We start from the raw sequence: 57,413 nt of genomic DNA, 5'->3' as shown, positions 1-57,413 counted from the left end.
AAGAAGGCCGTTGGCCAACAACTGATAAATCTTTCACTTGCGTGCTTCATGATTTTTATGGAAATTTATTCCAAATGGATGTGTTGAGGTCTCTTTTTATTTTTTTCATACTCTTTATGGTCGGCCATTTGCATGTTGAAGCAAAGGGTTTCTCTTTTAATGATTTTACGGCATTACAGGACAGCATTCATTCCGAATTGGGTTCAAAAGAATGGAAGAAATTCAAATACTTTGAGGAGCAACTGCAATCATCAACTTTGTCCCAAAAGGAGAAAGAACACCAATTGACTGGCTATGCTCGTGATTCTCTGCAAATACTTAGAGTGAAATTAGTGGCCATAAAGGTCCTGGACGAAAAAAATCTATTAAATAGGGATATTGCCGAAAACTCGAAGTATTACATTGATTTGTTGGAAAAATTCAAGGAAAGCGACATTCCCCCCAGAGAATATCTTTTTCTGGAAGAAAAGCTCGCTTATCTGAATCAAGAAGCCTTGGGCAGACAGTTACAGGAGAGCAAATGGTTGAATTACGGACTTATTGTACTTGTTGTGGCGTTATTGTTTCTGACCATCCATCAAGCGAGAAGACGTCGAAAACCAATTCTTCCAGCGTTGAGCAAACAGGAAACTTTGGTACGCAACCTTATTTTGGAAGGCAAGAGCAACAAAGAAATAGCCAATGAACTGTTTATAAGCCTAAGTACTGTAAAAAGCCACATCACCAATATTTATGGTAAGCTGAATGTGGGAAATCGCCAAGAACTATTGGAAAACAGCACAGGTACTAGCACCTAATTCAGACCCCTTAAATTTTCCAATGGCATCATTCAGAATTTACTTTGTTTCAAAACCTAATGACCTTGAAACATGTACTATTGATTTTCTTCACCATTGGCATAGTAGTAAGTGCAGAAGCACAATTTTTAATTAAAGGAAAAGTTGTTGATGCCTACAACCAGCCAATTTCCATTGGGGATGTCTTGCTCTATTCTGTAAACAAAGAAGACTTGGTCAAGTACACCACTTTGGTGGATGGCAGTTTTGAATTCAAAGAAGTTGCCCAAAAAGAATATTGGTTGCAAGTTTCGGCATTGGGGTATGAAACTCATTCCCAAGAAATCAGTATTTCTGAAAACTTAGAATTGTCTATTCAGCTCCTGGAAGATGTGACCGAGCTGGAAAGTGTAGAGGTGGTTGCCTTAAAAAATCCCATCACCACTAAAAATGGCAATTTTAAGATTGATGTCCAGAATCCGGTGTTTTCTTCTATGGTGGACCCTTTGGAGGTGTTGTCAAAACTGCCCAATGTGCAAATTTCTCCAAATCGGGAATCCATTTCGGTGGTTGCAAAAGGAAGTCCACTTGTGTATTTGGGCAACCAACGTATCAGTCTCGATGAGTTTATCGCGCTGTCCGTTGATTCCATTGAAAGTATTGAACTCATCAACAATCCTTCACCAAAATATGAAGCCGAAGGACGAGCGGTAATTTTAATTCAGTTAAAGCAAAACACTGAAAAAGGTACCGGGGTGACCTTAGGTGAAACGGTGTCCTTCAGACAAAACATAAACAACTATATCAGTGGCAATGGGAATCATTCCAATGGAAAATGGAACCTTCGAGGGAACCTTAACTATAATACAATTGGACAGTGGGAGAGCAACACCTTTGTGTTTGCCATCCCCGAGGAAAATATTTATTCCGATTATTTGGTGCTCATCCCAGACAATAAGAGAATGCAACTCAACAGCGGATTGGGATTTTATTATCCTATCAATGATAACGACTACATTTCTTTTAATACCATTTTCCGTCGCCAAACGGATAAAGCTGGTTTTGAAACCGAAACTCTTTTGCAAAATGGGAGCGAGGTAAATGAGATCATTTCCGAAACGCAAAATGATAACCAGAGAGATTATTTTAGTGGCAATTTCAATTTCAACAAGCAACTCAACAAGAATTTGAACCTTTTTACGGGAATACAGTATTCCGCTTTTAACCAGAAGTTGCACACGGATATTTCAAACAATTATGACAATGAAGGGCTAGAGCTTGACCAGACCAGAAACCAAGATTACAACATTGAATCCTTGGCTGCTCGTGTGGATTTTGAACAGAACCTCTCGGAAAATTCACGATTGGATTTTGGGCTGAATTGGAACGAGGCCCGAGCCGATGCCTTTAGTGAGGTCATTCTACCAGGAACGGTCAATCAAGAAATCACCAACTATGATTATGAAGAAAATTTATATGCCATCTATACAAATGCTGAGTCGCGTATAGGTGAGAGGTTCAACTTTAATCTGGGAGCAAGAGTGGAATACAACCAAGTCAAAGGTCAACTGAAAAACGATTTGCAGCCGTTGGTAGAACGGGAGAACACCCGGATATTTCCAAAAGTAGGGTTGAATCTTACCATCGATAGTACCAAAACCCTTTCACTGAACTACGCCAGAAACATCAACCGGCCCAATTTCTCAAGAACCAGTTCCGTAAGGGTGTTCATTAATCCATTTTTGGAAGCAGGGAACAACGTGGATTTGATTCCGACCATTACCAATGAAGTTACCTCGAATCTTCAAGTGGGCAACACCTCTATCTTTGGTGGGGTCTATACCAACCAAAATCCAAGATATTTTCTGATTGGATATTCCGAAAACGACACTGTTGCCCTACTGGCCGAGAACAATCTGGATAGGGAGTCTGGTTTTTATGCTGGGTTGACGGTACCGTTTTCTCATAAAAGTTGGTCTTCTACCAATTCAGTGAGCCTGACTTACAACAAAATAAAGGATTCTTCCGCGGTGTTCACAAAAGCTCAACCCTATCTGTATGTCTATACCGATCAACAATTAAAAGTGGCCAAAGATACTATAGTGTCTGTTGGTGGATATGCGCTCACCCCTCAGAAAGAGGGCATAATCGAAAGAAATGGTATGGTAGTGTTGAATGCCTCCGTGACCACTACTATTTTTAAAAAATTGCAATGTGCCCTGCGGTTCAACGATATTACCAAGGCCATGAATTTTGATGAAGGCTATTCCATCAATGGGGTGGAGGCCAATGGTACGTATTATGCTGATGGACGGGAAATGGCCCTATCCATGAAATATAGCTTCGGAGGGAATTCGGCGAACAAGTTCAAGAACAAAGATGTGGATGAGAATTTAAACCGAATCAAGTGATTTTCTATAATTGCTGCTCTTTTTCCGTTGCAAAACGCTCGCACAATTCAAAGGTTTCTTGAATATCCTCTAGTGTTGTCCTTGGATTAATGAGGCACATTCTTAGTACCACCTGGCCATGCAATAAGGTTGTCACAAGCAGGGCCTTCCGCGAAGCCACAACTTTTTCAGAAATGTATTGGTTGAGGGCATCCAATTGCTTTTCGCTGTAATTTTTCTCGATGGGATTGTACCTGAAGTTGATAACCGCCAAGGTCGCGGGAAAAACAACCTCCCAAAATGCACTCTTCCGCAATTTGGACTCTACCTTGTCGGCCAAGTCGATATTATAGGTGATGGCATCACGAAATTCTTTCAGCCCAAAGGTTTTGAGCGACATGTAAAACTTCAACGCCCGAAATCTTCGAGTTAACTGGATACCATGATCGTAAAAATTAATTTCTGAAGTGTTCCCTTCAATATCCCGAAGATATTCTGGTTTTTCAGTGAACGTATGGCTTAAGTGTTTGTGGTTTCGTACCAATAAACAGCCCATTTCATAGGGTTGATAAAACCATTTATGGGGATCAACTGTTAATGAATCGGCTTTTTCGATCCCTTTTAAGAGTTGTTTCCCTTTTTGGGAAAGAATGGCCGCCGCGCCATAAGCTCCATCAATATGAAACCAAATACCTTCCTTTTTACAAATATTGGCCAGTTCAATCAAAGGATCAACCGTTCCAGTGTTAGTGGTTCCCGATGTGGCAATCAAGCAGAAGGGGTGAAGTCCTTCCAGTCTATCTTTGGCAATGCAGTTCTTAAGTTTGTTGACAGCAAACTTGAATTCAATGTCCGTGGGGATAATGCGAATCTGCTCTTTTTTAAAACCCAACACTCGAATGGCCTTAATATTGGAGGAATGTGCTTGGTCCGAAAGATAAATGACTGCCTTGGAAAAATCGTCTCCACATTTAATGCGCCTTGCGGTGGCCAAAGCCGTTAAATTAGCCATGGAACCTCCACTGGTGAAAATACCGCCCCCTTTTTTCTTAGGAAATCCAAAAATCTTCAACAGCCATTGAATGGTAACGATTTCCAGTTCAGCAGCTGCGGGGGAAGCCGCCCATCCACCTGAAAAAATGTTATAACCAGTAGCCAGGGTATCGGCCATGGCACTGACATAATTACTAGGACCGGGAACAAAAGAATACGATTTTGGATGAGACATCAACGTACTGGTGGTCATGACTTTTTCCAGAACAAAGTTCAGCACTTGGGTTGGATCGGTACCTTCTTCGGGCGCTTCTTCCAAAAAAAGGGAGTCCATTTCTTCTCTGGAGCCCAAGGCCACAGGTAACTTTTCATTTTGGGTGGAATGATGCTCCACGAGGGCATCCACAATCTGGTACCCATAGGATTTCATGGCTTCTTTGGACATTTCAAGTCTGGCACTGTTCTTCTTCATGGAATCGTTTTACGTATTCACCGCAAAAGTACCATAATTCAACGGCCTTGAAAATTGGTTTTATCTTATGCTGTAAGTTCGGAGAACAAACTTTCCAGATTTTTGTTCTTTCGGCTAAGTTGAAGGGTTTTCAATTTATTGTCATGTGCAAAATCAAAAACGGAAGGACGCATATCTTTGGAAGTGGCAAAGGTGATTTCATAAACAAACCCACCTATGTTTTTTACCTTGGAAGCATTGGGCAATTGCTGGAGCAATTGTTCTTCCACCCGGTAGTCGAATTCCACTTCTATGATTTGCTCTTCTGATTCGCGAAGCTCTTCTAATTTTTTGTCTGCCACCAATTTTCCTTTGTTGATGATGATCACCCGATCACAGACGGCTTCCACTTCTTTCATGATGTGGGTGGAAAGCAAGATGGTCTTTTGTTTCCCAATTTTGCGAATGAGCTTTCGGATTTCTACCAATTGATTGGGGTCTAGACCGGTGGTGGGTTCATCCAGGATCAAAACTTCTGGGTCGTGCAACAAGGCTGCGGCCAACCCCACACGCTGACGGTATCCTTTGGATAATTGCCCGATCTTTTTATGTGCTTCAGGGGTAAGTCCGGTTTTTTCAATGACCTCGCCGATTTTGGATTTGGGTACCTGGTACACATCCGCATTAAAGGCCAAATATTCCTTTACGTACATTTCCAAATAGAGTGGGTTGTGTTCGGGCAGGTAGCCAATACTTTTTTGAACACTTTTTTCCGAAGTTAAGACATTAAATCCATTGACTTCGGCATCACCTGTATCTGCTTTGTAATAGGTGGTCAAAATCCGCATCATGGTAGACTTTCCTGCGCCATTAGGACCTAAAAAGCCAACAATCTCTCCTTTATTGATGGAAAATGAGACATCGTCCAGTGCTTTTTGTGGACCAAAGGTTTTGGTGATGTTATTTACGGTGATTGACATTCAATTGAATTTAAATCCAAAAATACGGTTTTAGAAGTTTTGGTAAACAGTGCGAGGTTGATTTATGGAATGCATGGAATTCTTAAAAAAAGCAAGCTTACTTAAAATAATATGCAGTGAACTCAGGTTTTTTGAAAAAAATCAAAAAAAATTTAGGAAGTCCCGTTCATTTTGGATTGAATGGCTATCTTAGCCGCAGATTAGTATTGAAATGACACAAACGTATTTCTGGAACGGTTTTTACTTTTACTTCTTTTTTCAAAGAGGTACGGGACTGTTCTGAATGCGATTAACGTATATAAACATGTAAAGTCCCGGTAAAAATCGGGGCTTTTTTTTTGCAATGTCTTTAAAAATAGCCATACAGGGAATAAAAGGATCTAACCATCATCAAGTGGCCAAGGATTTCTTTGGGGAAGATATAGAACTGCTCGAATGCCTTTCGTTTGATGCCATTATTGATCATTTGTTGGATGGTACCGCTGACAAGGGAATCATGGCAATTGAGAATTCAATTGCAGGGTCTATAATTCCAAATTACAATTTGGTGTACCATAATAAGATACATATCATTGGAGAACACTATTTGAGTATTCACCATAACCTTATGGCGTTACCGGGTATTGCCTTGCAAGACATCAAGGAAGTGCATTCCCACCCAATGGCCTTATTGCAGTGCAAGGAGTTTTTTAAGGACTATCCGCAGATTAAATTGGTAGAAAGTGTTGACACTGCAGAGACCGCAAAACGTATTAAAGAAGGTCAGTTGGCTAATATTGCTGCAATTGCTCCAAAAATGGCTGCAGATCTCTATGATTTAAATATCATTGCTCCTGAAATACAGACCATAAAGAACAACGCCACCCGTTTTATTATCCTAAAAAAGCAGAATAAGGTTTTACCGAAAGAGGAAATTAATAAAGCATCACTTCGGTTTATCACAGATCATAAAAGAGGGAGTTTGGCAACAGTGTTGAACGTGATGAGCGACTGTAACCTTAACCTTACCAAGATTCAATCACTTCCGGTGATTGAAACGCCTTGGAAATATGCCTTTTTTGTGGATGTTACTTTTGATGAATACGAATATTTTTCAAAAGCAAAAGCATTGTTGGGGATTATGTCTGAAGATTTTACGGTTTTGGGCGAATATAAAAACGCATTGTTGTTATGATCACAGCCGATAGGTTACATAGCGTGCAAGAATACTACTTCTCCAAAAAATTACGGGAGGTACGGGAGTTGATGAACCAAGGAAAACCCATCATCAACATGGGAATTGGAAGTCCTGATTTGGCACCATCACCCAAAGTTCTGGAGACTTTACGCGATTCCATTATGGATACTGGTGCGCACCAATACCAAAGTTATCAGGGACTCCCACAACTGCGTGAAGCCATTGCTGACTTTTATAAGCAAAAGTTTGACGTTTCAGTAAATCCCAACACAGAGGTCTTGCCATTAATGGGTTCTAAAGAAGGTATTATGCACATCAGCATGGCTTTCCTCAATGTAGGCGATGAGGTTCTGCTGCCCAACCCAGGATATCCCACATATGCCTCCGTGACCAATTTAGTGGGTGGGGTACCAAGAACATACGACCTCACTTTGGAAAACGGTTGGTTTCCTGACTTGCAGGAATTATCAAAACAAGACTTGTCTAAAGTAAAATTGATGTGGGTTAGCTATCCGCACATGCCGACAGGAGCAACGGCCACCAAAGAACAGTTGAAAACTTTGGTTGATTTTGCCCTAAAACATGAAATACTATTGGTCAATGATAACCCGTACAGTTTTGTGTTGTCCAATAATCCTACCAGTATTTTGTCCATAGAAGGAGCAAAAGATTGCACTTTGGAACTGAATAGCCTCAGTAAGACGTTCAACATGGCCGGATGGCGTGTAGGAATGGTTTTAGGGAAAGAGGAACATATCAATGCTGTGTTGAAGGTGAAGAGCAATATGGATTCCGGAATGTTTTACGGCATTCAAAAAGGGGCTGTGGCTGCCTTGCAAAGCGGTCCAGAATGGTTTGAAGCATTGGATAAGGTATATACCCAAAGAAGGGAGTTGATGTTCCAATTGGTTGAGAGGTTGGGTTGCACGTATGATAAGAATGCAGTTGGGATGTTTGTGTGGTGCAAGCTTCCTGAAGGTGCAGCTCCTTCGGAAGAATTCATTGACCAAGTGCTCTACGATAAAGATATTTTCATTGCTCCAGGAACCATTTTTGGTAGCAATGGAGAAGGATATATTCGATTCTCACTCTGTGTGAAAGAAGAAAAAATAAAAGAAGCCATAGAAAGATTTATTTAAATATTCCTCTTAAGGTGTTATGAACATTGTTGTTATAGGTATTGGATTGATTGGAGGTTCTTTTGCCAAAGACATTAAAAAGCTAAACCCTCGTTCGGAAATCATAGGTATAGATAAAAGTGAATCGCACCTTGATGAAGCCTTGGCATTGGGTATTATTGATGCAAAAGGGGATTATGGTTCTTTGGCCTCGGCCGATATGGTTTTTGTGAGCATTCCAGTAAATGCTTTAATGCAAGAGCTGCCTAAAATATTGGATACCGCTGGGGATGAAACGGTTGTTGTGGATGCAGGATCCACCAAAAGCTTAATTTGCCAAGTGGTGGCCAATCACCCCAAACGAAGAAACTATATGGCCTGCCACCCCATTGCGGGTACGGAGTTTTCGGGGCCGTCTGCAGCCATTGAAGGCCTGTACGATGGCAAGACCAACATTATCTGCGAGGTGGAAAAGACTGCTTTTAAGCTTCAGGAAAGGGCATTGGCTGTTTTTCAGGAAATAGGGATGCGTATTCGCTATATGAACCCGGAAGCACACGACAAGCACATCGCTTACGTATCGCATTTATCACACATCAGCTCATTTATGTTGGGAAAAACAGTAATTGAGAAAGAAAAAAATGAGCGTGATATTTTTGACATGGCGGGAAGTGGTTTTGAAAGTACCGTCCGTTTGGCAAAAAGTTCACCCGACATGTGGACACCTATTTTTGAACAGAACAAGGATAACGTAGTGGAAACTTTGGAGGAATACATCCAAAACCTGATTACGTTTAAAAAATTGATTGAGGATAATGATTTTGAGCGTGTGCATCAAGAAATGAGCAATACCAATAAAATAAAACAAATACTAAAAGGAATACCACTTACAAAAAAATAGAACGTAGTATGGAAAACAATAAACAAATGAGGAAATGGTTGGATGATATGAATCTATCGCATCCATTGGTGATTGCAGGACCCTGTAGTGCCGAAACCGAAGAACAGGTGCTGAAAATAGCCCATGAACTCAAGAATACTGATGTGAACTACTTTCGTTCCGGAATTTGGAAACCTCGCACCCGTCCAGGAAATTTTGAGGGTGTTGGGGCCATCGGATTAAAATGGTTGCAGAAAGTTAAAGAAGAAACCGGACTAAAGACAGCTACTGAGGTGGCCAATAAGGCCCATGTAGATTTGGCCTTGGAGCACGATATTGACCTTTTATGGATCGGGGCAAGATCTACAGTAAGTCCGTTTATAGTTCAGGAAATTGCCGATGCCCTAAAAGGAACGGATAAAATTGTACTGGTGAAGAACCCGGTAAACCCAGACCTTTCGCTTTGGTTGGGTGCTGTGGAAAGGTTGTATTCCGCAGATATTGAAAAGTTGGGAGTGATTCACAGAGGGTTTTCAACCTATGAAAAGACCAAATACAGAAATATTCCAGAATGGCAATTGGCCATTGAACTACAGACCAAATTTCCTGATTTGCCAATTATTAATGATCCCAGCCACATTACAGGGAAACGTGATATGATTTTTGATGTATCCCAGACGGCTTTGGATTTAAATTTTGATGGTTTGATCATAGAGACCCATTACGATCCGGACAATGCCTGGAGTGATGCTGCACAGCAAGTAACCCCAAAAACATTGATACAGATTATGAAAGACCTCCGTATCAGAAAAGAAACCGATGAAGAAGCAGAATACAACAGCAAATTAAGCAACTTAAGAGCCCAAATTGATGTGTTGGATAACCAATTGATTGATCTTTTGGGAAAACGGATGAAGGTTTCTGATGGTATTGGCGAGTTGAAAAAACAAAAGAATGTAGCCGTATTGCAAAGCAATCGTTGGAACGCCATTTTGGGTAATATGATCTTAGAAGGAGAACAACGGGGATTAAGTGAGGAATTTGTGTTGAAGATGTTCAAGGCCATTCACCAAGAATCTATTAACCATCAAGAGAAAATTATCAACGCTTAGTGCGAGTTTAAGGTTGGTATAAACAATTTAGGATGTCAGGCTGAGCGCAGTCGAAGCCTTATTAAGACTTGAATCGTTCTCGATTTTTACTTGAACTGGCATTGATTTAAGTTTCAAAAAACCATAGTTTTAAAACTGTTTGGAGGCGGAAACCTAAAAGTTCTGCATTTCAAACAGTTTTTTTATGCCCAAACTGTAACAGTAGGTCAAGACTTTACTCTTTATAGACGTAAAAAACACTATCATGAGAAAAATCTATACCCTTTGTTTGCTGTTGCTGCCCATGACCTTCTTTGCTCAACGCATGATTGATACTGAAGTGGGTGACTTTGATAAGATCAAGGTTTTTGATTTGATTGAAGTAAATCTTATCCAATCGGATGAGAACCGAATCACCATAAAAGGTTGGAATGTGGATGATATTAAATGGACCAACAAGAATGGTGTCTTGAAACTTCGTATGCAGTTGGACAAAAAGTTTCAAGGTGAGGATACCTTTATCGAGGTGTATTATACCAATCTGGAGGTGATTGATGGCAATGAAGGAGCCAAGATTACCTGTAACGAATTGGTAAAGAAGAGCAAGATTGAGTTGAGAGCTCAAGAAGGGGCTCGTATACAGATTGGAATGGATGTGGCCCATGCAGATATTCGGGCAGTTACAGGCGGAATTGTGGAAGCATCAGGTTTGGCAGAAAACCAATCCATTGTAATCAATACCGGAGGAATTTTTGATGGGAGAAACTTACGAACTTCCAGTACAGATATAAAAATATCAGCAGGAGGTGAGGCCGACGTGTTTGCATCGGAGATGGTGGACATCAACCTTAAAGCGGGTGGTGATGTAACGGTTTATGGAAAGCCCAAAAGGGTACATAAAAAGACCTTTGCCGGGGGACGTGTTTATATGCGGGACTGATTCAGAAAATAAAAAGGCCCTTTGGTTATTCAAAGGGCCTTTTTTGTCAAAATGTGACAAAAGAATTACTTCTTAAAAATGTATCGGGTAATAAAGATACCTTGTCCATCACCTTTACCACCTTCACTTTCAACACCACTTACCACAAACGCCAATTCCCAACCGTTGGAAATCATATCATTGATCATAGAGGTGATCATGGCATCATTGGCTGCAATGTTCTGGAAGCGAATACCGCCCAAGTTGTAGAAGTTCAATAATTTGGTTTCCTCAAAGTTCTTTACTCGGATTTCACTTCGGTCAGACTTGTTCCTGGTGTTGTCGTCTTCGGTCTGTACACTTGTAAACTCTTTGTAATCCTTGTCTTCAAGCGCATTGATGATTCTAGATCTACCCAAGCCATTGGGTACAATGGATTCCACGCTGGTGATGACCTTGTACTGTTGGGCGTTCATGCTGAATGCTGCAGCTAGGGTTATCACTGCCGTAAAAATGATTTTTTTCATAATAAATAAGTTGTTGATAGTTAAAACTGTAGACAAAGATATACGCACAAAAAGAAGGATTATTGTTTCTTTGTAATGAAAATATGAACAAATAGTGAACGGAACTGTTTATAAATCCACGGGAAGCTGGTATACTGTTAAAACTGAAGGAGGCACATTTTACGAATGCCGAATCAAAGGAAAGTTCCGTACCCAAGAAATTAAAAGTACAAATCCCATTGCGGTAGGGGATGAAGTGATTTTTGAATTGGAAAGTATTGGCGATGAAACCGTTGGGGTGATTTCGGAAATCAAGGAAAGGAATAATTACATTATCCGTAAATCCGTAAAACTATCCAAACAGACCCATATAATCGCGGCCAATTTAGATCAGGTTTTCTTATTGGTCACTTTGAACAACCCTACCACCTTCACCAGTTTTATAGATCGATTTTTGGTAACGGCAGAGGCCTACGATATTCCTGTGGTTCTGCTCTTCAACAAAATGGATGTATATGACAAGGAAGAAATGGTCGAGGTAAATTATCTGGTTAAATTATATACAGATATTGGCTACCACTGCATTGAAATTGCCGCCAAGGAAGGCAAGAATGTAAACAAGGTTAAGGAATTGATGCTGAATAAAACAAGCATGTTCGCGGGGCATTCCGGAGTGGGAAAATCCACCTTGGTCAATGCTTTGGAGCCTGGACTTCGATTAAAAACGGCAGAAATATCGGAGCAACATTTGCAGGGTCAGCATACTACTACTTTTGCTGAAATGTATGATCTTTCTTTTGGAGCAAGAATCGTGGATACCCCAGGAATAAAAGGATTTGGTATTGTTGATATGGATGACGATGAGATTGGAGATTATTTTCCTGAATTCTTTAAGCTAAAATCAGAATGCAAATTCAATAATTGTTTGCATTTGGACGAACCCAAATGTGCTGTTAAAGAAGCCTTGGAAAATGATGAAATAGCCTGGAGCCGCTATAGAAGCTATGTGCAAATGGTAACCGGAGAAGAAGAAAATCCATATCGGGAAAGATCATGAGAGCAGTCATACAAAGAGTTTCAAAAGCAAGTGTGACAGTGGATGGCAAAACGGTTTCATCCATTAAAACCGGATTGTTGGTTTTGCTGGGCATTGAAGATACCGATGGCCCCGAAGATATAGAGTGGCTTTCCAAAAAAGTGGCCAACCTGCGTATTTTTAATGATGGTGAGGGAGTGATGAATCGCTCAGTGCTGGATGTAGATGGAGATAGTATTGTGGTAAGTCAATTTACATTGCATGCCCAAACCAAAAAGGGCAATCGACCTTCCTATATTAAAGCGGCAAAACCCGATGTGGCCATTCCCATGTATGAAGCATTTGTGAAAACGCTGGAAGAAGATTTAGGTAAAAAAGTCGGTACAGGAATCTTTGGAGCCGACATGAAAGTGGAGTTGTTAAATGATGGCCCAGTGACTATAATAATTGATACAAAAAACAGACAATAATGAATATTGAGAATGCCCAAAAGGCGGTTGACGAATGGATTAAAAACCACGGGGTACGCTATTTCAATGAGCTGACCAACATGGCCCAGCTTACAGAAGAGGTAGGGGAAGTGGCCCGAATCATTGCCCGTCGATATGGGGAACAAAGTGAAAAAGAATCGGATAAAACCAAAGATTTGGGCGAAGAACTGGCTGATGTACTGTTTGTAGTACTCTGTTTGGCCAACCAAACTGGGATTGATCTTCAAGAGGCGTTTGACAAAAAGCTCGACTTGAAGACCAAACGTGACCATGATCGCCACCAAAATAACAAAAAGCTCAAATAAAGTTGGCCAGCTAGGGAGGAGGTTAGACGCGTTTTTTCTAGTTTTGAATCTTTATTTCAAACAAGAGAACATTGAGACTTCAGCTTTCCATACCCCAAGAGAAAACCATTAAAAAGAGCATTCAAATCACGGGCTCCAAAAGTGAGACCAATCGTTCTTTGTTGCTTCAGGCCCTTTATCCAAACCTGAAAATAGAGAACCTCTCTAATTCCGATGACGGTGTGGTGATGCAACAAGGACTCAAAAAAACTACAGGAGAGGTGGACATCCACCATGCGGGTACCGCCATGCGATTTTTAACGGGCTATTTTGCTTCCCAAGAAGGAAAAGAAGTGGTTCTGACGGGCTCCCAACGGATGCAGGAGCGACCCATTAAAATTTTGGTGGAAGCGCTTCGAGAGCTGGGTGCAGAGATCGATTATGTTAAGAATGAAGGCTACCCGCCCATCAAGATAACTGGAAAAAAATTGGTCAAAAATCAGGTTTCATTGCCTGCCAATATCAGCAGTCAATATATATCATCCCTGCTTTTGATCGCTCCAAGTTTGGAGAATGGTCTGGAATTGGAATTGGTGGGCAAGATTACTTCCGTCCCTTATATTAAAATGACCTTGGCGCTTTTGGAACAGATTGGTGTACAAACCTCTTTTGAGGGCAACCATATAAAAGTCCATCCGCAGAGTGAGGTCGAAGACACCACTTTAGTGGTGGAATCGGACTGGAGTTCTGCGAGCTATTTTTATAGCATTGTGGCTTTGTGCAATGTGGGAACCGAGATTCAATTGTCCTCTTATAAAAGTAATTCACTGCAAGGCGATAGTGTTTTAGCCAAGATTTATACCGATTTTGGGGTTGAAACCACCTTTTTGGACAACACAATTACCTTGACCAAAGTTTCGGATAAGATTCCATCCCATGTAGAATATGAGCTTTCCAATGCTCCAGACATAGCTCAGACCATCACCGTAACTTGCTTGGGACTGGGGATTGGATGTCACCTTGCCGGATTGCACACCTTGCCCATAAAAGAGACCGATCGTTTGGCCGCCTTAAAAACCGAACTTGCCAAACTGGGGGGGCATGTAACAATAGATGCTGAAAGTCTAACCCTTCAGGCTACAAAAACTATCATACCAGATGTGGCAATAGACACCTATAATGATCATAGAATGGCCATGGCCTTTGCTCCCTTGGCATTGCGGACTACCTTGTTCGTAAATGATGCTGGTGTGGTTTCCAAGTCCTATCCTGATTTCTGGAAAGATCTCACCACACTGGGCATTGGCATTCAGGAAGTGTAATTGACATTTAATCACCAAATTACTTGACATCCCCTATGTCGAGGTTGTATATTTGCCATCTTTTAAAAAAATCAAAATAAGTCTACATGAAATTATCAAACTTCAACTTTGAACTACCCAAGGAATTATTGGCCGAATATCCCTCAGAGAACCGGGACGAGTCAAAATTGATGGTAGTTCATCGGGATTCTGGAAAAATTGAGCACAAAATGTTCAAAGACCTAATTGATTATTTTGATGAGGGGGACGTAATGGTGTTGAACAATACCAAGGTGTTTCCTGCGCGACTGTATGGAAATAAGGAAAAGACTGGTGCACGTATTGAAGTTTTCTTGTTGCGTGAGCTCAACCAAGAGCAGCGTCTTTGGGATGTGTTGGTAGACCCCGCTAGAAAGATTCGAATTGGAAACAAATTGTATTTTGGTGAGGACGAAAGTTTGGTAGCTGAGGTGATTGACAATACCACATCAAGAGGTAGAACGTTACGTTTCCTTTATGATGGTTCTTATACCGATTTTAGAAGAAAATTGCGTGAATTGGGTCAGACCCCATTGCCAAAATACATTAAACGTGATGTTGAGCCAGAAGATGAAGAAAGATACCAAACCATTTATGCAAAATATGAAGGAGCGGTAGCGGCACCAACGGCTGGCTTGCACTTCTCCAAACATTTGTTGAAGCGTTTGGAAATAAAGGGAATCGACTTTGCGGAGGTTACCTTGCATGTAGGCTTGGGTACTTTTAACCCTGTTGAGGTGGAAGACCTTTCCAAGCACAAGATGGACAGCGAGGAGTTGGTCATTGATGAAAAGGCAACAGAAGTGGTGAACAAGGCCAAGGATAACAAAAGAAAGGTTTGTGCTGTGGGCACCACGGTAATGCGTGGTCTGGAAAGTGCTGTATCCTCTGAGCATACCTTGAATACGTTTGAAGGATGGACCAACAAGTTTATTTTCCCTCCTTACGATTTCAGTATAGCCAATTGTATGATTACTAACTTCCATTTACCAAAATCTACCTTATTGATGATGGTATCTGCATTTGCGGGTCATGACCTTATCAAAAAAGCTTACAAACAGGCCATTTTAGAGGGATACCGTTTTTACTCCTACGGAGATGCCATGTTGATTTTGTAAATCAAAAACTTAATACAATCTGAAATCCCGTTTGATTCAAAATCAACGGGATTTTTTCTTGATTATCTTTATCCTGTGGAAACCCAAAAGAAGGACATACGCGCATTGACCAAGGAGCAGCTCCGCGACTTTTTTGTGGCGCAGGGCGATAAGGCCTTTCGTGGCAATCAAGTGTATGAATGGTTGTGGCAAAAATCCGCACATTCCTTTGAGGCCATGACCAATATCTCCAAGGAAACCCGTCAAATGCTGGAAGAAAATTTTGTGATCAATCATATTCGGGTGGATCAAATGCAACGCAGTTCTGACGGTACCATTAAAAATGCGGTTCGTTTGCACGATGGTTTGGTCGTTGAATCTGTTCTCATTCCCACGGAAACAAGAACAACGGCCTGTGTTTCAAGTCAGGTGGGTTGTAGTTTGGATTGTCGGTTTTGTGCTACAGCAAGACTCAAACGAATGCGTAACCTTAATCCAGATGAGATTTACGATCAGGTAGTGGCCATTGACAATGAAAGTCGACTGTATTTTGACCGACCCTTGAGCAACATTGTATTTATGGGAATGGGTGAACCTTTGATGAACTACAACAACGTTTTGCAGGCCATTGAGAAAATCACTTCTCCCGAAGGATTAGGCATGTCACCTAAGAGAATCACCTTGTCCACATCCGGAGTTCCCAAAATGATCAGGAAGATGGCAGATGAGGAGGTAAAATTTAAATTGGCGGTTTCCCTTCATTCCGCCATAGATGAGGTTCGGACTTCCATCATGCCATTTAATTCCACTTTTCCTTTAAAAGATTTACGCGAAGCATTGGAATACTGGTACAGCAAGACCAAAAATAGAATCACATACGAATATGTGGTATGGCAGGGCATCAACGACACCCAAGAAGCCGTAGACGCCTTAGTAAAATTCTGCAAATTTGCGCCATCCAAGGTAAACCTTATCGAGTACAACCCTATTGATGATGGCGAATTCCAACAAGCCTCTGAATCAGCCATAAAAATGTATCAGGACACGCTGGAAAGAAACGGAATCACGGTTACTGTTCGTCGTTCCCGAGGAAAGGACATTGATGCAGCCTGCGGACAATTGGCCAATAAGAGTTAGTTTTTAGGAGTTAGGAGTTAGGAGTTAGGAGTTGGGTATTTTGTTTTTTAATTTCCAATAACCAATAACCAATAACCAATAACCAATAACCAATAATCAATAACCAATAATCAAACCCTGCAACTTACCGATACTTTTGTGCTGCTGACTTAAATCTTGTAAGATACTTCCAACAACTCTATCATTTTCTTTACTTTTAGGCTTTCAAAACCAAATTCTCCAAACACGTCACGTTGAAGATAGTTTCTCAGATTAGGGAACCCATAGAGGATGAAATGCAACTTTTTGAGGAAAAGTTTCTCAAGTCGATGTCGTCCAAAGTGGCGTTGTTCAACCGAATCACGTACTACATTGTTAACCGGAAGGGCAAGCAAATGCGGCCCATGTTCGTTTTTTTGACTGCCAAACTGCTCAATGGGGAGGTAAATGAACGCACCTATACCGGAGCATCCATTATTGAGTTGATTCATACTGCAAGTTTGGTACATGATGATGTGGTGGACGATAGCAATAAACGCCGCGGTTTTTTTTCCATCAATGCGTTGTGGAAGAATAAAATTGCTGTTTTGGTGGGCGATTTTTTATTTTCCAAGGGACTTTTGGTTTCATTGGAAAACAAGGATTACGATTTGCTGCATATTATTTCCAATGCGGTGAGGGATATGAGCGAGGGCGAGTTGCTTCAAATTGAAAAAGCCCGACTTTTGGATATTACCGAAGATATTTACTACGATATCATACGTCAAAAAACAGCGACGCTAATTGCAGCTTGTTGTAGTATGGGAGCTTGCTCCGTGAGACCAGATTCTGATGAGGTGGAGACCTTCAGAAAGTTTGGTGAGCTTTGCGGCATGGCCTTTCAAATTAAGGACGACTTGTTTGATTATGGTGCCGAAAAGATTGGGAAGCCCACCGGAATTGACATCAAAGAACAAAAAATGACACTTCCCTTGATTTACGCCTTAAACCATAGTGACAAGGAGAAGAAAAAATGGCTAATCAATTCCATCAAGAATCATAACAAGAACAAGAAACGGGTAAAAGAGGTCATTGCTTATGTCAAGGAAAAAGGGGGGCTGGATTACGCTGTGACCAAGATGTTGGAATTTAAGGACGAAGCTTTGGCCATTTTGGACAACTACCCAGATTCTGAATACAAAAGTGCTTTGACTTTGATGGTCAATTACGTGGTGGACCGTAAAAAATAACCACTTTATGTGATTGTATACCAGTTTTTTACTAAAAATAAGATACTTCAGGCAACGCTTACGCTTTCTATGGCGTCTATATTAATAGAAACAGTTTTGAAGCAACACTTTTGAAAATCATCACTTTGTACGGTAATGAAAACTATTTGATTAGGAAGTCTGTTAAGGGAGATCCACAGGCCCAAAGGTTATTGTATGAAAAGTTTGCCCCTAAAATGTTGAGCGTCTGTCGCCAATATATCAAGGATTTACATTTTGCTGAAGATGTTATGGTCAATGGGTTCATCAAAGTCTTTAAAAATTTGGACTCATTTCAACACAAAGGGAGCTTTGAAGGGTGGATACGGACCATAATGGTGAGGGAAAGCATTTCCTATTTGCGCAAAAGACAGTTTGTGGTCTATGATGATGAGGTTTTTGATGCCCAACGCGAACGGTCAGTTGACAATGAGGGTCTTTTGGATGAGGAATATGTGCAGCAGTTGATTGATGACTTGCCGGAAGGATATAAAACTGTGTTCTTGCTTTACGCCATTGAAGGCTATAATCATCAAGAAATAGCCCAAATGCTGGAGATTTCGGAGGGTACTTCAAAATCGCAATTGTTCAAGGCCAGGAAAATGCTTCAAGAAAATCTAAGTTTAAAAGGAATGTCGCCCAAATCAAGTTCGGCGAACAGAAAATAGCAGATATGGACAAACTCGAAAAACATATCAAAGATAAATTGGAAGGACGAACCATTTCCCCATCTAAAGATGCTTGGGAAAAAATCGCTTCAGAGGTGAAAGTGCCATCACCCAGAAAAAGAAATTCACTGTTTTTATATGCCATTGCCGCTAGCGTAGTGGGTATAGTGTTGATTTCGGTTTTCTTTTTTACCATGGATGAGCCTAAGGTGGAACAAACACAGGTGGTGGAAGCTGACAGCATCGAACCAACGGGGCAGCAAAAGGAAACTACGGTCAACGAATCAATTCAAAAAGAGGATTCCAAGCTGGCGGAAACTAAAATTGAATCACAGATTCTTGAAGCAAAGGCGGATTTGAGCCCAAAACAGTCCAATTACAATTCTGCTGTAGTCAAAAATGAAACAAAAGAGCCCTTTCAGGACGAGATACGGATAAATTCAGGCCAATTGATAGCGCAAAAAGTGGAAGAGGTTGTGGCTCAGGTTGCGCTCATGGAACGTGTAAAAAAAGACGTTTCTGATGCCGAAGTAGATTCGTTGTTGCGTGCCGCCCAACGGCAAATATTGGCAGATAGGGTATTCCTCAACGGGCAATCAGTGGATGCCGGGGCCTTACTTGCAGAAGTAGAGAACGAACTGGACGAATCGTTTAGGGACCAAATTTTTGATGCGCTTAAATCGGGTTACTTTAAACTTAGAACGGCAGTAGCGGACAGAAACAAATAAGAATATTCATCAATCAAAAACAGACCTTCTAAACTTCCTGCCTAAAACGGGCGGGAAGGAGGGAGGTTTATAATCCAAAAACAATCATGAAAACAATTACATTTTACGTAACACTTCTTTTGCTGTTCCTGATTTCTCAATGTCTTCTAGCTCAAGAAGATTATAAAAAGGAAATAGAGGCGCTTAGAGTTGAAAAAGAGCGAATCGTTGAACAAGAAAAAGAGGCGTTAAAGGAGGAGGTGAAAGACATTAATAACCGTATTGAGAGCGGGGATATTTCTGAGGCCGAAGCGAAATTGCTTAAGGAAGATGTGGCTAGAAGAAGAGCACTTAATATTGAGAATCGCACTGCAATCATTGAAAATAGAATTGCATTGTTAGAAAGGAATGAAGGCAAGGTCTTGCGTTTAACAAATGAGGATTTTTATGATGAGGATACAAGAATTGGAATTCATATTGATGGAAAACCTGCTTTTTCATTTCGCCCCAAAAGATGGGAAAGAGACCTCAAGTACGATAGGCGCACCTATTCTGATTTGGTACTGGCCATAGGTTTCAATAATGCCTTGATTGAAGGACAATCCTTGGATGATTCTCCTTATAGGGTTGGAGGAAGTCGTTTTTTTGAAATGGGTTGGCAGTGGAGAACCCGGGTTTTTAGGAATTCCAATTGGATGCGGTTTCATTATGGATTTTCATTCCAGTTCAATGGCCTAAAGCCAGAAAATAACCAGATTTTTGTACAGAATGGTGATCAAACCGTCTTGGAAGAATTTGAATACGATTTGAACAAAGCAAAGTTACGTATGGATAATTTGGTTTTTCCCGTACATTTTGAATTTGGCCCTTCGCGTTTTCGAAAAACAGAAAAAACCATTCGATATTCCATCAGAGACCAATTTAGGATAGGCGTTGGGGGGTATGGCGGATTTAATTTAGGGACACGTCAAAAACTGAAATATAACCGGGACGGTGAGGACATAAAAGATAAGCTTAAAAGGGATTACAACACCAGTGACTTGATTTATGGACTTAGCGGCTATGTGGGGGTTGATGGCGTACTGCTTTATATAAAGTATGATTTGAACCCCATTTTTAAGGATGCAGTAGTAGAACAAAATAATATCTCTGTGGGACTTCGGTTCGACCTTTAAGTCAAATTGCTAGGCATTATGTGGTAAGGGCTCTTTCCATTTCAGTAGTGAATTCTTCCTTATAATACACCCGCTTGCAATGGGAACATTCAGCGTACTTGACGTTGTTGAGGGTGAAAATGGGAATCCAGAACAAGTGGGCATAATTGGGTTGGCAGGTAACCGTAAGGGTGCCAGTTTGTTGACAATGGGTACATTCCACGTTTTGTAGCGTTTTGGTTTCCTTTTTGCCCGGTCTAGTTCCAAAGAAAAGAATCATAATGAGGTAAAGATTTTATGAACCACGATACTAAAGTATAGGTTTATTTTTCGTGGTAAAAGAAATACCGAAATCATTTCGTTTTTAAATATTTTCTACATTCGCGCACATTTTTAAGAATTGAAGACGTATCACCGTTTGGAGCAGTGGTTTTCTTGGATGGACGACCTCTCCGCAAAGGATTATGTGGTCATTGATCATTTTTTCCAACCCGAAATGTATGCTGAAATCCGGTCTTTTTTTCTCGGAAAGCTTCCCAATTTTACCGAAGCTGGGATTGGGACCAGCACGGACAATCAAATCAATAAAAATATACGAGGCGATTTTACCTATTGGCTAGACCGAAAAAGGGATGTTGAGCTACTGCCTTTTTGGAGTTTGGTGGATGAAATTCTCTATATGTTCAACCGCTACTGTTTTTTGAGCTTATCAGGATATGAGTTCCATTTGGCCCATTATCCGTCTGGGGGGCACTATGATAAACATTTAGATCAATTTGAGAATAGAAATAACCGAATGATATCTGTTGTGATTTATCTGAATGAAGGTTGGCAAAAAGGGGACGGTGGAGAGCTGGAAATTTTTGAAAAAGACGACACCTCATTTTTGGTGGAACCCCTTGCGGCCAGATGCGTACTATTTAAAAGTGCCAAAGTACCACATGCCGTTCTAGAGGCTCATAAGAGCCGATTCAGCTTAACGGGTTGGCTACTGTATCAACCTTCAGCCATAGGCCGTTTCTTGGGGTAGGTTTTAAGCTTTTTTACTGGGTATTTGCCGGATAAGTTCCACATTCTGTCCATGCTCTGCGCTGTAGGACATCACCAAGGTGCCCTTGGTTCCATCATTGGCTTCAATAGCTAAAACGGTGGCTTGATCACCTGGGTTGGTCATGCCTTCAAATCGGTATGAACCCAAAATTATAAGTTCGTTGGGTTGATACTCCTTTTTGGAATACAAGGCCATTATGCAAGTATCATTTGCCTCAAAATCTTCCTTATAGCCATCTTGGGTCAATGTGTTCACAGCTTCGGATAGTGTGGAAAAAGCATAATGTGTCATTGTAATAGGTTTATGATTTGTTCAATTCATCCGATGACGTTGTTACACAGCCATGAATATGTCCGATTTTTTTACATGGATGTCGTTGTTGAACTTAGACACCAAATTTTCAAGGTTGGTTCTTTTCCATTCCTGCATTAAGGGATGGCAGACAATTTCTATTTGAAGGTCGTTGTCGCCTAATGGGAATTTTATAAACTTGAATTTATGGTCTTCCTGCCATTTGGAATGTACGTACAAAAGTAATCGGTACTCTTGCTCGTGCTTATAGGAAGAATCCTTTTTAAAAGCAGAATACCTAAAATTCTGTTTGGACAAATCTGGGTCAAATGGGTTTAAATGCAAGTATTTTACTGAATCGGCTATAAAATGCACTTTATATCCATTTTGTTCCACAAACTTTGCCGCTGCTTTAGTAAGATACGAAATAAAGTCTTCGGCAACTACCTTAATGGCCACAGAATCTTTGTTGGAATAGAGGTTCCACATGGCCATGGATTCCCGTTCACCATGAAACCAACAATTGGCAAACTGTAATTGTTGCTTGTGCTTTCCAAAAACAGGTCTAAATTCTTTGCCTTTCAATAGATTTGGGAACTTTTCCTTTATTTGGGAAACCTTCTCCTTATTCTCGCTCTCATTGATAAGGTCTTCGAGATTGGCCGCTCTCAAATGGGATGTGGACAATCCCTCAATAGGATCTTCCAAAAGATCTAAACGGGTAAAAACCAATTCATTTTTGATGACAAAGTTCAAGAGTTTGTGGAGGTCCAAATATTTCCAAAGAAACTCCCCATGTTTAAAAATTGGCAACTTTATTTTTACCTCACCTTTTTGATCAAATCCCATTTTTAAAAGGTAATGTCAATTACTTAAGTTAAAAGCCTACTTTACCGCCTACAACCGGTAAAGTAAGTTTTGTTTTATCCAAATCTATAGTCAACTTGGTGCCCGGTTCTGGCCAGAGGGTAAATTCTCGATCACTGGAAAAAATCATCAATCCAATCTGCTGACCTTTTGGTATGATTTGGTCATCTGGCATTAAGTTAAATGTTACTTCGTAAAATTTATTGGGAACCAATGGTTCGCTCTTACTAATGGAATTATGATTTTGTGGATCGGCCCAACCACGGGTTATGATATTGTCCGTTATTTTTGTCCTACGGCTATCATTCCACGGTAAAGATACCAACCAAACGGAGAGATTTGCGGCGGGTTTGCTACTGGAAAGCGTCACTGATATTTTTGGAATCCCCGAAATGTGTATATCCTCTGCCAGTATCGGTGAGACATAAATCAACCGATGATCGGTAACTTCGGCTTCTGCCAATGCCGACCCAGAGAAGGAATAATTGTCAACTAGGGTTTCTTTACCTTGGTTACTGGGTTTGTTGCTAGTCAGTCCTCCGCGTGCAGGTGCGCCTTTCGTTAAAAACAAGGTGACATCAGAAGCATCTGGATTGGGATAATCCTTGTATGATGTAGGTTGGTCCCTTTCATCATCCTCTCGCACAATCCACGCTTTTGGGTCGTTTTCAACCCTATTTTCAATGCCAAATAGATAGCGGGTGAACCAACGGTTCATCATTTCAATGGGAGGTGGGCCACCATGACCATTCTGGTGATAGTAAATTTGAACAGGTAGCCCCATTTCTCGGGCTTTGTCATAGATTCTGTAGCTGTGCTCGGGCATTACGTTCCAGTCGTTGAAGCCATGGGACATCAACAAAGCGGCTTTCATGGGTTTCATGTCGTTTAAATAGTCCCGTTCAGCCCAAAAATCGTTATAATCACCTGTAATACGATCCTGTCCATTTTTCATTTCAGTGTCACGAATAACTTTGTTGTTTCGGGCCCTTTTGGACTCATCACCACTGTGGATGAAATCATAAAGCACATCAATATCCTCGCCAAGATATCCACCTGGAGAGCGAACCAATCCATTGGAACGGTAATAATGATAGTATGAGGTATTTGGCGCAATGGGAATAATGGCTTCCAAACCTTCAACCCCAGTTGTGGCGGCAGCTAAGGGTAAAGTGCCATTGTATGAGGTTCCTGTCATGCCCACTTTTCCAGTGGACCAATAGGCTTTCACTTCTTCATTTCCATTGCGCTCAGTGTATCCCTTTGCCCGTCCGCACAACCAATCGATTACCGCTTTTGGGGCAAGCGATTCGTTATCGCCTCCTACAGTTGGAGCACCATCGGAAAGTCCCGTTCCAGGAGACGAGGAGTGTACCACAATATAACCACGTGGCAACCATGTTTGTATTTGCGAATTGGAAATAATGGGTCGTTCCCCAATGCGGTGTACCTCTGGATGTGTTCGTGGTTTTCCAAGCTCGCCCAGTTCATGTTTTACATCCCACATAACACCATCTCCCAAACCTGCTGTTCCAGCATAATAGGGACTGGATTCATAAACTACGGGAAGTTTTAACCCATCGGTATCAGTTTGTTTTGGACGTGTTACATCCACATGCATCCTGTCCAATTTCCCATCCCCGTCAGAATCAAACTCCGTTTCCACCCACAAATCATGTCGAATCCAGTTTTTGGGGTCGGCAAAGGCTTCAACAACCTGAGCTTCACCATTTTCAAAAACAGGTGTGGCTTTTTCAGCCATTTGGGCGTTAATACCTAATTGGCCGAACAATAAAAATGAAATCAACAATAAGAATGGGAATTGTTTTTTCTGCATGATGTATTCTTTGCGTATTTTAAATTTAGTGTTGTGTACCCATATAGTAGAAATTGGGCAAAGTACATTATGCTTCTAAGATAATAAATCTAAAAGGGCTATTTTGATATTGGATTCCCCAAAATTTTGATTTTATTTACCTTTAACAGCTCTCTTAACGTATAACCATTTGATTTCAAAAACCACCATAGACAATGTATGTGAAACTGCCTATACTGAGTTGTTTTTTGGATGACTGTACCCCAGTTTAATTCTTAAAACATCCTTTAGAACTTTTATTGTTGCTATCGGTTGACCTACTAACTGATTGAAATACCATGTTGAAATTTTTTAAGAGTCCGGGAATATAGTTTCTTGGGCATCCACCCGCTTATTGTCCGGGGTAATCTTATATATTTTAGTGGTATCGCTTTTGGAACCAAGCTGACTCAACCAAAGAGTTCCGTTCTTATCAAAGGTGCTGTATTGAATAACACCCGTTGCATTATCCTCAAAAGGATGGGTGCCCAGCTCCATGGTAGGTAAGTGCAATGTTCTAAGAAAATTTTTCTCTGTACCCTCATAGAGATCCCCAGTGATATACTCCCAGTCCCTTAAGATCAATAGAATGGTTTCGTCATCTATTTTGGTTACTTGGGCCAACTCCATACTGTGGTCACTGAGCCCTGTCAAAACCTTGCTTAAAGGATGATCATTTTTACCAAGGATTGAAATCTCATGTAAAAGCTTGCAATGGTCATCACGCACTTGTATAAAGCCCTTTTCATAGTCCACAAACACAATTCCCATGGGCATTGTCAAGGTACTGATGTCATAACTGCTATAATAGATTTCACTAATGCGAAAGGATTTTTTAAGCTTGGACTTTTCAACATCAATAATATGAGCTTCTTGCATGCCATCTATGATCAATAAATCCCCCGTATTGGTGAATACCATGTCTTGTATTTTGTAAAATTCATCCAACCCCAATGGACTGGCAAGGTTGTCCTCGACCCTATGAATTTTAGAGTAGTTTGAGTACCCGCTGGCTAATGCACAGAATAACATATTTGTTGAAGCGGCAAATTTCTTGATCACAAAAGCATCGTCATAGTTGGTACATTCAATTTCAAAGGCTTCGTCTTGGGCGTTGATGCATACAATTGTTGGATGGTCAAGACTTAGATAGACCGTTGGCGTGAAATAAATTTCACCATTTGGTCCTGCCGCAAAAACACTTTTGTATTCATTTATCACATATTTTTTATCGTTAGTGAAACTGTATTTGGTGGCGTTGTCGCCATCAAATTTATAGACATGCGTGATGTGTTCATATGTTGTATAGTCAAAATAGTAACCTATAAACCAAATGTTACCGTTTACGTCGGGTTGCATTATATAAAGAGCATCATCTGGAATGCCCCCTACATTTTTTGTGATTTGAATGTCAATCTTCTTCATTTTGTAAAAAATTTCTTTAAATGGAATAAAAATCTTTATAAATTATATTACGTGCCTGAATAAATGGCATAGCTATCAAACCCGTCTTGAACAAAAACTTCATCAGTATTTACGATGCCATTTTCGGCGTTGACAAAGTAATTATAGTTCCCATCTTCATACCCAATACAAAACACGAGTTTGGAGGTGTCGGGGTCAAAATCTTCCTCTTCTTCTTGCCAAAATGTTGGGCTTCCCAATAAATAGCAGTCATAAGTGGGGTCTGAGATGTCATTGCCCAGTTTCTTTTTTAGGACTTTCTCCAATTTTTCTGCAATGTCAATAATGGGATCGTTATCGCAACCGGCCATGGTAAAGTCAAAAGAAACACCTCCTGAATACCTACTAAATTCAATAGGTTCTAGGCGATTGTTTTTCATGAAGAGCGATATACTGGATGCTTCCAAGTATTCGGACTTCGGATATTCTTTAATTTTCAAGGTATCTATTGGTCCATCATAATAGTAGGTGAAACAGGCACCATCACCATAGTAGTCGCCAAAGAAATAGATGATACCCTTATTAGGAAAGACATTGTTGGCATCACATTCTGCAATATCGCTTAAATTGATTTGTGCAAAAAATACTTGGTCTTCAGGAAAATCGATGGAATCGGGGAGATGGGGAAGTCCATATAGCTTTGAACTTCCAAGAGGAATATGGGTATCACCTTTATATTCAACTTTAGAGTTGATATCAATATAGTTAACGATAGCCTGTTTAAACATTTTTCTCAGCTGCTCAACGCTCAAATCCTCTCCAGATTCATCATTGTATTCTTCGATTTTGCTTTCATCTATTTCAAAATCTTCTATAATTTGCTCAGCCTTTAGGATAATCTCTTTTAATCTTTGTGAAGGTGTCATAAGTAGTGGTTTTAATAGATTTATTTATTTTCTTGAGATGTTGCAGTAGCAATACTATGAAACCAAACTGCTACTTCTGTTCCCACAATTGATGAATGGATTATCTGATCTGACGGAAACTACAATTCACAAAAACTACTTTTTTAGCTACCTTTAACGACTATTAGAAAAGCACCATTTGATTTCAAAAACCACCATAGACAATGTATATGAAACCGCCCGGGTTGAGGAGGTGATCGGGGATTTTGTGCAGTTGAAGAAATCAGGTTCCAACTTTAAGGGACTCAGCCCTTTTTCGGATGAACGTACCCCAAGTTTTATGGTATCACCCGTTAAACAGATTTGGAAGGACTTTAGTAGCGGAAAAGGGGGGAACGTAGTGGCTTTTTTGATGGAACACGAACATTTTACATATCCTGAGGCCATTAAATACCTCGCCAAAAAGTATAATATTGAGGTAGAAGAGACCGAACAGACCAATGAGCAGAAAGAGCAAGCGAATGAGCGAGAGAGCATGTATTTGGTTTCGGAATATGCCCAAAAATATTTTACTGAAATCCTTTGGGATACCGAACCAGGAAAGGCCATTGGGCTCAGCTACTTTAAAGAGCGTGGCTTTACAGAGGAGACCATAAAAAAGTTTGGATTGGGTTACAGTTTGGATGAGTGGGAAGCCTTTACCAAAACGGCCTTGGATGAGGCCTATCAGCTAGAATTTCTTGAAAAAACCGGACTCACCATCGTCAAAGAGCAAACGGGTGGTGAGAAAAGAACTTTCGATCGTTTTAAGGGACGGGTCATGTTTCCCATTCATTCAATGAGTGGTAGGGTTTTAGGCTTTGGAGGCCGAATTTTGGGAAATGACAAAAAAGCGGCCAAATACCTCAACTCTCCGGAAAGTGAGATTTATCACAAGAGCAAAGTGCTTTACGGCATTTATTTTGCCAAACAGGCCATTGCCAAGGAGGATAATTGTTATTTGGTGGAAGGCTACACGGATGTCATTCAGATGTACCAGCGCGGGGTGGAGAACGTGGTTTCTTCCAGTGGAACGGCGTTAACACCTGAGCAGATTCGGTTGATAAATAGATTGACCAAAAACATCACCGTGCTTTTTGATGGAGATGCAGCAGGATTGCGGGCATCGCTTCGTGGTATTGATTTGATTTTGGAACAGGGCATGAACGTTAAGGTCTGCACCTTTCCTGAAGGTGAAGACCCGGACAGTTTTGCTAAAAACAACACCTATGAAGACTTGGTCCTTTATTTGGAGGAGAATGCCAAGGACTTTATTCAGTTTAAGACATCTTTGTTGGCCAAGGAGGCGGCCAATGATCCCATTAAGCGTGCTGATACTGTTAGAGATATCGTAAATAGCATTAGTAAGATTCCAGACCGCATTCAAAAGGAAATCTACATTCAGGAATGTGCCAAGATCATGCAGATTTCGGAGGAGGTGCTATACAATACCTTGGCCCAAATCGATAAGAAGCAGGTCGCCGATGTCAATAAAAAGCTCAAAGAGGAACGAAAAGCCTTTGAAGTGGTCAAAAATGACCCAGTGGTTGAAAAGGTGGATGTACAATATGAATTGGAGCGAAAAATCATTGAAGTACTGTTACTGTATGGAAATCAAGAACAGGAGTTTGAAGATTTGGTGCTAAAGGAAAATGAGGATGGGGAATTGGTACTGGAGCCCGAAGTTGTAGAGGCCAAGGTCTATGAAAAGGTTTTTTTAGACCTACAAGAAGATGAAATAGAATTGACCAACGAACAGTTCAGGACGATATACTACAAGCTCATTGAAAACCTGAATGAAAATGAAGATTTCGCCGTAAATACTTTCATGACAGAGTTGGACCAGGAAATGGTCCCCGAAATATCTTCCATCTTAATGGAAGAGGAGCAATATGTGCTGCATGATTGGGAACGAAAAGATATATATCCAAAGGAGAAGAAAACTGGGGTGGCCCAGTTGGTTGGGGAGACCATTCTTACCCTGCGGTGCAACTTGATCAAGAACCGTATTCAAAAATTACAGGAACAGACCCAGGAACATACGGGTGATAACACTGAGATTTTGGAGGAAATTGTGAATTACCTTCAGTTGAACAAATTATTGAATGCCAAATTGAACCGGGTACTATCCTAAAAAGAAATCCCGGACTATTTGCCCGGGATTCACTCTAGTTAGTTTGGATTGGTTATTTAATAAAGTTCCAAAGCTTTGGCTTGCTGCAATAGGTCCACCAAATTATCCACGTTCAATTTTTTCATTAAACGGGCTTTATAGGTACTTACAGTTTTTTCGTTAAGGTTGAGCCCTTCGGCAACTTCCTTGTTTCGTTTTCCGCTGGCCAATAACTTCAATACTTCAACCTCTCTGGAAGATAATTTTCTGAAGAATCTTCTCGGTTTCTGTGTTCCTTCATCAAAAGCTAAGCGTTGTGCCAGTTCATTGGTGATGAACATGTTGCCTTCACTAACCTTTTTTACAGCGGAGACAATATAATCCAAATCCGCAGTTTTAGAAAGGTAGCCAAAGGCACCGGCTCTAATGGTGCTCAACGCATACACGTCCTCGGATTGGCCGCTGTACATTAAGGTTTTAACATTCGGGAATTCCAGTTTCATCTTACGTAAAGTAGCAATCCCGTTAATTTCTGGAATATCCATTTCCAAGATAACAACATCTGGAGCCACTTTATTCAATGCTTCGAATAATTCTGAGGTTGTGGAAACATCTGCAATGATTTCAATATCTGGGCTAGATTTGAGCACTTGTTTTATACCAAGCCTGACAATGGGATGATTGTCAGCAATCAATACTTTTATCATTCGGTTTGAGTTTACTAATAATCGTTGGTTAGCTATTTACTTATGTAACAGAGCTAGCAAGATAACAATTTGGTGACGTAAAACTCTAATTTTTTTCTTAAAACCCCAGAATTTCTATGGTTTTTTTCGTCTTAAACTGGGTTTTTTGCGTTAAAGGGTCATTTTAGGCCATTTGGAATCTCACAAATGGGTATAGGAATCATCTTGTGTTTGTTAGCAGTATTGTATCTTTTGTAGATGGCGAAAACCTCTTTTTCCCTATCAGAAAAATCTTCAATGGTTTTTCCTTCCTCATCCATTTTCATGGCCCATTCCAACTCTGGGTATGATGCCCCAATTTGGTCTTCATCGGTTCTGCTATCTCCCCAAAGCCCGTCTGTGGGAGCTGCCTCCATAATCTCTTGGTTCACACCTAACACCCTTCCAACTTCATATACTTCGGTCTTTACCAAATCTGCAATAGGGCTTAGGTCCACCCCACCGTCACCATATTTGGTATAAAAGCCAATTCCAAAATCTTCAACCTTATTTCCTGTTCCAGCAACAAGATATCCTTTTAGTGCAGCAAAGTAATAAAGTGTCGTCATGCGCAGTCGGGCTCGGGTATTGGCCAAGGACATAAAGCGTTCCTCCTCGGTTTCCACATCAGGAAAAGCGGCCACCAAACTATCAAAGACAGGGGTGAGGTTCACTTCTTGGCGGGATACGTTGGGAAAGTTTTCCATTAGCCAGTCGATATGCCTATCTGCCCGGGTCACTTGATCTTTACCTTGGTGAATGGGCATTTCCACACACAAAAGGTTGAGTCCGGTTTTTGCACAAAGTGTTGAGGTTACTGCAGAATCTATCCCTCCAGAAACACCAATAACAAAACCTTTACATTTTGCGTTGGTGGCATAATCTTTCAGCCAGTCCACTATATGTGCAATTACCTTTTCTGTTTGCATATCGTACTATTTTAGATTCATTAAATTACCTTTGTGCCCTGTAAATTTAAACTCTGTTGCCTTAAAAATGAAGAGGTCAGTGAAATACTTTGTCCAATTTGGGATTTTTGCTTCCATTTTTTTGCTATTTCTTGTTTTGGGTGGATGTAAGGAAACCGATAAAACTGAAGAGGAGATTGCCAAAGTCGCTGTCGATTTTCAAGTTTTCCGGTTTGATCGCGAGTTTGCCAATGCATCAGCTACGGATATTCCCCAGCTGAAGCAAAAATATCCCTACCTTTTTCCAGCGCAATTCCCGGACAGTATCTGGGCGAATAAACTAACGGACACCATTCAAACGGAATTATCTGAAGAAGTGAACAAGGCCTTTGGCGATTTTGAGAGCGAATCAGAAGGACTGGAATCCCTTTTTAAACATATCAAATACTATTTTCCCGGTTTTGAGGCACCCAAAGTTGTAACATTGACATCTGATGTTCGCTACAACGACCGAATCATCCTAACGGATACACTCCTTTTGATCGGTCTGGACAATTATTTAGGTGAGGACCATCATTTTTACGAAGGCATTCAACAATATATCGCCGCTGGTCTCGATAAAAAATTCTTGACCTCGGATGTGGCCAGTGCATTTTCAAAAAAGGTGCTTACCTATCCAAGAAACCGCACTTTTTTGTCTAGAATGGTGTATTACGGAAAGGAACTTTATTTAAAGGATAGATTGCTTCCCTCCATTACAGACGCCCAAAAGATTGGCTATACCCATGAAGAAATGGAGTGGGCCATGGCAAACGAAGAGCAAATGTGGCGCTATTTTGTGGAGGGTGAACTATTGTACAGTACCGACTCGCAGTTGGACCGAAAATTCTTGGACCCAGCACCTTTCTCCAAATTTGGATTGGAACTGGACAATGAGTCTCCAGGGCGGTTGGGCCGATATATGGGTTGGCAAATTGTAAGGGCTTTTATGGAAAATAACCCCATCAGTTTGCAACAATTATTGGACATGCCTGCGGATGAAATTTTAAAAGAATCAAACTACAAACCCAGAAAATAATGGCGGTAAAACATACTTCGGAAATAAAGCTAACGGTAGGATTGGATGAAAACAGGGTGCCTGAGGCGTTGACTTGGTCTGCCCAAGACGGCGGTGTGGAAAATGAAGAGGCCAAAGCCATGATGCTTTCGGTTTGGGATAGTAAAAACAGGGAGTCTTTGAAAATTGATTTGTGGACCAAGGATATGCCTGTGGATGAAATGAAGATATTTTTTCATCAAACCTTGACCACCATGGCCGATACGTTTATGAAGGCCACCCAAGATGAAAAAATGACCGCTACCATGAAAGATTTTTGTGACTACTTCGCGGAAAAATTGGAATTGGACAAACTGTAGATCACTCTAGAGGCTGGTTCACCCTGCCGAATTGCGCTTTTTGTGCCCCTTGAAGATTTAATTGATGTTCAACTTTATCCTTGGTGGGTCTTTTCAGATACAAATAAAAAAGGAGGAATAGCCCAATAAGCAAATAGGCGAAATTCTGAGTGTTGTAAAAAATTACAATACTGAAAAGAGCAGCACCTTCGAGCAAGGCGTAAGAGATGATGCATGCCGTTTGAAACCGGGCCAGTTTTTCCTTTAAACCCATGCCGCTGGGAATACTTTTCACTATTTTCCTAAAAAGAAAGTCACTTAAAAAAACGCCTCCCACGGCAATAATGGGGACAATGGCCAGAAACATATCGTCTGAATCGGAGAAGCTCAAATGGGTATCTTGGATTTGAAAATAAAAATATACAGCCAAAATCAAGGGCGTTGCCAAAATACCCAAATGTAAAAAGGACAGTATTTTTACATACGAAGCTGGGGTAAAGCTATTTTTGACGTTCTGCATGATTTTGGTTTTAGTGTAAAGAAACATAAAAATTAAGCATGTCGAGAACTTTATCCTAATAACGGAATATATGATACTAAAACAGTTGCTTTTTGTGTACAATGCCAATTCAGGAAAGCGCAATGCTTTGTTGGATAGCATGCACAAGGTGTTCAGTCCATCCACCTATGATTGCAATTTGTGCGATATTACTTTTGGTTTGGTAGGTGAAAATAGGATTTGGAAAAAATTTAGGGAACAAAGTAAAATGCCCATGTCTTTTGTTCACAAGGATGAATTTACCAAAAGTTATGCGAGCAAATTTGGCTACAAGTTCACCTTTCCCATTGTTTTGTTGGAAGGAAATAATGGACTGGAGGTTTTTATTCCCAAGGAAGAATTAAATGAATTGCAATCTGCAAAGGAATTAATTGATTTGATACGGGAACGTATAAAAGGGGCTGTTTAAAAGTATGGAAGTCGTCATTCTGAATCCTCGCCTGCTTCCAGGCGTGGTATTTCAGAATCTCATCACACTCATGAAAACGACGATGAGAACCTGAATCAAGTTCAGGTTGACGAAACCCTACGTTTTAAACAGCCTATTGTTTTCTCGAATTTTTACCTTCCAATGCTTCCCAAGCTCATGGGCACTTCCATAAGCAGAACCCTACTATCGGAAAGTGATTTAAAATCGAAGGTGTCAGTTTCCCAAAGACCAAAACCGTCTCTCTTTTCTAATTTTTGCCCATTGATTTCCACCTCACCCTCCAAAATAAAGGCGTAAACTCCATTTCCTTCCTTTTTTATCGAATACGAATCGGTTGAGCCGGCGTCGAAGCTCCCTAAATGGAACCAGGCATCTTGGTGAATCCAAACGCCGTCATCGTCAGGATTGGGAGAGAGTACCTGGTAAAACGCATTTTTTTTGGCAATATCCCTAATGGAGATTTGATCGTACCGGGGGTCCACATTTCGTTTGTTCGGGAATACCCAAATTTGAAGGAATTTCACCTTTTTGTCGGCATTTTTATTGTATTCGCTATGCTGAATGCCGGTTCCGGCGCTCATCACCTGAACATCACCTTCTTTAATGGTGGCAGCATTGCCCATGCTATCCTTATGTTCCAAATCGCCTTCCAGTGGAATGGAAATGATTTCCATATTATCGTGCGGATGCGTGCCAAACCCTCTGCCAGCATCCACTTGGTCATCGTTCAATACGCGCAAGACCCCAAAATGCATCCGTTCTGGATTCTGGTACCCTGCAAAACTAAAGGTGTGATGACTGTTCAACCATCCATGATTAGCATGGCCTCTTGTGCCCGCTTTATGCAAAACTGTTTTCATAGTAACCTTATTATAAAGTTGAAAAAGACAACGAAACGTTGTACTCTCATAGATGAGATTTCAGTCGTAATTATTATGGTTTTCTTACTTTTTGGATGGTGTTGCCCAATCTATTGATTCTTGAAAAAATCTTGGTTGATGGCATCAATATAGTCCAACAATTCCTCACGTCCCAATCTGTTGGAAGATGAGGTGGTAAAATGTGGGGGGGCTTCTTCCCAAACACTGTCCGTTAAGTTTTTCAGGTACGCATTGACTTGATCTTCAATAACCGTAGGTTTCAATTTGTCAGCCTTGGTGAAAATAATGGCAAAGGGAATCTGGTTCATGCCCAGCCACTCCATAAATTCCAAATCCACAGGTTGTGGGTCGTGGCGAATATCCACCAAAACAAAACCGCAGACCAATTGCTTCCGTTTTTGAAAATACTCCGTGATATATTTTTGAAAGGTCTTTTTGTCCTTTTTTGAAACCCGTGCATAGCCGTACCCCGGTAAATCCACCAAAAACCAATTATTGTTGATTTTAAAATGGTTGATGAGCTGTGTCTTCCCAGGCCGACCGGAAGTTTTGGCCAGACCTTTGCGTTCCATCAGCATATTGATCAACGAAGACTTGCCAACATTGGACCGGCCGATAAAAGCATATTCGGGTAAGGGCTCATTAGGGCACTTGGCGACATTGGAGTTGCTCATGACAAATTCGGCGGAGGTGATTTTCATGTTATTTGTCTGGATTTGTAAAGCAATATACAAGAATCAAGAGGAAAGAAAACGTCTTGGTTCTTTCTTCTGTTAGTCTTGTTTCCTATTAAAAATTACGCTTTTTTAGCCAAGCTTCAAGAATGCGGTTAAAATCTTCTGGGTGCTCCATCATTGGGGCGTGACCACATTTTTCAATCCAAAATAAGTCAGAATCCGGTAAAAGCTCATGGAATTCCTTGGCAACGTTTGGTGGGGTAACCGTATCATTCTCACCCCAAATAATGCAAGTTGGGGTTTTCATATGAGGTAGGTCTTTGGACATGTTGTGGCGTATGGCACTTTTGGCAATGGCCAATGTCTTAACCAACTTCATCCGGTCATTTACGGTGGCAAAAACCTCGTCCACGATTTCCTTGGTGGCTACATCTGGGTCATAAAAAACGTCTTGCGCCTTCTTTTTGATGAACTCATAATCACCACGTTTGGGATACCCATCGCCCATGGCACTTTCATAAAGTCCAGAACTTCCAGTAATTACCAAGGCCTTCACCATTTCCGGGAACATTTTGGTATGGAGCAGACCAATGTGTCCTCCCAAGGAATTTCCCAAAAGAATAACATCCTTCAATCCCTTGAACTCGATAAACTCTTCCAGAAACTTGGCGAAATTCTTTACCGTGGTCTTCAGAAGGGGCATATCGTAAATGGGTAGCTCTGGAATCAATACCTGATACCCTTTGGAAGGAAAGTAATCAGAGACCCCTTGAAAGTTGCTCAAACCACCCATGAGACCATGCAAGATAATCATGGGCGTTCCCTCGCCCATTTCTATATATCGGTATTTGCCTTCCTCAATGATATGCTCTTCCATCAATAGTTAGTTGGTGCTAAGAGGGGCAAATATAGGCAATTCATATCACACGGATTTCAGGTTTTTTCTATCAATGGCGCAACTTTTTTAAGTTTTCAAGGGCAAGGGAATCCAACTCATTAAAATTTGAAAGGCTGTTCTCGGAGTCAAAATCCCACTTTTTGCCCGAAAAGTGGGGAATTTATTAACAAAAGTGTCTTTAAGTGGAGAAATGTGGAAATAAAATCTATATATTTGAGTTGTAATAAGTAACCAATTGATTTCTAGTGACCCATATCATAGGACAACATGATTGCAAAGCGGATTCAAAAGGAAGGGTATTATTGCCTATTTCCTTGAAGAATCAGTTGTTGCCTGTTCTTAAGGATGGGTTCGTAATTAAGCGGTCCGTTTTTCAGCAGTGTCTGGAGCTTTATCCCAAACAAGAATTTGATGTTCTCATGCAGAAGGTGATGAAGAAAAGCAAAATCAACCGAAAGTACGATGCTTTTGTGCGAAACTTTGTGGCAGGGATGAAAGAAGTCACTATTGATGGGGATTCCGGAAGGTTGCAGATACCCAAAAACCTTGTGGATTTTGCAGGAATTGAAAAAGAAGTGGTGCTCAACGCTGTTTTTGACAAGATAGAGATTTGGGATAAGGACAAGTATGAGAAAGTCTTGGCTGAGGGTGAGAAGGATTATGCCGATTTAGCGGAAGAGATTTTTGATGACGATGAATAGTTCGTATCACAATCCGGTGCTGTTGCAGGAATCGGTAGACGGATTGAACATAAAACCTAATGGAGTGTATGTGGATGTCACTTTTGGTGGCGGAGGACACTCCTCTGAAATATTGAGACGATTGGGCGATGAAGGAAAGCTGTTCGCTTTTGATCAAGATGAGGATGCATTGCAAAATGCCCTAGATGACGAGCGATTTCAACTGATCAACCAAAACTTTCGGTATCTCAAGCAGTATTTAAAGTTCTATGGCATTCGGAAAGTTGATGGAATCCTAGCGGATTTTGGGGTTTCTTCCCATCAGTTTGATGAGGCAAGCCGCGGTTTCTCCACTCGCTTCAATGCGGATTTGGACATGCGGATGAACAGAAACGATGAATTGTCTGCTTTCGAAGTGGTCAATTCATATTCCCAAGAAGATTTAGCGTCGGTCTTGTTCCAGTATGGCGAATTGCGCAACGCAAACGCCATGGCCAAGGTCATTGTGGAAGCCAGGTCTCAGGTAACTATCAAAACCACGGATCAGCTCAAAACGATTTTAGCTCGGTTTCTGCCCAAGATGAAGGAGAACAAAATTTTGGCTCAGATTTATCAAGCCATCCGTATTGAGGTCAACCAAGAAATTGAGGTGTTGAAGGAGTTTTTGGTTCAAGTGCCGGAGGTTTTGGAAAAAGGCGGTCGATTGAGCCTGATCAGTTACCACTCTTTGGAAGATCGATTGGTAAAACGGTTCATAAGAGCTGGAAAGTTTGAAGGAGAGCCTGAAAAGGATTTTTACGGGAACATCAATGTTCCTTTAAAAAAAGTTGGGGGATTGATAACACCATCAGCAGAAGAAATAGCGAGGAACAACCGAGCGAGAAGCGCAAAACTCCGCATTGCGGAAAAATTATAAAGGAGATTCCCATTTTCACGGGAATGGCAAAAGAACACAGAATGAAAAAGGGATTACTAGACATCTTAAAAGGAAAGTTTTTGGTGAGCGGAGATGCTCCCAAGAATTGGATGTTTTTATTGTTTGCCTCTTTTTTGGCCGCTTTAATGATTTCAAGCAGTCACCGTGCCGATAAAAAAGTATTGGAAATTGCTGCTTTGAACGAAGAAGTTCGAAAGTTGCGCAGCGAATTTGTTGAAGGCCGTTCCCAAGTACAACAATTAAAATTGGAATCCACTTTACGCCGAGAGGTGGCAGAACAAGGTTTGGTTCCATCTGAAAATCCTCCAAGGAAAATCAAAGTAAAATCAGCAGAGTAGTGGCGATATCTGAAAAAAATATCATGAACAGACTGTACCTCGTAGCCGGGGGTCTGCTTGTTTTGTCCATTGCCGTTGTGGTGAAGTTGGTGGATATCCAGATGGTAAAAGGGGAGGAATACAAGGAGCTTGCCTTGAGTAAAACTGAGAAAATGTTCACCATTGAGCCCAATCGCGGAAACCTTTACTCGGAGGATGGAAGCTTGTTGGCCGCTTCTGTGCCCAAATATGAAATCCGGTTTGACGCCAAGACCGTTTCTGACGAAAATTTTCAAAAATATGTAGGCCCACTTTCTGATTCGTTGGGTCAATTGTTCAATAAGCCTTCATCCCATTACCGTCAATTGTTTCGCAAAGCGAGGGCCAATGAAAATCGATACAAATTGGTGGCCCGTAATGTGGATTACTTAGATTATGTGAGGATAAAACAATTTCCGCTCTTCAATTTAGGGCCTTATAAAGGAGGTTTTATTGAAACACATCGTGTGGTGCGAGAGTATCCTTTGGGTCAAATGGCGGCGCGAAGTATTGGTTACGAACGTGTGGATGAAAATGGATATTACACCCGTGTCGGTCTGGATGGTGCTTTTGGCGAATCCTATTTGCGTGGTCATGAAGGCAAGCGTTTGAAGCAGCGGATTGCCAAAGGCCAATGGAAGCCCGTTGGTTTAGACAACATTGTTGAGCCACAAGACGGTTTGGATGTGGTTTCTACCATTGATATCAATATTCAAGACATTGCACATCATGAACTTTTAGCCCAGCTCGAAAAATACAAGGCCGACCATGGTTGTGTGGTGGTGATGGAAACCAAGACAGGAGAAATAAAGGCCATTTCCAATTTGGGGCGCACTTCCGAAGGAAAATACTATGAAAAGTTGAACTATGCTGTTGGGGAGTCCCATGAGCCTGGCTCCACTTTTAAATTGATGTCGTTGGTTGCCGCTCTGGAAGATAAAGTTGTGGATACCAGTACGGTCATCGATACCGAAAAAGGAAGATACCGAATTTACGATGGAGTAGTAAAGGATTCCAAATGGGGCGGATATGGAAAAATTTCTGTGGCCAAAGCCTTTGAGTTATCCTCAAATACCGCCTTTGCAAAAATCATCAACGAAAATTATAAGGAACAACCCGAAAAGTTTGTGAATCGCTTGATGAATATGAGACTCCACAAAAAACTGGGGCTGCCTATCATTGGCGAGGGCGACCCTGTTATTCGATATCCTGGTGACAAAGGGTGGTCTGGAATCTCTTTGGGATGGATGTCGCATGGTTACGAAGTGTCGCTTACCCCAATGCAGACTTTGGCCTTTTACAATGCCATCGCCAATGATGGTGCATATGTAAAACCAAGATTGATTAAAGAAGTTCGTGAAGGGAATGATGTGGTCAAGAGATTTGATAGACAGGTGCTGAATTCATCTATCTGTTCCAAAGAGACCGTGAAAAAAGTGCAGAAACTGATGAAGAATGTGGTTGAGAAGAACCACGGAACGGGACACAAGCTCTACTCCAAAAACTTTTCCATGGCCGGGAAAACCGGAACGGCCCAAAAAAACTATGTGGAAAAAGATCCCGATAAATTGGCATATATCTCCACGTTTGCAGGATACTTTCCAGCGGACAACCCAAAATATAGCTGTATTGTGATTATCCATGAACCTGACAAAAGTGTAGGATACTATGGTGCCGACGTTTCCGGTCCAGTTTTTAAATCCATGGCCCAAAAAATCCATGCCATTTCACCTTTGGTGGATGAAGTGGAGGAGAAGGTCTACGATAAGGAAACCTTGGAGGAGGAGTATCAACAATACTATGCGCAAGTGCAGAAAAAATATGATACCGTCCCAGATGTAAAGGGAATGACCGGTATGGATGCGGTTTCCTTACTGGAAAATTTAGGGTTGGAGGTAGAAGTTCGCGGAAATGGAAAAGTAAAGAAACAGTCCATTGATAAAGGAACGGATATTAAAAAAGTAAAGAAAATAGTACTGGAACTTTCATGAAGTTGTTGAAAGACATATTATATGGTGTAAGCCTTTCCGCAGTAAGTGGGGATACCAATATTATGGTCAACCTTGTCCATTTTGATTCCCGAAAAGTATCGATGGATGATGTTTTTGTTGCAGTACGAGGTACCGTAACCGATGGGCATAAATTCATCCAGAAAGCGGTGGACTCTGGGGCACGGGCCATTGTGTGCGAAGAACTACCAGAATTGATGGTTGACGGAGTCACCTATCTAAAAGTGCCTGATTGCAATAGCGCTTTGGCCATAATCGCTGCTAATTTCTACGATAATCCCTCTAAAAATCTAAAGTTGGTTGGAATTACGGGCACCAACGGAAAAACAACGGTCAGTACGCTCCTATACAATCTCTTCAAGAAAGCGGGTTACAAAGTGGGTCTTCTTTCCACTATCAAAGTTATGGTTGATGATGTTGAACATCCTGCCAGTCACACTACACCCGATGTTTTGACAATCAATGACTATTTGGCCAAAATGAATACGGCTGGAGTGGAGTTTTGTTTTATGGAGGTTAGTTCCCACGGTATCCATCAGAAAAGGTCTGAAGGATTGCATTTTACCGGGGCCATTTTCACCAATTTGAGTCATGATCATTTGGACTACCACAAAACTTTTGCTGAGTACCGGGATACCAAGAAAAAATTATTCGATGGTCTTCCAAAGACAGCCTTTGCATTAGTGAATATTGATGACAAAAATGGTCTGGTAATGCTGCAGAACACCAAGGCCAGAAAGTATACCTATGCCCTAAAATCGTATGCAGATTACAGGGCCCAGATTTTGGAACGGCAATTCAACGGACAGCTGTTGAAGATGGAGGAGAACGAATTGTGGTCCAAGCTTATTGGGGATTTTAATGCCTATAATCTGCTAGCCATTTATGCCACTGCGGATATTTTAGGATTGGAAAAGATTGAAATCCTACGATTAATGAGTGAGCTGGAAACCGTTGATGGACGGTTTCAATATTACATATCGAAAAAGAAAATAACGGCTATTGTTGATTATGCCCATACGCCGGATGCATTAAAAAATGTATTGATTACAATCAATGCATTGAGGACTGGAAATGAAAACGTCATCACCGTAGTGGGGTGTGGTGGTGACCGTGATAAGTCTAAGCGTCCGGTTATGGGTCATATCGCTTCAGAAATGAGCAATCAGGCCATTTTTACCTCAGACAACCCACGTACCGAATCACCTTCGGCCATTATCGAGGAAATGGAAGCAGGGGTGGAAGCTCAGAATGTCAAAAAAGTATTGTCCATCGAGAATCGAAAGCAGGCCATAAAAACAGCCTGTAAGTTGGCCGTTGCCAATGATATCATTTTGGTGGCTGGAAAAGGTCATGAAACCTATCAGGAAACCAATGGGGTTCGGGTGGATTTTGATGATTTAAAAGAAGTGAAAGAGGCTTTGTCCAGTTTGGGCAAATAAATTGAAATAGATAATAGATGAAAGAAGCAAGAGACGAGAACCAAGAATATCGACCAGCTAGGTCTTTCAACTTAAGCCATATATCCTATGTCTTGAGTCTTGATTCTTACGTCTTGTTTCTTAACTATTAAGGCAAAAGGGATGCTGTACTACTTGTTCGAATATTTAGAGAAACAATACCAACTGCCGGGAGCGGGACTTTTTCAGTTCTATACTTTTAGGGCGGGCATGTCGGTCTTGTTGTCTCTTTTGATAGCCATGGTCTACGGAAAGCGTATTATCCTGTTTTTGCAGAAGAAGCAGATAGGGGAAACAGTGCGCAATTTGGGGTTGGAAGGTCAGGAGCAGAAAGCGGGTACGCCTACTATGGGGGGATTGATCATTATCTGGTCTACCCTGATTCCAGTTTTGCTCTTTGCTGATGTGGAGAACATTTACATTATTCTGTTAATTATTACTACGGTTTGGATGGGCATCATCGGATTTGTCGATGATTACATCAAGATTTTCAAAAAAGATAAAAAAGGATTAAAAGGCCGGTTCAAGGTTGCTGGCCAGGTAGTTTTGGGACTGATTGTGGGGGCAACACTCTACTTTCATCCAGAAGTGACCATTAAAGAAAAGGATACCACCCGAATCACGGAAGATTTTCAAGTAGAGCGCGTATTTGGTGAAGAGACCAAAGCGGTCCGAACCAATGTACCCTTCTTCAAGAACAATGAGCTGGATTATTCCGAGTTGATTTCTTGGATGGGTGATGGAATGGTAGACTATGCGTGGTTGATTTTCATCCCAGTGGTGATTTTTATCATAACCGCAGTCTCCAACGGAGCCAATCTTACCGATGGTATTGATGGATTGGCTGCAGGTTCTTCAGCTATCATTGTGCTCACCCTGGGGATTTTTGCTTGGGTTTCCGGGAATATTCAATTTTCAAATTATCTGGACATTTTTTACCTCCCCAGAGTGGGGGAATTGGTGGTGTTCATAGCCGCTTTCGTAGGGGCCTTGGTTGGGTTTTTATGGTACAATGCCTATCCGGCGCAAGTATTTATGGGAGACACCGGAAGTTTGACCATTGGTGGTGTAATCGCCGTCATTGCCATTATTGTCAGGAAGGAATTGTTGATTCCCATTCTGTGCGGAATCTTCTTTGCGGAGTCATTATCAGTTATGATTCAGGTGGGGTACTTCAAGCGTACCAAAAAGAAATATGGTGAAGGAAAGCGCATTTTTTTGATGGCGCCTTTGCATCATCATTATCAGAAGAAATTATATCACGAGAGCAAAATAGTGACCCGGTTTTGGATCATTGGAATTTTACTGGCAATCATCAGTATTGTCACCCTTAAAATTCGATAGATGGCGCGCTTGGTGATACTTGGAGGAGGAGAAAGTGGTGTGGGAACCGCCATTTTGGGACAGAAAGAAGGATTTGAGGTCTTTGTTTCGGACAAAGGCGAGATCAAAGAAAAATACATAGAAGTTCTTGAACATTTTGAGATTGAATGGGAGTCCGGTCAACATACCGAGTCCAAAATCATGAATGCCGATGTGGTTATGAAAAGTCCTGGCATTCCGGATAAGCTGCAGTTGGTAAAAGCCCTTGTTGAAAAAGGCATTTCGGTGATTTCAGAGATTGAGTTTGCATCAAAATATACAGAAGCCACCTTAATTGGAATCACAGGGAGCAATGGCAAGACCACCACTACCATGCTTACCTACCACCTTTTAAAAGATGGGGGTTTGAACGTGGGAATGGCGGGGAACATCGGTGATAGCTATGCAAAAATGGTGGCTGAGCAAGATTTTGACCAGTATGTGTTGGAAATCAGCAGCTTTCAGTTGGATGGGATTGTGGATTTTAAACCCCATATCGCCATACTGACGAACATTACGCCGGATCACTTGGATCGCTATGAGTACAAGTTTGAAAACTACATCGCATCCAAATTCCGTATCGCCATGAATCAGGATGAAAACGATTACCTGATCTATGACGCTGATGATGAAGTGATGCTAGAATGGTTAAAAGAGCACCCAGTTCAATCCAAATTGATTCCATTTTCAGTAAAGCAAAAGCTGAACGAGGGAGCTTGGTTGGAAGACGATAAAATAAAAATAGAAATAGAACAAAAAACCTTGGAAATGAGTACAGATATTTTGGCCTTGGAAGGGCAGCACAACGTAAAGAACACCATGGCAGCTAGTATGGCGGCGTTGTTGGTGAAGGTCAGGAAGGAGACGATTCGCCAGAGTATCCAGTCGTTTCAAGGGGTGCCCCATAGATTGGAGAAGGTGTTGAAAATCAATCATGTGGAGTATATCAACGACTCCAAAGCAACCAACGTCAATGCTACATTCTATGCCTTGGATGGGATTAAAAAACCCATTGTTTGGATAGTTGGAGGTGTTGATAAGGGCAATAATTATGCAGAATTGATGCCTTTGGTTCGGGAAAAGGTAAAGGCCATTGTCTGTTTGGGCATGGACAATTCCAAGTTGATAGAAGCCTTTGGCAATGTCATTGATCTGATGGTGGAGACCTATTCCATGGAAGAAGCGGTGAAGGTGGCCTATAAAATTGCCGAACGCGGTGACTCAGTTTTGTTGTCTCCCGCTTGTGCCAGTTTTGACCTTTTCCAGAATTATGAGGATCGCGGAGATCAATTTAAAACAGCAGTAAAAAACCTATAAAAAGCAGTAGAAATGTTGTCAGTGTTCAAAAATTTGAAAGGAGACAAAGCCATTTGGGGTGTTGTGGCCCTCTTGGCTCTTTTCTCATTTTTGCCTGTCTATAGTGCAAGCACCAATTTGGTCTACGTAAATGACGATGGCACCACACTTGGTCATTTGGTAAAGCATGCTGTGCTCTTGTTCTTGGGGTTCGGGATTATTTATGCTGTGCATCGCATCCCTACCCACTATTTTAAAGGACTGTCCATCATTGCCATGCCCATTGTATTGCTTTTGTTGGCCTACACCTTGACCGTGGAAACGGAGATTGGTGGGGTTACAGCCAATCGATGGATTAAGATTCCGTTTGTTGGAGTCAATTTCCAGACATCTACTTTGGCCTCGGTGGTCTTAATGATTTGGATTGCTCGCTATTTGACCAAGATTAAGGATGTGCAAATCACTTTTAAGGAGAGCATATTACCGCTCTGGTTGCCTACGGCACTCGTAGTATTGTTGATTTTACCCGAAAACTTTTCAACGGCAGCCATAATCTGTTTTTTGGTGTTGGTGCTTTGCTTTTTGGGCGGATACCCTTTAAAATATTTGTTCTCCATGGTTGGAGTGGGCATTGTGCTGGCAGGAATGTTTCTGTTTGTGCTTTTCAAAGCCCCGGACGTATTGCCGGATAGGGCGGGAACTTGGAAATCAAGGATAGAAACCTTCATTCATCCAGAGCAAGCCGATAAAGACGATTTGCATCAATTAACCTTGGCACAAATTGCCATAGCTGAAGGTGGAATCGTAGGGAAAGGAGCTGGAAAGAGCGTAATGAAAAACCTGTTGTCCCAAAGTACATCAGATTTCATTTTTGCCATCATCATTGAGGAATATGGATTGTTGGGAGGAGGAGCATTATTGTTTTTCTATTTGTTGTTGCTCTTCAGGATTGTGGTGGTGGCCCATTCGGCCAAGACGGTTTTTTCAAAATTATTGGTGATAGGGGTGGGATTGCCCATCGTGTTTCAAGCCTTCATCAATATGGCGGTGGTGGTGCAATTGTTTCCCGTAACGGGTCAGCCGTTACCATTAATCAGTATGGGCGGGACATCAATATGGATGACCTGTATGGCTATCGGAATTGTGCTGAGCGCCAGCAACAAAAAAGAGAATTTGGAGGAGCAATCCTATGACATAGATGAGACCAATCCTTTAGAAGTACTGAGTGGACAAATTTAGGTTTATACTTTCTGGAGGAGGTACCGGAGGACATATTTATCCGGCCATTGCCATCGCTAATGAATTGAAAAGTAGGCACCCAAACGCCGAGTTTTTGTTCGTGGGTGCGAAGGATAAAATGGAGATGGAAAAAGTACCACAGGCTGGTTACGAAATAAAAGGCTTGTGGATAAGTGGAATACAACGGAAACTGACATTGAAAAATCTCATGTTTCCCTTTAAACTGATGAGTAGTTTGTTACGAGCACGCAAAATAGTGAAGCAATTTCAACCTGATGTCGCCATTGGGACGGGAGGTTTTGCTAGTGGTCCGTTATTACGAATGGCCGCTAGTGCAGGAATTCCATGTGTGCTCCAAGAACAGAATTCCTTTGCGGGAATCACCAACAAGCTATTGGCCGGAAAAGCCGAGAAAATATGTGTGGCCTATGACGGAATGGAGCGGTTTTTTCCAAAGGAAAAGATAGTGAAAACTGGAAACCCCATCCGCATGGATTTAGTGGATTTGAAATCTACCACAAAGGAAGCTGTTGATTTTTTCGGTTTGGATGAAAGCAAGAAAACCGTCTTGATTCTGGGTGGAAGTTTAGGAGCGCGACGTATCAACCAATTGATAGAAAAGGAACTGCACTTTTTTGAGACCATGGGATTGCAAGTGCTTTGGCAGTGTGGTAAACTCTATTATGATGAGTACAAAAAGCATGAATCTGGTTCTGTAAAGGTGTTGGCTTTTGTCAACCGGATGGATTTGGCCTACACTGCAGGGGATGTCATTATTTCCCGTGCTGGAGCAGGTTCCGTTTCGGAATTGTGTTTGGTGGGCAAACCGGTGATTTTCATCCCATCGCCCAATGTGGCTGAGGACCATCAGACCCAAAATGCAAAAGCCTTGGTGGCCAAAGATGCCGCGATCATGTTGCGGGAAACCGAACTGGACACAGCCTTTGAAAAAAGTTTTACCAAATTGATGGATTCCGAAGCGCTTCAAAATAAGCTCGGAACCAACATAAAAAAAATGGCCATGCCCAAAGCCACGGAACATATTGTAGATGAAATTGAAAAATTATTGAAAGTATAATGGTACAAATGAGTATTCAAAATTTGAAAGTATGTCACCTTGAGCGCAGTCGAAAGGTGCTTGCTGTGATGGATTTTGTTTTTCCCGAAAGTTTTCGGGACGCTCGAACTGACAATCCATAGAAATGAATATAAAGGACATCCATAGCGTCTATTTTATCGGTATAGGAGGGATTGGTATGTCCGCCTTGGCCCGATATTTCCACTTTATCGGAAAACCAGTGGCTGGCTATGATAAAACCCCGACCCCAATCACAGAGGGGTTGTTGGAGAAGGGTGTTTTGGTTCACTTTGAGGACAATGTGAATACAATTCCACAGACTTTCAAACAAGCTGGAACTCTTGTAGTGTACACTCCCGCAGTACCTGCCACTCATTCCGAATTACAATTTTTCAAAAACAACGGTTTTGAGATTAAAAAACGTTCCGAAGTGCTGGGCATCATCACAAAAGACAGCTATTGTCTTGCCGTGGCGGGAACACATGGTAAAACGACCACATCGTGCATTTTGGCCCATTTGATGAAGGCATGTAACATGCCCTTCACTGCATTTTTGGGTGGCGTTTCGGAGGATTTCAACAGCAATTTTGTGTTGGAAGGCACTGAGTATTCGGTGGTGGAAGCAGATGAGTTTGATCGTTCCTTTTTGCGGCTTTCGCCCAATGTAGCTTGTATCACTTCCATGGATGCCGACCATTTGGACATTTATGGCACCAAAGAAGAGTTGCAACAGTCCTTCAAGGATTTCGCTGGAAAAATAAAACGGGGCGGAACGCTTTTCGTGAAAAAAGGACTTCCATTGGATGGAATAACCTTTGGAATAGAAGATGGTTCGGACTACCGAATTGAACATATTGAAGTTGAACAAGGAACCTACGTATTTGATTTAGTAACGCCTTCGGAGGTATTGAAACAAGTGCGTTTCAACAAACCCGGAAGGCATAATTTGCTCAATGGACTAGCTGCTTTTGCAATGGCGGTGCAAACTGGCTGCCCACCACACCGCCTTGCTGAGGCTTTGGCTAGTTTTAAGGGAGTGCAACGTAGATTTTCGTATCAGATTAAGGAAAAGGACTTTGTCTTTATTGATGATTATGCACATCATCCGGCTGAGATTGATGCGGTTCATCAAGCCATTCGCGAAGTGCATCCCGGTGAAAAAATCACGGTGATTTTTCAACCACATTTGTTTTCTCGGACTCGGGATTTTGCCGATGAATTTGCGGAGAGTCTTTCACAGTTTGATATGATTTTATTGCTTGAAATATATCCAGCCAGAGAAGAACCTATCGAAGGGATTACCTCAGAATGGCTATTGGAAAAAATAGAAAATCCCCACAAAAAATTGATTTCCAAATCGGAATTAATTAAAGAAATAAAACAATGTAAAACAGGAGTTTTGGTGGCTTTGGGAGCAGGAGACATTGGAATGGAAGTGCCAAAAATCAAAAAAGAATTGGCTTATGCGAGTTAATTGGGACTACATAAAGTTGGTTTGCTTGTCCGTGGCTGTGGTGGGGCTTTACGGTTTTGCCGATCAGCGTAGCAAACAGAAAAAAGTGGACGGAATCACCGTTAAATTTGTGGGTGACAACAACTTGTATATCACCGAGGAAGCGGTTAATAAATTGTTAATACAAAATTACGGACCTGTAAAAAATAGGGACAAAGAACAGTTAGTTTTGAATACCATAGAGGAGGTAATCCAATCCAATGCTATGGTTAAAAACGCCCAAGTCTATCTTACTGTAAACGGGGAGCTTATCTCCAAAATTGTTCAGCGTAAACCGATTGGGAGAGTAGAGGGAATCTCTAAATTTTATTTGGATGATTTGGGAGAACGCATGCCTTTGTCAAAGCACCATTCGGCCAGGGTACCCATCATTACAGGTGAGGTAACGGGGAAAACCTTGGAGGATGCTTATGTTATTTTGAACTATATCAATGGAGATGATTTTCTTCGGAAAAACGTCATAGGCATACACATTGTGAAGGAAGGCAAGTACCAGTTAAGATTCCGAATGGAAAATTTTGTGGTCAATTTGGGAGGAGTGGAAAACCTCAATGAGAAGTTCAAAAATTTTATGGCTTTTTATGCGAAGGCATCAAAAGATTTGTCTTTGTCAGATTATGCAATAGTGAGTTTAGAGTTCAGCAATCAAGTGGTTTGCACCAAAATATAACGTATGGAACAGGGTAATTATTCAGTTGGATTGGATATTGGAACTACCAAAATTGTCGCAATCATTGGTAGGGAAAATGAGTATGGGAAAATAGAGATTTTAGGAACTGGCAAGTCCAAAAGTCTGGGTGTGCACCGTGGAGTGGTCAACAATATTACACAGACCATTTCCTCTATCCAGCAAGCTGTGGAGCAAGCCGAGGTCAACTCGGGCTTAAAAATTGGTTCCGTAGTGGTGGGTATTGCAGGACAACACATAAGAAGCCTTCACCATAGCGATTATATCACCCGACCCGATTCGGAAGAAGTTATCAACAATGAAGATTTGGACCGACTTTGTAATCAGGTCTACAAATTGGTGATGCTTCCCGGTGAGGAAATCATCCACGTGTTACCACAGGAATACAAAGTGGATGGTCAAACTGAGATTAAGCAACCCAAAGGAATGTACGGTGGCCGTTTGGAAGCCAACTTCCACGTAGTGGTGGGACAGGTATCCTCCATCAAAAACATTGGAAGATGTATTAAAAGTGCCGGATTGGACTTGGGCAACATCACTCTTGAACCCTTGGCATCTGCCGATGCAGTTTTGAGTCAGGAAGAAAAAGAGGCTGGTGTGGCCTTGATTGATATAGGAGGTGGAACCACGGATTTGGCCATTTTTAAGGATGGTATTATTCGGCACACCGCTGTTATCCCATTTGGGGGTAATGTCATCACAGAAGATATTAAGGAAGGCTGTTCCATTATCGAAAAACAGGCCGAACTGCTCAAAATAAAATTTGGTTCCGCATGGCCCGGGGAAAATAAGGACAATGAGATTGTTTCCATCCCAGGACTTCGTGGTCGTGAACCGAAAGAAATCACATTGAAGAATCTTTCCAAAATCATACATGCCAGAGTGGTGGAGATTGTGGAACAGGTGTATGTTGAAATTAAGAACTATGGTCACGAAGAGCAAAAGAAAAAACTGATTGCAGGGATTGTTTTGACTGGAGGTGGAAGCCAGTTGAAGCATTTGAAACAGTTGGTGGAATACATCACTGGAATGGATACCCGTATCGGCTACCCCAATGAACATTTGGCAGGCGATTCAGATGAAGAAGTGGCCAGTCCACTATATGCAACCGCAGTGGGTCTTTTGATGAATGCTTTGGAATCTACTGGCAATCAAGTCGTCAATGAAGAGGAACAAATCCCTGAAGAAGAAAAGGTATTGGTGGGCCAAGAAGCAACCCAAAGCCATACAATGTCTTCCGATAAAGAACGAAAATCAATATTTGACAAATGGTCCGAAAAATTGAAAGATTTTTTGGATAACGCAGAATAACCCCATACTAAGCACAATAATAACCCCGTAAAAGAAACAGAACTGTCATGAGTAAGAACGCCGAATTTGATAACATCGCTTTTGATCTTCCCAAAAACAAAAGCAACGTAATAAAAGTAATCGGAGTTGGAGGTGGAGGAAGCAATGCCATCAATCACATGTTCCAAGCAGGAATTAATGGAGTGGACTTCGTAATCTGTAACACAGATGCACAAGCCCTACAAAATAGCCCGGTACCCAATAAAATTCAATTGGGGGTGTCCTTGACTGAGGGACTTGGTGCAGGAGCAAATCCAGAGATTGGGGAACAGGCAGCTTTGGAAAGCATGGAAGACATCAAAGGTATGTTGGAACACACTACCAAAATGGCCTTTATTACTGCAGGTATGGGCGGTGGAACGGGAACTGGTGCAGCTCCTGTGATAGCGAAATTGGCCAAGGAAATGGATGTGCTTACCGTGGGGATTGTTACCATTCCCTTTCAATTTGAAGGCGCCATGCGAAACAAACAGGCGCAATTAGGGATAGAAAAATTGCGGGCCAACGTGGATTCGTTGATTGTGATCAACAATAATAAACTGCGGGAAGTTTACGGTAATCTTGGGTTTAAAGCCGGATTCTCCAAGGCGGATGAAGTTTTGGCCACTGCTGCACGGGGAATAGCAGAGGTAATTACGCATCACTATACACAAAATATTGACCTTAGGGATGCCAAAACGGTACTTTCAAATAGTGGCACGGCCATTATGGGCTCTGCAACTGCTACGGGTTCTGCTAGGGCTAATGAAGCTATCATGAAAGCCTTGGATTCGCCATTGTTAAATGATAATAAAATCAACGGTGCCAAGAATGTGCTGCTTTTGATTGTTTCGGGTTCACAAGAAATTACGATTGATGAAATCGGGGAAATCAATGATCATATCCAAATTGAAGCTGGTCATGGTGCCAATATCATTATGGGTGTGGGTGAAGATGAAAGTTTGGGTGAAGCCATTGCGGTTACAGTTATTGCAACCGGTTTTAATGTGGATCAGCAGGATGACATTGTCAATACTGAATCCAAAAAGGTGTTTTATACTTTGGAGGACGAGCAGACTGCGGAGCAGGATTTGACCCCTGAAGCTACTTCTGTTCAAGAGGTAAAAATTGAAAAAGAACCTGTACAACCACAAGAGCCTACCATAGTAAAGCACACTTTGGAGACTCAGGAAGAAGATGATATTGAGCCTAAGGCAAAGGTACAGCCTCAGGTGCAGAAAGAACCTGAGTCGGATTTAATTCCAACATCAAGCTATATCCGAAACTTTAATGTGTTCTATGAGGAAGTAGTTCCAGAATATGTAGAGGACGATTTCATCATTATCGAGGCAAAGAACATCATTAATGACATTGAGGTGATTGATCCTGAGGTGGTTTCGCCAACTGCAAAGGAAGACCAGTTTACCTTGAGCTTTGATATGCCTTTGAACAATGAAACAGAGACAGAGGAAGATGAAAAGGAACACACGGTTACCTTCAATTTAGATGATGGCATTGGCGATGTTGATGTCAATGAATATGTAGAGGTTAAGCCCGTTTTGGAATACAAGAAGGAAGGAGAGACCCGCTACAATTTGGAAGAGTACATGGAGCTTGAGAACAAGCTTACCGGTGCAAAATCGAAAGCAGAGACCCATGAGCCCAAATTGGTGGAAAATGAGTTGGTTTTTGAGAAAAAGACCATCAAAATGGAGGCTTCCAATCAGGGTGAAGGTGACTCAAATAGTATGGACCCGTTCAACAGTTCCATCAGTGAATTATTGAAGGAACGCGCTGATGAGCGTCGCAAAAAACTGAAAAACTTCAATTACAAGTTCCAAAACAATAGGAACAGTATTGACGAGATAGAGAAACAACCTGCTTACAAGCGACAAGGAGTGGACTTAAACGACGTTCCTAAAGAGCAAAAAGTATCCAGGACTACATTGAGTGAGGACAGCAACGATGATTTACAACTGCGTTCCAACAACTCTTTTTTGCACGATAATGTTGATTAGTAGTGTTTAAATTGAAATCCATTTTTAATGGAAAGCATAAGCCCGATTGTTAAGAGACTTTCGGGTTTATTTTTTATCTTCGCAGCCCAAAATATTCAGAAATGGATTTGCAGGAAAAAGTAATGGCGGAAATGAAAGCTGCGATGAAAGCCAAGGACACGGTTGCTTTGGAATCATTGAGGGCAATCAAGTCTGCCATTTTGTTGGCAAAAACGGAAAAAGTTGGTACGAAACTGTCCGAAGAAGATGAAATCAAACTCGTTCAAAAATTGGTAAAACAACGAAAGGACAGTGCAGCTATCTATCAGCAGCAAGGCCGCGAAGATTTGGCGGAACCAGAATTGGCTCAGGTAGCCGTAATTGAAAAGTTTTTGCCAGAACAGCTTACAGAGGAAGAGATTGAAAAAGTGGTAGTACAGACCATCGATTCCATCGGAGCTTCTGGAATGCAGGATATGGGGAAAGTCATGGGGATTGTCTCCAAGGAATTGGCAGGACAAGCGGATGGGAAGACTATTTCCAGCATCGTTAAGGCAAAATTAAGTTCATAAAGTAATAGCGGCCCAGTAGTTCAACTGGATAGAATATCAGATTTCGGCTCTGAGGGTTGGGGGTTCGAATCCTCCCTGGGTCACTACAATTGTAAGCCTGTAACTTATAAGTTACGGGCTTTTCTTTTTTACTGACATCTAAACGCAAAAAAATATAGTAATTAGAAAAGGACTAAGTATTTCTTCCTATTATAATTTAATTGATGGGTACAATTCTAGATTGATTTTGCCATAAAGTAAGGATAAGTTATTTTTAGTGTTGATTAGTAATTTAAGAATCATTTCTTTAAAGTTGGTTTAACCAGCCATAATTATATAGTTCCCCCCTTTAAAAACTAAAATTTAAACTTTCCTTATAAGGGCCTTATGGTAGGAGCAATTCACATAGACAAAAAAAAGAATCCCCAATTTGATTTTAAGGATGCTAATGAAGTTGTCTCCGGAGTAGGACATTTAAATATTTTGGTAGGAACAAATAATTCTGGAAAGAGTAGGCTATTACGAACTTTGGCCACAAATAATAATACTGTTACTTTTCTTGCCAAGGAAATTGATGACTCAAGAAGCTCTGAGATTAGACAAGAGGTCTATCGAAAATACAATTCATTGGTATCGACATACCGGAATGAGGGTTTTGTTTTTCATGAAGAATACAACTTTACTAAGGAGATTTTGGACACTGATCCTACAGATTATTTAAGGATTTTGGAGATTGTCGATAGATTCCCCCTAATGAATAAAGATTGGTTTCGTTCAGTTCGATCGCATAATATATCACATTTGAAAAAGGCTTTCGAGCAATTAAAGGACTCGATTCTAAGTCAGGCAAAGAGTTATGGAGATGTGGTTCCGAGCATACTTTATATTCCGGTTTTGAGAGGGCTAAGGCCAGTTCAATCAAATAGTGATGGGAGTAGTTTTATGAACACAGATTCATTTATCCTAAGAACAAAATTTGATTATTTTAGGAACAAGTCCGAGGCACCACAAATGTTCTCCGGCCTTACTATATATGATGAGATAAAAAAACTTTTGTTGGGGACAGAACAAGAAAGGTTACTTATAAATGAATTTGAAACCTTTTTATCTGTTAATATTTTTGAGTCTAAAATTACTTTGATACCGAAACATGATGAAGATGTTTTACACATAAAAATTGGTGATCAGCCACAATATGAAGTATATAATTTAGGAGATGGTTTGCAAACAATCATCTCCATTTTATTTCCAATTTTTGTAAGAAAGGACACAGAATTTTTGATATTTATTGAGGAGCCAGAGAACCATCTTCATATTCGTTGGCAAACATTATTGATAAAGGCTTTAAAAAAATTTGACAAACACAGATTTTTTATAACAACGCATTCCTCTAGGATTATTAACGACGAAGATTCTTCGGTTTTTCATTGCAAAAAGCATAATGATAAAACTATAATTTCACATGTTGTCAAAGAGAATCATAGGAAACAGATTTTAAATGAGCTAGGTTACTTACCAAGTCAAATTCTTCAAACAAACTATATACTCTGGGTAGAAGGACCTAGTGATAAAATCCTATTCAAATATTGGTTGTCCAAGTTAGATTCAAAGTTGGTTGAAGGAATTCATTATTCCATTATGTTTTTTAATGGTGAAAACTATCGTTCATTTTTGATGGGAGAAAATGAGTTTGATTTATCATTCATTAGGAGACTTAATCAAAACTTTGGGATTGTTTTAGATAGTGACCGTAAAAAAAGTGGAGAGAAATTTAACCCAAGAAAAAAGCAAATACAAGAGCTTTTTGAAGGTTCGGGTAATTTTTGCTGGTTGACTAGGTACAGAGAAGTTGAGAATTATATTCCCAAAGATATATTCGAAAAAGCTGTAGAAGTGGCACATAAAAAGATAGTGACGATCTCAGGAGACCCATTTGAGGACCGTTGTACACTTTATGATAAAACATCAAAACCTAGCTATAGTCCTAAAATTAAATTGCCAGAAGAACTATTTTCAATTATTCAAAAGAATAGGGATGGGTCAACCAAAGGAATAACAGCAAAAGATCTTCGACAAGCAATTGAAGAAGCAATAGAAAATACAAAGTCTCAAAATTTCAGAGTTAATAAAATAAAAATTGCAGGTGAAGTAGTCAAGTTAAAACCCCCAATAAAAAATTCAGAATTGAATCGGCAATTGCAGAAACTATTAACAAAAATCAGAATGGCAAACCAAGTGGTGGTTTAAGCTAATGTAGCTCAAATAAGTGCTTTTCAACTTTAAACGAACGGCCTCCCTATTTTCTTTTAGTGCCCTTTTTCCAAAGTTATGATGCAATGGGCCAACGCTCGGTAGTTATGATAGGCACTTTTCCAAATATGACCTTTGGGGTCATCTTTGGTTTCTGGTCGGGTGTCCAGTCCCCAAGCGTACCAACCGCCATGCTCCTGATCTATGAGATATGTATTGATATACTCCCAAAGTTTGTCAAAATGGGCTCGATAGTTCATGGGGTCATTTGGGAAATAGGAATCCATCAATAGTAAACTGTTCAGACCTTCGGCTTGGGTCCACCAATTTTTATGGTGATTTACAATGGTTATGGAATCCTCTCCCTTAAAATAATAGCCACCATCATAAAATCCACCGAGTTCATTGTCCCAGCCGTTTTTTAGGGAGTGGTCCACCATTTTTTTTCCTTTAGACAAGGTTTCATCAAACTGCCAATCACCAAGAACTTCGGAGGCTTCCAGCATCAAAAAAGCGGTTTCCACATCGTGTCCAAAGGTTACATGATCCTGATAATAATGGGCCGATATGGTATCCCTTGGGGCATCTTTGAACGATACAGGTGTCCAATCCCCCTCAAAATAAAGGAGCATATAGCCTTTTTCAGTAGTAAATGTATCCCTGATTAATGTCAACATTTCCTTGACACGTTCTTCTACAATGGGATCGGGCCACACCTCATAAAGCGTGGTCAAGGCTTCCAACAAGTGGATGGAACTGTTGTAATCTTTGTAACCGATATTGGAGCTTGTGGCTGTTTCTCCTGTACGTTCAACCGGGGTACCATCCATAGAAAGGGTTTGATAGTATCCCTTGTTTATGCTATCATGACTGCCTTTTTCCAACCAATTGAAGGTTTTCTTTGCAAGATCTAAAGCTTCTTCGTTTTTGGATACGTCATAATAGGCAGCCAATCCATAAATTGCGAAGGAGTTTCCATAGGCTGTTTTATTGCCTTCCAAGGGCTCACCCTCCTTAGTGACTAATGTATGGAAACCGCCATTGGTCTTATCCCACATGTGATCTCGTAAAAATTGGAATCCATGCTCGGCATTGGAGAGGTATTCCTCCTTTCGTTCGGGATTGTATTTTGCCGCTACGGCGTTGGTCCACACATGGCGTGCTTGGGTAACAATCATTTTATTCTGATTTTCACCGACCTTAAAATCGAAGGTGAGTTCGCTGTAATAGCCACCGTCAACCGTATCTACGGCCAAAGGATACCATTTGTCCAATAGTTTTTCGTACGCCGCCGTTTCCAATTCAGCAATAAGGATGTCGTTTTCAGAAACAGTGTTTTTTTTCTCTTTTGGGGAACATCCCATACACAGTGTGATAAGAAAAAGAGCAAGTGTCCAAAAGTTTTTCATGAGTTAGGTTGATATGTGCACCTTAAAGATAGGATAATCTTAATATTTTAAATATTCTTCCAGAATTCCTAAAGATTTTGTCCGAAGAATTTAAATTTTTCACCATTAATTGAAAGGAAATTGCACCCATGGGGACTAAAATTTGCAAACCCTCCGTTCATGAAAGGAATCGTATTGAGCCTATTTTTAACCACAGGTCTTTTACTGCAAGCACAATCCATTGATTATAACACCAAAAAGGGATATGCCGCCCACGGATATGACGTTGTATCCTATTTTAAGGGAAGTGCAGTAGAGGGGCTAAAGGAAATTTCAACAGAATATGATGGTGTCCAGTACAAATTCACCAATAAGGAACATCTAGAAAAGTTTAGGTCCAATCCTTCAAAATACATTCCACAATATGGTGGCTATTGCGCCTATGCCGTTGCCGTTTCGGGCAAGAAGGTGGGCATCAACCCGGAAACGTATGAGATAAGGGATGGTAAATTGTACCTTTTTTATAACAAGGGAAAAACCAACACATTGGAACTTTGGCTTAACAAATCTCCCAATACATTAAAATCCAAAGCAGATACAAACTGGGAAAAAATCAAAAATTGATAGTGTATCAAATGTATCTATACCCCCATGTATTTTAATATTTTGAGTCTACCGATTTAATGACTCTGTTTTGTGTTTTCTTTCTATCTTATGATCGTATTGATTAAAAAGCGACTAAACTATAAAATATCTTGATCACCATGTTCAAATCTTCCATAGATACCCTTGAGCAGTTTAAACAGATTCTTTTGGAACTTCCGGAGGATTGCTACGCAAAGTCGTGTGAAGTGTTATCCAATTCGAGTATTGGCCAGCACACACGCCATATCATTGAACTTTACCTTTGTCTGATTCATGGGTATAACGGTGCGGACGTCTCTTATGATCGTAGGGAGCGGAATCATCGGATAGAGAACGAACTTTCATATGCCATTGAACAGTTGAAATCGATACAAACCCAATTGGAACGACCCAACAAGCCTTTAAAGGTCACCTATGAACTGGGTGATTTGGAAACTTGTTTGGACTCCAATTACTACCGTGAAGTCATGTATAATTTGGAGCATACCATTCACCACCATGCCCTCATTAAAGTGGGCATAGAACATTTTACCACGCTTCAACTTCCAGAATCATTTGGTGTGGCCCCATCCACCATGCAACACCGTCAGACATGTGCACAGTAAGTTTTATATCACATAACGACCGTTATTTCATCACCTCAAATAGAGATGAGCATATTTCCCGCCCTTTGGCGCATAAACCTCAAGAGGAAATCATAAATGATGTAACAGTATTGTTTCCCAAGGACCCCAAGGCGGGCGGCACTTGGTTTGCCATCAATGAGTATGGAGTGGTTTCGGTTTTGCTGAATGGTGCTTATGTGAAGCATCAATCCAAGGAAAATTATGCACGGAGCAGGGGATTGGTGTTGTTGGATGTGATAGGTTCATTACATCCAGAAATGACCCTTCAAAAGATGAACTTGTACAACATTGAGCCCTTTACACTGGTATTGCTCAATGGAAGTTTGTTGGAGTTCCGATGGGATGGTAATCAAAAGTATTTTACGCCCTTGGATAAGACGCAAGACCATATTTGGTCTTCAGTGACTTTGTATGATGATGCTGTTATTGACAAAAGAGCATCCTTGTTTGATACATTTTTAAGAAAAACAACTTCAATTGAAGCTGGGGATGTGGTGGATTTTCATTCCAATAACCATGAGGATTTTGAAAACGGCTTCATCATTGACCGTAAAACGGGCCTAAAGACCTTTAGCGTAACCCAAGCTGTA

At 41.0% G+C, this 57,413-nt stretch carries 57 protein-coding genes and 1 tRNA gene (2 of these 58 cut by a window edge); 42 read left to right on the top strand and 16 right to left on the bottom strand.

What is annotated here, in order from left to right; genetic code table 11:
* From ACFOWS_RS00710 to ACFOWS_RS00700, 3 genes are all read left to right on the top strand, one after another.
* Positions 1–25, top strand: partial view of a group III truncated hemoglobin gene (locus tag ACFOWS_RS00710; RefSeq protein WP_379762000.1) — the 3' end only. 377 nt of this gene lie to the left of the window's left edge; 25 of the gene's 402 nt are visible here — the last part of the coding sequence; the start codon falls outside the window, past its left edge; it ends in the stop codon at positions 23–25.
* Positions 26–74: 49 nt separating this feature from the next.
* The gene (locus tag ACFOWS_RS00705; protein WP_379761998.1) at positions 75–797 is read left to right on the top strand and encodes a helix-turn-helix domain-containing protein; all 723 of its coding nucleotides are present in this window, start codon (positions 75–77) and stop codon (positions 795–797) included.
* 65 nt (positions 798–862) lie between these two features.
* Entirely contained in the window at positions 863–3,187 is a 2,325-nt protein-coding gene (locus ACFOWS_RS00700; RefSeq protein ID WP_379761996.1) for a TonB-dependent receptor domain-containing protein, read from the top strand.
* Positions 3,188–3,191: 4 nt separating this feature from the next.
* Here ACFOWS_RS00700 and ACFOWS_RS00695 read toward each other — a convergent pair whose 3' ends face one another.
* Together ACFOWS_RS00695 and gldA are read right to left on the bottom strand one after the other, a co-directional pair.
* Positions 3,192–4,631: a pyridoxal phosphate-dependent decarboxylase family protein gene (locus ACFOWS_RS00695; RefSeq protein ID WP_379761995.1), complete on the bottom strand. Its 1,440-nt coding sequence runs from the start codon at positions 4,629–4,631 to the stop codon at positions 3,192–3,194.
* A gap of 65 nt (positions 4,632–4,696) precedes the next feature.
* Complete coding sequence (gene gldA, locus ACFOWS_RS00690; protein WP_379761993.1) at positions 4,697–5,590, bottom strand: gliding motility-associated ABC transporter ATP-binding subunit GldA; 894 nt, start codon at positions 5,588–5,590, stop codon at positions 4,697–4,699.
* Positions 5,591–5,933: 343 nt separating this feature from the next.
* On the opposite strand from gldA, the gene ACFOWS_RS00685 reads away from it, so the two are divergent.
* The 5 genes from ACFOWS_RS00685 (at position 5,934) to ACFOWS_RS00665 (ending at position 10,796) form a co-directional block, all read left to right on the top strand.
* A complete protein-coding gene (locus tag ACFOWS_RS00685; RefSeq protein WP_379761991.1) occupies positions 5,934–6,764 on the top strand; it encodes a prephenate dehydratase in 831 nt (276 codons plus the stop codon).
* Positions 6,761–7,906, top strand: a complete 1,146-nt coding sequence (locus tag ACFOWS_RS00680; protein ID WP_379761988.1) for a pyridoxal phosphate-dependent aminotransferase — start codon at positions 6,761–6,763, stop codon at positions 7,904–7,906. Before ACFOWS_RS00685 ends, ACFOWS_RS00680 begins: the two co-directional genes overlap by 4 nt.
* 19 nt (positions 7,907–7,925) lie before the next feature.
* A complete protein-coding gene (locus tag ACFOWS_RS00675; protein ID WP_379761985.1) occupies positions 7,926–8,786 on the top strand; it encodes a prephenate dehydrogenase in 861 nt (286 codons plus the stop codon).
* Between the two features lie 8 nt (positions 8,787–8,794).
* Entirely contained in the window at positions 8,795–9,877 is a 1,083-nt protein-coding gene (locus ACFOWS_RS00670; protein ID WP_379761983.1) for a chorismate mutase, read from the top strand.
* A gap of 244 nt (positions 9,878–10,121) precedes the next feature.
* Positions 10,122–10,796, top strand: a complete 675-nt coding sequence (locus tag ACFOWS_RS00665; RefSeq protein ID WP_366584725.1) for a head GIN domain-containing protein — start codon at positions 10,122–10,124, stop codon at positions 10,794–10,796.
* Between the two features lie 65 nt (positions 10,797–10,861).
* On the opposite strand, the gene ACFOWS_RS00660 is transcribed toward ACFOWS_RS00665, so the two are convergent.
* Positions 10,862–11,302, bottom strand: a complete 441-nt coding sequence (locus ACFOWS_RS00660) for a hypothetical protein (protein WP_379761980.1) — start codon at positions 11,300–11,302, stop codon at positions 10,862–10,864.
* Positions 11,303–11,396: 94 nt separating this feature from the next.
* Between ACFOWS_RS00660 and rsgA the strand changes: the two genes are divergently transcribed.
* The 10 genes from rsgA (at position 11,397) to ACFOWS_RS00610 (ending at position 20,442) form a co-directional block, all read left to right on the top strand.
* Positions 11,397–12,338: a ribosome small subunit-dependent GTPase A gene (gene rsgA, locus ACFOWS_RS00655; protein WP_379761978.1), complete on the top strand. Its 942-nt coding sequence runs from the start codon at positions 11,397–11,399 to the stop codon at positions 12,336–12,338.
* Positions 12,335–12,787, top strand: a complete 453-nt coding sequence (gene dtd, locus ACFOWS_RS00650) for a D-aminoacyl-tRNA deacylase (RefSeq protein WP_379761975.1) — start codon at positions 12,335–12,337, stop codon at positions 12,785–12,787. The genes rsgA and dtd overlap by 4 nt, the downstream gene beginning before the upstream one ends.
* A complete protein-coding gene (locus ACFOWS_RS00645; protein WP_379761972.1) occupies positions 12,787–13,113 on the top strand; it encodes a nucleotide pyrophosphohydrolase in 327 nt (108 codons plus the stop codon). The genes dtd and ACFOWS_RS00645 overlap by 1 nt, the downstream gene beginning before the upstream one ends.
* Before the next feature lie 71 nt (positions 13,114–13,184).
* Positions 13,185–14,414 carry a 3-phosphoshikimate 1-carboxyvinyltransferase gene (locus ACFOWS_RS00640; RefSeq protein ID WP_379761970.1) on the top strand — a complete coding sequence of 410 codons (1,230 nt, stop codon included), beginning with the start codon at positions 13,185–13,187 and terminating at the stop codon, positions 14,412–14,414.
* Positions 14,415–14,500: 86 nt separating this feature from the next.
* Positions 14,501–15,550: a tRNA preQ1(34) S-adenosylmethionine ribosyltransferase-isomerase QueA gene (gene queA, locus ACFOWS_RS00635; protein ID WP_366584715.1), complete on the top strand. Its 1,050-nt coding sequence runs from the start codon at positions 14,501–14,503 to the stop codon at positions 15,548–15,550.
* A gap of 75 nt (positions 15,551–15,625) precedes the next feature.
* Positions 15,626–16,666 carry a 23S rRNA (adenine(2503)-C(2))-methyltransferase RlmN gene (gene rlmN / locus ACFOWS_RS00630; RefSeq protein ID WP_379761967.1) on the top strand — a complete coding sequence of 347 codons (1,041 nt, stop codon included), beginning with the start codon at positions 15,626–15,628 and terminating at the stop codon, positions 16,664–16,666.
* 233 nt (positions 16,667–16,899) lie between these two features.
* On the top strand, positions 16,900–17,874 hold the full coding sequence (locus ACFOWS_RS00625; RefSeq protein WP_379761966.1) for a polyprenyl synthetase family protein: 975 nt from the start codon (positions 16,900–16,902) through the stop codon (positions 17,872–17,874).
* A 110-nt stretch (positions 17,875–17,984) separates the two neighbouring features.
* Complete coding sequence (locus tag ACFOWS_RS00620; protein ID WP_379761965.1) at positions 17,985–18,560, top strand: RNA polymerase sigma factor; 576 nt, start codon at positions 17,985–17,987, stop codon at positions 18,558–18,560.
* A 5-nt stretch (positions 18,561–18,565) separates the two neighbouring features.
* Complete coding sequence (locus ACFOWS_RS00615) at positions 18,566–19,288, top strand: hypothetical protein (protein ID WP_379761964.1); 723 nt, start codon at positions 18,566–18,568, stop codon at positions 19,286–19,288.
* Between the two features lie 86 nt (positions 19,289–19,374).
* On the top strand, positions 19,375–20,442 hold the full coding sequence (locus ACFOWS_RS00610) for a hypothetical protein (protein ID WP_379761963.1): 1,068 nt from the start codon (positions 19,375–19,377) through the stop codon (positions 20,440–20,442).
* Between the two features lie 16 nt (positions 20,443–20,458).
* Here the strand turns inward: ACFOWS_RS00610 and ACFOWS_RS00605 are convergent, their stop codons facing one another.
* Positions 20,459–20,701, bottom strand: coding sequence for a zinc-ribbon domain-containing protein (locus ACFOWS_RS00605; protein ID WP_379761961.1), 243 nt, complete (start codon positions 20,699–20,701; stop codon positions 20,459–20,461).
* Positions 20,702–20,821: 120 nt separating this feature from the next.
* On the opposite strand from ACFOWS_RS00605, the gene ACFOWS_RS00600 reads away from it, so the two are divergent.
* Entirely contained in the window at positions 20,822–21,451 is a 630-nt protein-coding gene (locus ACFOWS_RS00600) for a 2OG-Fe(II) oxygenase (protein WP_379761960.1), read from the top strand.
* A 3-nt stretch (positions 21,452–21,454) separates the two neighbouring features.
* On the opposite strand, the gene ACFOWS_RS00595 is transcribed toward ACFOWS_RS00600, so the two are convergent.
* From ACFOWS_RS00595 to ACFOWS_RS00575, 5 genes are all read right to left on the bottom strand, one after another.
* A complete protein-coding gene (locus tag ACFOWS_RS00595; protein WP_379761959.1) occupies positions 21,455–21,763 on the bottom strand; it encodes a phosphoribosylpyrophosphate synthetase in 309 nt (102 codons plus the stop codon).
* A 42-nt stretch (positions 21,764–21,805) separates the two neighbouring features.
* Positions 21,806–22,612 (bottom strand): DUF2971 domain-containing protein, encoded by an 807-nt coding sequence (locus tag ACFOWS_RS00590; protein WP_379761958.1) that lies wholly within the window; start codon positions 22,610–22,612, stop codon positions 21,806–21,808.
* 28 nt (positions 22,613–22,640) lie between these two features.
* Entirely contained in the window at positions 22,641–24,467 is a 1,827-nt protein-coding gene (locus tag ACFOWS_RS00585) for a Xaa-Pro dipeptidyl-peptidase (protein ID WP_379761957.1), read from the bottom strand.
* Positions 24,468–24,797: 330 nt separating this feature from the next.
* A complete protein-coding gene (locus ACFOWS_RS00580; RefSeq protein ID WP_379761956.1) occupies positions 24,798–25,910 on the bottom strand; it encodes a hypothetical protein in 1,113 nt (370 codons plus the stop codon).
* 47 nt (positions 25,911–25,957) lie between these two features.
* The gene (locus ACFOWS_RS00575; protein WP_379761955.1) at positions 25,958–26,815 is read right to left on the bottom strand and encodes a DUF1963 domain-containing protein; all 858 of its coding nucleotides are present in this window, start codon (positions 26,813–26,815) and stop codon (positions 25,958–25,960) included.
* A gap of 178 nt (positions 26,816–26,993) precedes the next feature.
* On the opposite strand from ACFOWS_RS00575, the gene dnaG reads away from it, so the two are divergent.
* Positions 26,994–28,967 (top strand): DNA primase, encoded by a 1,974-nt coding sequence (gene dnaG / locus ACFOWS_RS00570; RefSeq protein WP_366584694.1) that lies wholly within the window; start codon positions 26,994–26,996, stop codon positions 28,965–28,967.
* Between the two features lie 56 nt (positions 28,968–29,023).
* Here dnaG and ACFOWS_RS00565 read toward each other — a convergent pair whose 3' ends face one another.
* Both ACFOWS_RS00565 and nadE read right to left on the bottom strand, forming a co-directional pair.
* A complete protein-coding gene (locus tag ACFOWS_RS00565; protein WP_366584692.1) occupies positions 29,024–29,653 on the bottom strand; it encodes a response regulator transcription factor in 630 nt (209 codons plus the stop codon).
* A 158-nt stretch (positions 29,654–29,811) separates the two neighbouring features.
* Complete coding sequence (gene nadE, locus ACFOWS_RS00560; protein ID WP_379761954.1) at positions 29,812–30,600, bottom strand: NAD(+) synthase; 789 nt, start codon at positions 30,598–30,600, stop codon at positions 29,812–29,814.
* Positions 30,601–30,667: 67 nt separating this feature from the next.
* On the opposite strand from nadE, the gene gldB reads away from it, so the two are divergent.
* Together gldB and gldC are read left to right on the top strand one after the other, a co-directional pair.
* Positions 30,668–31,657 carry a gliding motility lipoprotein GldB gene (gldB, locus tag ACFOWS_RS00555; protein WP_379761952.1) on the top strand — a complete coding sequence of 330 codons (990 nt, stop codon included), beginning with the start codon at positions 30,668–30,670 and terminating at the stop codon, positions 31,655–31,657.
* Entirely contained in the window at positions 31,657–31,995 is a 339-nt protein-coding gene (gene gldC / locus ACFOWS_RS00550) for a gliding motility protein GldC (protein WP_207097703.1), read from the top strand. Before gldB ends, gldC begins: the two co-directional genes overlap by 1 nt.
* A gap of 1 nt (position 31,996) precedes the next feature.
* Here the strand turns inward: gldC and ACFOWS_RS00545 are convergent, their stop codons facing one another.
* Positions 31,997–32,494, bottom strand: a complete 498-nt coding sequence (locus ACFOWS_RS00545) for a hypothetical protein (RefSeq protein ID WP_379761949.1) — start codon at positions 32,492–32,494, stop codon at positions 31,997–31,999.
* A 70-nt stretch (positions 32,495–32,564) separates the two neighbouring features.
* Between ACFOWS_RS00545 and ACFOWS_RS00540 the strand changes: the two genes are divergently transcribed.
* Positions 32,565–32,942, top strand: coding sequence for a GTPase (locus ACFOWS_RS00540; protein ID WP_379761948.1), 378 nt, complete (start codon positions 32,565–32,567; stop codon positions 32,940–32,942).
* Between the two features lie 152 nt (positions 32,943–33,094).
* Here the strand turns inward: ACFOWS_RS00540 and ACFOWS_RS00535 are convergent, their stop codons facing one another.
* The 3 genes from ACFOWS_RS00535 to ACFOWS_RS00525 form a co-directional block, all read right to left on the bottom strand.
* On the bottom strand, positions 33,095–33,823 hold the full coding sequence (locus ACFOWS_RS00535) for a pirin family protein (protein ID WP_379761946.1): 729 nt from the start codon (positions 33,821–33,823) through the stop codon (positions 33,095–33,097).
* A 110-nt stretch (positions 33,824–33,933) separates the two neighbouring features.
* Complete coding sequence (yihA, locus tag ACFOWS_RS00530; RefSeq protein ID WP_379761944.1) at positions 33,934–34,545, bottom strand: ribosome biogenesis GTP-binding protein YihA/YsxC; 612 nt, start codon at positions 34,543–34,545, stop codon at positions 33,934–33,936.
* A gap of 88 nt (positions 34,546–34,633) precedes the next feature.
* Positions 34,634–35,398: an alpha/beta fold hydrolase gene (locus ACFOWS_RS00525; RefSeq protein WP_366584678.1), complete on the bottom strand. Its 765-nt coding sequence runs from the start codon at positions 35,396–35,398 to the stop codon at positions 34,634–34,636.
* A gap of 266 nt (positions 35,399–35,664) precedes the next feature.
* Between ACFOWS_RS00525 and mraZ the strand changes: the two genes are divergently transcribed.
* The 16 genes from mraZ (at position 35,665) to ACFOWS_RS00445 (ending at position 54,161) form a co-directional block, all read left to right on the top strand.
* The gene (gene mraZ, locus ACFOWS_RS00520) at positions 35,665–36,120 is read left to right on the top strand and encodes a division/cell wall cluster transcriptional repressor MraZ (RefSeq protein ID WP_379761941.1); all 456 of its coding nucleotides are present in this window, start codon (positions 35,665–35,667) and stop codon (positions 36,118–36,120) included.
* Positions 36,113–37,015 carry a 16S rRNA (cytosine(1402)-N(4))-methyltransferase RsmH gene (gene rsmH, locus ACFOWS_RS00515; protein ID WP_379762319.1) on the top strand — a complete coding sequence of 301 codons (903 nt, stop codon included), beginning with the start codon at positions 36,113–36,115 and terminating at the stop codon, positions 37,013–37,015. Before mraZ ends, rsmH begins: the two co-directional genes overlap by 8 nt.
* A gap of 41 nt (positions 37,016–37,056) precedes the next feature.
* Entirely contained in the window at positions 37,057–37,374 is a 318-nt protein-coding gene (locus ACFOWS_RS00510) for an FtsL-like putative cell division protein (RefSeq protein WP_379761939.1), read from the top strand.
* Positions 37,374–39,383, top strand: a complete 2,010-nt coding sequence (locus tag ACFOWS_RS00505; RefSeq protein ID WP_379761937.1) for a penicillin-binding protein — start codon at positions 37,374–37,376, stop codon at positions 39,381–39,383. The genes ACFOWS_RS00510 and ACFOWS_RS00505 overlap by 1 nt, the downstream gene beginning before the upstream one ends.
* On the top strand, positions 39,380–40,843 hold the full coding sequence (locus tag ACFOWS_RS00500) for a UDP-N-acetylmuramoyl-L-alanyl-D-glutamate--2,6-diaminopimelate ligase (protein WP_379761935.1): 1,464 nt from the start codon (positions 39,380–39,382) through the stop codon (positions 40,841–40,843). The genes ACFOWS_RS00505 and ACFOWS_RS00500 overlap by 4 nt, the downstream gene beginning before the upstream one ends.
* A gap of 141 nt (positions 40,844–40,984) precedes the next feature.
* Complete coding sequence (gene mraY / locus ACFOWS_RS00495; RefSeq protein WP_379761934.1) at positions 40,985–42,205, top strand: phospho-N-acetylmuramoyl-pentapeptide-transferase; 1,221 nt, start codon at positions 40,985–40,987, stop codon at positions 42,203–42,205.
* The gene (gene murD / locus ACFOWS_RS00490; protein ID WP_379761932.1) at positions 42,206–43,540 is read left to right on the top strand and encodes a UDP-N-acetylmuramoyl-L-alanine--D-glutamate ligase; all 1,335 of its coding nucleotides are present in this window, start codon (positions 42,206–42,208) and stop codon (positions 43,538–43,540) included.
* 12 nt (positions 43,541–43,552) lie between these two features.
* On the top strand, positions 43,553–44,758 hold the full coding sequence (locus tag ACFOWS_RS00485) for an FtsW/RodA/SpoVE family cell cycle protein (RefSeq protein ID WP_379761931.1): 1,206 nt from the start codon (positions 43,553–43,555) through the stop codon (positions 44,756–44,758).
* Positions 44,745–45,836, top strand: a complete 1,092-nt coding sequence (gene murG / locus ACFOWS_RS00480) for an undecaprenyldiphospho-muramoylpentapeptide beta-N-acetylglucosaminyltransferase (protein ID WP_379761930.1) — start codon at positions 44,745–44,747, stop codon at positions 45,834–45,836. Before ACFOWS_RS00485 ends, murG begins: the two co-directional genes overlap by 14 nt.
* A 124-nt stretch (positions 45,837–45,960) precedes the next feature.
* A complete protein-coding gene (gene murC, locus ACFOWS_RS00475; RefSeq protein WP_379761929.1) occupies positions 45,961–47,310 on the top strand; it encodes a UDP-N-acetylmuramate--L-alanine ligase in 1,350 nt (449 codons plus the stop codon).
* Positions 47,300–48,019, top strand: a complete 720-nt coding sequence (locus ACFOWS_RS00470) for a cell division protein FtsQ/DivIB (protein ID WP_379761928.1) — start codon at positions 47,300–47,302, stop codon at positions 48,017–48,019. Before murC ends, ACFOWS_RS00470 begins: the two co-directional genes overlap by 11 nt.
* 3 nt (positions 48,020–48,022) lie before the next feature.
* A complete protein-coding gene (gene ftsA / locus ACFOWS_RS00465; RefSeq protein ID WP_366584656.1) occupies positions 48,023–49,348 on the top strand; it encodes a cell division protein FtsA in 1,326 nt (441 codons plus the stop codon).
* Between the two features lie 47 nt (positions 49,349–49,395).
* On the top strand, positions 49,396–51,384 hold the full coding sequence (ftsZ, locus tag ACFOWS_RS00460) for a cell division protein FtsZ (protein ID WP_379761927.1): 1,989 nt from the start codon (positions 49,396–49,398) through the stop codon (positions 51,382–51,384).
* A gap of 101 nt (positions 51,385–51,485) precedes the next feature.
* Positions 51,486–51,935, top strand: coding sequence for a GatB/YqeY domain-containing protein (locus ACFOWS_RS00455; RefSeq protein ID WP_379761926.1), 450 nt, complete (start codon positions 51,486–51,488; stop codon positions 51,933–51,935).
* A 9-nt stretch (positions 51,936–51,944) separates the two neighbouring features.
* Positions 51,945–52,018, top strand: a tRNA-Arg gene (locus ACFOWS_RS00450).
* A 283-nt stretch (positions 52,019–52,301) separates the two neighbouring features.
* Positions 52,302–54,161 carry an AAA family ATPase gene (locus ACFOWS_RS00445; protein WP_379761924.1) on the top strand — a complete coding sequence of 620 codons (1,860 nt, stop codon included), beginning with the start codon at positions 52,302–52,304 and terminating at the stop codon, positions 54,159–54,161.
* A gap of 59 nt (positions 54,162–54,220) precedes the next feature.
* On the opposite strand, the gene ACFOWS_RS00440 is transcribed toward ACFOWS_RS00445, so the two are convergent.
* The gene (locus ACFOWS_RS00440; protein WP_379761922.1) at positions 54,221–55,528 is read right to left on the bottom strand and encodes an AGE family epimerase/isomerase; all 1,308 of its coding nucleotides are present in this window, start codon (positions 55,526–55,528) and stop codon (positions 54,221–54,223) included.
* A gap of 204 nt (positions 55,529–55,732) precedes the next feature.
* Between ACFOWS_RS00440 and ACFOWS_RS00435 the strand changes: the two genes are divergently transcribed.
* The 3 genes from ACFOWS_RS00435 to ACFOWS_RS00425 form a co-directional block, all read left to right on the top strand.
* Positions 55,733–56,176, top strand: coding sequence for a YHS domain-containing (seleno)protein (locus tag ACFOWS_RS00435; protein ID WP_379761921.1), 444 nt, complete (start codon positions 55,733–55,735; stop codon positions 56,174–56,176).
* A 140-nt stretch (positions 56,177–56,316) separates the two neighbouring features.
* Positions 56,317–56,802: a DinB family protein gene (locus ACFOWS_RS00430; RefSeq protein ID WP_379761919.1), complete on the top strand. Its 486-nt coding sequence runs from the start codon at positions 56,317–56,319 to the stop codon at positions 56,800–56,802.
* Positions 56,790–57,413, top strand: partial view of an NRDE family protein gene (locus ACFOWS_RS00425; protein WP_379761918.1) — the 5' portion only. The gene runs 105 nt beyond the window's last position; 624 of the gene's 729 nt are visible here — the first part of the coding sequence; its start codon is at positions 56,790–56,792; its stop codon lies off the right edge, out of view. Before ACFOWS_RS00430 ends, ACFOWS_RS00425 begins: the two co-directional genes overlap by 13 nt.

The sequence above is a fragment of the Flagellimonas marina genome (genome assembly GCF_042651185.1).
Classification (GTDB): domain Bacteria; phylum Bacteroidota; class Bacteroidia; order Flavobacteriales; family Flavobacteriaceae; genus Flagellimonas; species Flagellimonas marina.
Note: the sequence above shows the minus strand (reverse complement) of the source record. Positions and strands in the feature narration are given on the sequence as shown.

What these genes read in the sequence shown, in the direction of transcription:
- ACFOWS_RS00705 (WP_379761998.1), top strand. Translation starts at nt 75, where the DNA reads ATGGATGTGTTGAGGTCTCTTTTTATTTTTTTCATACTCTTTATGGTC.
- gldA (WP_379761993.1), bottom strand. Translation starts at nt 5,590, where the DNA reads ATGTCAATCACCGTAAATAACATCACCAAAACCTTTGGTCCACAAAAA.
- ACFOWS_RS00485 (WP_379761931.1), top strand. Translation starts at nt 43,553, where the DNA reads ATGTTGTCAGTGTTCAAAAATTTGAAAGGAGACAAAGCCATTTGGGGT.
- ACFOWS_RS00605 (WP_379761961.1), bottom strand. Translation starts at nt 20,701, where the DNA reads ATGATTCTTTTCTTTGGAACTAGACCGGGCAAAAAGGAAACCAAAACG.
- ACFOWS_RS00565 (WP_366584692.1), bottom strand. Translation starts at nt 29,653, where the DNA reads ATGATAAAAGTATTGATTGCTGACAATCATCCCATTGTCAGGCTTGGT.
- ACFOWS_RS00680 (WP_379761988.1), top strand. Translation starts at nt 6,761, where the DNA reads ATGATCACAGCCGATAGGTTACATAGCGTGCAAGAATACTACTTCTCC.
- ACFOWS_RS00470 (WP_379761928.1), top strand. Translation starts at nt 47,300, where the DNA reads ATGCGAGTTAATTGGGACTACATAAAGTTGGTTTGCTTGTCCGTGGCT.
- nadE (WP_379761954.1), bottom strand. Translation starts at nt 30,600, where the DNA reads ATGCAAACAGAAAAGGTAATTGCACATATAGTGGACTGGCTGAAAGAT.
- ACFOWS_RS00685 (WP_379761991.1), top strand. Translation starts at nt 5,934, where the DNA reads ATGTCTTTAAAAATAGCCATACAGGGAATAAAAGGATCTAACCATCAT.
- ACFOWS_RS00580 (WP_379761956.1), bottom strand. Translation starts at nt 25,910, where the DNA reads ATGAAGAAGATTGACATTCAAATCACAAAAAATGTAGGGGGCATTCCA.
- yihA (WP_379761944.1), bottom strand. Translation starts at nt 34,545, where the DNA reads ATGAAAATCACCTCCGCCGAATTTGTCATGAGCAACTCCAATGTCGCC.
- ftsZ (WP_379761927.1), top strand. Translation starts at nt 49,396, where the DNA reads ATGAGTAAGAACGCCGAATTTGATAACATCGCTTTTGATCTTCCCAAA.
- murC (WP_379761929.1), top strand. Translation starts at nt 45,961, where the DNA reads ATGAATATAAAGGACATCCATAGCGTCTATTTTATCGGTATAGGAGGG.
- ACFOWS_RS00695 (WP_379761995.1), bottom strand. Translation starts at nt 4,631, where the DNA reads ATGAAGAAGAACAGTGCCAGACTTGAAATGTCCAAAGAAGCCATGAAA.
- ACFOWS_RS00535 (WP_379761946.1), bottom strand. Translation starts at nt 33,823, where the DNA reads ATGAAAACAGTTTTGCATAAAGCGGGCACAAGAGGCCATGCTAATCAT.
- murD (WP_379761932.1), top strand. Translation starts at nt 42,206, where the DNA reads ATGGCGCGCTTGGTGATACTTGGAGGAGGAGAAAGTGGTGTGGGAACC.
- ACFOWS_RS00510 (WP_379761939.1), top strand. Translation starts at nt 37,057, where the DNA reads ATGAAAAAGGGATTACTAGACATCTTAAAAGGAAAGTTTTTGGTGAGC.
- ACFOWS_RS00455 (WP_379761926.1), top strand. Translation starts at nt 51,486, where the DNA reads ATGGATTTGCAGGAAAAAGTAATGGCGGAAATGAAAGCTGCGATGAAA.
- ACFOWS_RS00660 (WP_379761980.1), bottom strand. Translation starts at nt 11,302, where the DNA reads ATGAAAAAAATCATTTTTACGGCAGTGATAACCCTAGCTGCAGCATTC.
- ACFOWS_RS00670 (WP_379761983.1), top strand. Translation starts at nt 8,795, where the DNA reads ATGGAAAACAATAAACAAATGAGGAAATGGTTGGATGATATGAATCTA.
- ACFOWS_RS00645 (WP_379761972.1), top strand. Translation starts at nt 12,787, where the DNA reads ATGAATATTGAGAATGCCCAAAAGGCGGTTGACGAATGGATTAAAAAC.
- ACFOWS_RS00435 (WP_379761921.1), top strand. Translation starts at nt 55,733, where the DNA reads ATGAAAGGAATCGTATTGAGCCTATTTTTAACCACAGGTCTTTTACTG.
- ACFOWS_RS00595 (WP_379761959.1), bottom strand. Translation starts at nt 21,763, where the DNA reads ATGACACATTATGCTTTTTCCACACTATCCGAAGCTGTGAACACATTG.
- ACFOWS_RS00445 (WP_379761924.1), top strand. Translation starts at nt 52,302, where the DNA reads ATGGTAGGAGCAATTCACATAGACAAAAAAAAGAATCCCCAATTTGAT.
- ACFOWS_RS00615 (WP_379761964.1), top strand. Translation starts at nt 18,566, where the DNA reads ATGGACAAACTCGAAAAACATATCAAAGATAAATTGGAAGGACGAACC.
- ACFOWS_RS00440 (WP_379761922.1), bottom strand. Translation starts at nt 55,528, where the DNA reads ATGGGATGTTCCCCAAAAGAGAAAAAAAACACTGTTTCTGAAAACGAC.
- dtd (WP_379761975.1), top strand. Translation starts at nt 12,335, where the DNA reads ATGAGAGCAGTCATACAAAGAGTTTCAAAAGCAAGTGTGACAGTGGAT.
- gldC (WP_207097703.1), top strand. Translation starts at nt 31,657, where the DNA reads ATGGCGGTAAAACATACTTCGGAAATAAAGCTAACGGTAGGATTGGAT.
- queA (WP_366584715.1), top strand. Translation starts at nt 14,501, where the DNA reads ATGAAATTATCAAACTTCAACTTTGAACTACCCAAGGAATTATTGGCC.
- ACFOWS_RS00665 (WP_366584725.1), top strand. Translation starts at nt 10,122, where the DNA reads ATGAGAAAAATCTATACCCTTTGTTTGCTGTTGCTGCCCATGACCTTC.
- ACFOWS_RS00675 (WP_379761985.1), top strand. Translation starts at nt 7,926, where the DNA reads ATGAACATTGTTGTTATAGGTATTGGATTGATTGGAGGTTCTTTTGCC.
- ACFOWS_RS00500 (WP_379761935.1), top strand. Translation starts at nt 39,380, where the DNA reads ATGAAGTTGTTGAAAGACATATTATATGGTGTAAGCCTTTCCGCAGTA.
- ACFOWS_RS00575 (WP_379761955.1), bottom strand. Translation starts at nt 26,815, where the DNA reads ATGACACCTTCACAAAGATTAAAAGAGATTATCCTAAAGGCTGAGCAA.
- ACFOWS_RS00585 (WP_379761957.1), bottom strand. Translation starts at nt 24,467, where the DNA reads ATGCAGAAAAAACAATTCCCATTCTTATTGTTGATTTCATTTTTATTG.
- gldB (WP_379761952.1), top strand. Translation starts at nt 30,668, where the DNA reads ATGAAGAGGTCAGTGAAATACTTTGTCCAATTTGGGATTTTTGCTTCC.
- ACFOWS_RS00610 (WP_379761963.1), top strand. Translation starts at nt 19,375, where the DNA reads ATGAAAACAATTACATTTTACGTAACACTTCTTTTGCTGTTCCTGATT.
- ACFOWS_RS00545 (WP_379761949.1), bottom strand. Translation starts at nt 32,494, where the DNA reads ATGCAGAACGTCAAAAATAGCTTTACCCCAGCTTCGTATGTAAAAATA.
- rsmH (WP_379762319.1), top strand. Translation starts at nt 36,113, where the DNA reads ATGAATAGTTCGTATCACAATCCGGTGCTGTTGCAGGAATCGGTAGAC.
- ACFOWS_RS00590 (WP_379761958.1), bottom strand. Translation starts at nt 22,612, where the DNA reads ATGGGATTTGATCAAAAAGGTGAGGTAAAAATAAAGTTGCCAATTTTT.
- ACFOWS_RS00430 (WP_379761919.1), top strand. Translation starts at nt 56,317, where the DNA reads ATGTTCAAATCTTCCATAGATACCCTTGAGCAGTTTAAACAGATTCTT.
- ACFOWS_RS00525 (WP_366584678.1), bottom strand. Translation starts at nt 35,398, where the DNA reads ATGGAAGAGCATATCATTGAGGAAGGCAAATACCGATATATAGAAATG.
- mraY (WP_379761934.1), top strand. Translation starts at nt 40,985, where the DNA reads ATGCTGTACTACTTGTTCGAATATTTAGAGAAACAATACCAACTGCCG.
- ACFOWS_RS00540 (WP_379761948.1), top strand. Translation starts at nt 32,565, where the DNA reads ATGATACTAAAACAGTTGCTTTTTGTGTACAATGCCAATTCAGGAAAG.
- ftsA (WP_366584656.1), top strand. Translation starts at nt 48,023, where the DNA reads ATGGAACAGGGTAATTATTCAGTTGGATTGGATATTGGAACTACCAAA.